This window comes from Methylobacterium sp. P5_C11, from assembly GCF_054049775.1.
Genome location: NZ_JBFULS010000035.1, coordinates 1 through 52,759, shown reverse-complemented (window position 1 = coordinate 52,759; position 52,759 = coordinate 1). Strand labels below are relative to the sequence as shown.

Genomic DNA, 52,759 nt, shown 5'->3' with positions numbered 1-52,759 from the left:
GCGTCAGGCCGCCCGGCGCCGCGACGCCGATCCGGCGCGGGCTCCCCGCCCCGCCTGTCGTTCCACCCGCCTACAGCCCGCGTTCGGACAGGTAGCGGGGCAGCACCGCGCTCGCCGGCCCGTAGCGAGCGTCGTCGAAGGCGTCGGCGTTGTCCGATGGCTCCAGGTTGATCTCGCAGGTGGGGATCCCGAGGGCACGGGCTTGCCGCACGTAGCCGGCCGCCGGATAGACCGCCCCCGACGTGCCCACCGCCACGAACAGATCGGCTTCGCCCAGCGCCGCCTCGATGGCGTCGCCGTGCAGGGGCATCTCGCCGAACCAGACCACGTCCGGCCGCATCCGGCCCTGCGTGCCGCAGGCGGGGCAGGTCTCCGCACGGGTGAGGTCCGTTCGCCAGGGCGTGACGGCCCCGCAGGCGCAGCAGCGCGCCTTGAGCAACTCGCCGTGCATGTGGATCACCGCCCGCGAGCCCGCGCGCTCGTGGAGGTCATCGACGTTCTGCGTGCACAGGAACAGCCGGCCGCCCCGTTCGGCGAGCCGCGCCTCGGCCCGGACCAGGGCGTCGTGGGCGGCATTGGGCACGGCCGCGACCACGCCGCGGCGGCGATGATCGTAGAAGTCGAGCACCGTGTCGGGATCGGCGGCGTAGGCCTCCGGGGTGGCGAGCGTCATCGGGTCGAACCGCGCCCAGAGGCCGCCGCGGTCCCGGAACGTGCCAAGGCCGCTCTCGGCCGAAACGCCGGCCCCGGTCAGGACGAAGAGGGCTTCGGGACGTCCGGTCACGGGTAGCCTCCCGGCAACCGCCCGAACGCCCGGGCGGGATGGCCGGATATGTCCGGTCGTTGGCCACGCGGTTGCTTTCGCACGCGATCACGAGGGCGGATGCTGCCCTCGCATCCACGCCTCGGGAGGCCGCTTATGTCCGATGTTGCGCTGCTGGTCATCGATGTCCAGGAGTCCTTCCGCCACCGACCGTTCTGGTGCGAGACCGATGTCCCGCGCTTCACCGGGCATCTGCAAGCGCTCATCGACGGCGCCGTGGCACGCGGGATCCCGGTGCTGCAGGTGTTTCACGTGGCGGAGACCGGGCCTTTCTCGCCGGAATCGGGCCATGTCCGGACCCTCGAGGGCGTCGCCATCGCGCCGACGGCGGTCTTCCAGAAGCGTCGCCACAGCGCCCTGGTCGAGAGCGGCCTCGCGGGCTGGCTGACACGGCACGGCATCCGCCGCCTGATCGTATCGGGCGTCCGGACCGAGCAGTGTTGCGAGACAACCACCCGCCAGGCATCCGACAGCGGCTGGGAGGTCGATTACGTGACGGACGCCACCCTGACCTTCGCGATGACCCATCCGGACGGCCGCCGCTTCAGCGCCGACGACATCAAGGCGCGCACCGAGCTTGTGCTGGCCGATCGCTTCGCCCGGATCGCCACGGTCGCGCAGGCGCTCGCCGGCCGCGACCTGCCGGTCGCCGCATGAGCGGGGCGGGGCGGCGCATCGCGGTCCTCGTGGTCCTGCCGCCGCGCGCCCTGCTGCTCGACATCGCTGGACCGCTGGAGGTCCTGCGGATCGCGGACTCCGTACAGAACCGGGCCGGCTTCGCGGTGACCTACGCGGCGCCGCAGCGGCTGACCCACAGCTCGATCGGGCTCGACCTGGGCGGGGCCGGACCGCTGCCCGAGGCGATCGCCGATGGGACGGTCGTGCTCCTGCCGGGCTCTGCGACGCGCAGTCTCGGGATCGAACCGGATTCCGAGGCCGACGCCGCCGCGGAGGCCGCGATCGTCGCGTGGCTGCGCCGTGCCATCCGGCCGGGCCACATCGTCGTGACGATCTGCGAAGGCGCTCTGCTGGCGGCGCGCGCCGGGCTGCTCGACGGCTACGCCTGCACCACCCATCACGCCAGTTGTGCCCGTCTGCGTGCGGCGGCGCCCCGGGCGACGGTGATGGAGAACCGGCTGTTCGTGCAGGATCGCGACCGGTTCAGCAGCGCCGGCGTCACCGCCGGCATCGACCTGATGCTGCATCTCGTGGCGGACTGGGCCGGCCCGGCGACGGCGGTCGCGGTGGCCCGGACCCTCGTCGTGTACATGCGGCGCGGCCCCGCCGATCCCCAGCTCTCACCCTGGCTCGAGGGGCGCAGCCACCTCCACCCGGCGGTGCACCGGGCGCAGGACGCGATCACCGCCGATCCCGCCTGCGCTTGGTCGCCCGCCCTGCTCGGCCGGATGGCCGGGGCGAGCCCGCGCAACCTCGCGCGGCTGTTCAGGGTCCACGCGGGCATGACGATCACGGACGCCGTCAACCGCGCCCGGATCGCGCTGGCCCGGGACCTGATCACCCAGACCGATCTCGACCTGGAGCGGGTCGCAGAGCGGGCCGGCTTCGGCTCCGCCCGGCACATGCGGCGGGTGTGGCGGCAGTTCCACCCGACCGCGCCGTCCGGCCTGCGATCTGCGGAGGCACGCTAGATTCGGCCCGGCGGCTGTGACCTCCTTCCGGTATCGCGAATCGGCGCGGACGATGCATGCACCCGGCCCGAGGCGCGCCCGGCCGCGCGGAGGAGTAAGCGTCATGCCCGAATTCGACCTCGCGATCCGCGGCGGCACGGTGGTCACGGCGAGCGACACGGTCCGGGCCGATGTCGGCGTGCGCAGCGGGCGGATCGTGGCGGTGGCGGAGGGCATCGCCGATGCCGCCCGGGTGATCGACGCCTCCGGCCTGCTGGTCCTGCCCGGCGGCATCGACAGCCACGTTCACATCGCCCAGGAATCCGGCCCCGGCATCGTCATGGCCGACGACTTCGCCAGCGCCACCCGGGCGGCGGCGGCCGGCGGCAACACCTGCGTGATGCCCTTCGCGCTCCAGCCCCGGGGCGCCTCCCTGCGCGGCGCCGTCGACGCCTACCGGGCCAAGGCCGAGGGCCAGTGCCACGTCGACGTGGCGATCCACATGATCATCTCGGACCCGAGCGAGGCGGTGCTCGGCCAGGAGCTGCCGGCTTTGGTCGCCGACGGCTACACCTCGTTCAAGGTCTTCATGACCTACGACGACCTCGTGCTGAACGACCGCCAGCTCCTCGACGTGTTCCACGTCGCGCGGCGGCAGGGCGCCCGGGTCATGGTTCACGCCGAGGGCTACGACGCGATCCGCTACCTCAGCGAGCGACTGGAGCGGGCGGGCGAGACCCGACCCTACGGCCACGCCCTGTCGCGCCCCGAGATCGTCGAGCGGGAGGCGGCCCACCGGGCGATCAGCCACGCCGAGCTGATCGACCTGCCCATCGTGATCGTCCACGTCTCGGGCCGCGAGGCCACCGAGCAGATTGCATGGGCTCAAGGACGGGGCCTGAAGATCCGGGCCGAGACCTGCCCGCAATACCTGACGCTGACGGCCGAGGACATGAAGGGCCTCGGCCAGGAGGACCTCATGGCGGGGGCGAAGTACGTCTGCTCGCCGCCGACGCGAGACGTCGCGAGCCAGGAGGCGGTGTGGTCGGGGATCCGGCGCGGGATCTTCGACGTGGTCTCCTCCGACCATTGCCCGTTCCGCTACGACGACCCGCAGGGCAAGCTGAACCCGCGGGGCAAGACCTCCTTCCGCTGGATCCCGAACGGCATCCCCGGCATCGAGACGCGGCTGCCGGTGTTCTTCTCGGAGGGGGTCTCGAAGGGGCGGATCAGCCTCAACCAGTTCGCCGCGCTGACCGCCACGAACCACGCCAAGCTGTACGGGCTCTACCCGCGGAAAGGGTCGATCGCCCCGGGCTTCGACGCCGACCTCACGCTGTGGGATCCGAACAAGCGCGAGACCATCCGCCAGGCGAACCTGCACCACGGCTCCGACTACACGCCCTGGGAAGGTTTTGCGGTGACCGGCTGGCCGGTCATGACCATCGCGGGCGGGCAGGTCATCGCGGAGGACGGCCGGGTCCTGTCCGAGCCGGGCCGCGGGCGGGTCCTCGACCGGGCCGTCGATCCGGCCGAGCGGCGGGAGGCCTGACGGCCGGGCTGGCCCATCGCTTGCGTGATCTCCGGGGGGAGCCTCACATGGATGTCGAGCTGATCGGCCTGACCAAGCGCTACGGCGCGGCCATTGCGGTCGACGGCATCGACCTGAAGGTGCCGTCCGGCGCCTATTGCTGCCTGCTCGGCCCCTCCGGTTGCGGCAAGACCACGACGCTCCGGATGATCGGCGGCCACGAGCGCGCGAGCGCGGGCGACGTGGTGATCGGCCCGCAGGCCGTGGGCGACGCGGCCCCGGCCGAGCGCGGCACCGCGATGATGTTCCAGAGCTACGCGCTGTTCCCGCATCTCGACGCGCGCGACAACGTCGCCTTCAGCCTGAGGATGCGCGGTGTCGGCAGGGCGGAGCGCCGGGCCAAGGCGATGGCGATGCTCGACCTCGTGCAGATGGGCCACCTCGCCGGACGCCTGCCGGCCCAGCTCTCGGGCGGCCAGCAGCAGCGCGTGGCGCTGGCCCGCGCCCTCGTCACCGGCCCGAAGGTGCTGCTCCTCGACGAGCCGCTCTCCGCCCTCGACCCGTTCCTGCGGGTGCGGATGCGGGTGGAGCTGAAGCGGATCCAGACTGAGCTGGGCCTCACCTTCATCCACGTCACCCACAGCCAGGAGGAGGCGATGGCGCTCTCCGACCTCGTGGTGGTGATGAATGCCGGCCGGATCGAGCAGGCCGCCGACCCGCGCACCGTGTTCGAACGCCCGGCCACCGCCTTCGTGGCGCGGTTCATCGGCGGCCACAACGTCATCCGCCTGCCCGACGGGCTGATCGCGGTGCGCGCCGACCGGATGCGCCTCGGATCCGAGGCCGGTCCCGACGCGCTGTCGGCTCGGGTGGTCGCCGTCGAGTACCAGGGGACCAGCGTCCATGTCGGCCTCAATGCCGACGGGCTGGAGCGGGCGCCGGAGAACCCGGCCGCGCTGACCGTGATCCTCAGCGACGCGGCGTTCGCCGCCCGCCCGCTCCGGCCGGGCGACTCGGTCCCGGTCGGTTGGGACGCGGCCGCCGCCCACCCCCTCGATGCGTAACCCACGGAGACGACCATGGACCTGTTCCCGAGGCCGACCCGGCGCACGCTGCTGAAGGGGGCCGCAGCGCTGGCGACCACGCCGGTGACCGGCTTCCCGGCCGTGCACGCCGCCGAGCCGGTGACCCTGCGCTACCTCGGCACCGCGGTGAACCAGTCCGCCGACATCGCCCGCAAGGTGAAGGAGGATCTGGGGCTCACCATCGAGTACATCCCCGTGGTCACCGACGAGGTGACCAAGCGCGTCGTCACCCAGCCGAATTCGTTCGACCTGGTCGACACCGAGTATTTCAGCCTCAAGAAGATCCTGCCCGCCGGCAACCTCCAGGGCATGGACGCCAAGCGGATCACCCTCGCCGACAAGATCTCCACCGTGTTCACGAAGGGCGAGGTGGCCGGCAGGAAGATCGGCGACCAGGGCACGGCGCCCAGGAAGGTCTTCTATCTCGAAGGCCCGGACTCCAAGAAGTTTGCCGGCGAACAGACCGGCTGGATCTCCCTGATCCCCACCGTCTACAACGCCGACACGCTCGGCATCCGGCCGGACCTGATCAAGATCCCGGTGACGAGCTGGAAGGAACTGCTGAACCCGGCCTTCAAGGGCAAGGCCTCGATCCTCAACATCCCGTCGATCGGCATCATGGACGCCGCCATGGTGGTGGAGGCCACCGGCGACTACACCTATGGCGACAAGGGCAACATGACGAAGCCCGAGATCGACCGCACCATCAAGGTGCTGATCGAGGCCAAGCGCGCCGGCCAGTTCCGCGCCTTCTGGCAGGACTTCAACGAATCCGTGAACCTGATGGCGTCCGGCGAGACGGTGATCCAGTCGATGTGGTCGCCCGCCGTCACCAAGGTCCGCGCGCAGGGCGTGCCCTGCACCTACCAGCCGCTCAAGGAGGGCTACCGGGCCTGGGCCTCGGGCTTCGGCATCCCCAAGACCCTGAGCGGCAGGAAGCTCGATGCCGCCTACGACTTCATCAACTGGTTCCTGTCCGGCTGGGCCGGGGCCTACCTCAACCGGCAGGGCTACTACTCGGCCGTGCTGGAGACCGCCCAGGCGAACATGCAGCCCTACGAGTGGGCCTTCTGGATGGAGGGGAAGCCCGCCGAGAAGGACATCCTCGGCCCCGACGGCACCCTGATCGAGAAGGCCGGAGCCACCCGCGACGGCGGGTCCTTCGACGCGCGGATGGGGTCGGTCGCCTGCTGGAACGCCGTGATGGACGAGAACACCTACATGGTGCGCAAGTGGAACGAGTTCATCGCGGCGTGAGGGCGGATGGCGCCTTCCCGCCCGCCCTCCTCTGCGGGCAACCGGAATCGCCCATCCTGCGCGAGCGCTCGGCCGCCGGACGGAACGCGGGTTCCCTCTCCCGTGCGGGAGAGGGACAGGGTGAGGGATGCGACCTCTCCGGACAGCCCAGGCCCCTCACCCCAACCCTCTCCCGCACGGGAGAGGGGGTGCGTCGCGCCGCGCAGGAGCCGGTGTGTGACCATCGGAGCCCGCGGCGGATGAAGGATGCGTCGCCGCGCCGGGGGCGCGCCCTATGACCGATCTCGCCCTGCCCGCCGCCACGTCCGCCGCGCCGGTCGCGAACTCGGCCGCGTCGCCACGGCCCCGCCGCCGCGTCCTCGCCTACCTCCAGGCCGCCCCGCTGGCCCTCGTCTTCCTGGTCTTCCTCGTGGTTCCGCTGGTCCTCACCGGGATCGTGTCGCTCTGGGAGTACAACGAGTACGAGATCATCCCGGCGCTGACCCTGCAGAACTACGCCGACGTGTTCGACGGCTGCCTGTCGGCCGACCTCTGCACGACGGTGCGCACCTACCTGTCGACGGTGAAGTTCGTCGTGCTGACGCTGGCGATCACCCTGCCGCTCGGCTTCGCGATCGCCTACTTCCTGGCCTTCCACATCCGCTCCGGCACGGTGCGGATGGGCCTGTTCCTGCTGTGCACGATCCCGTTCTGGACCTCGAACGTGATCCGCATGATCTCGTGGATCCCGCTGCTCGGCCGCAACGGCCTCGTCAACGACACGCTCCGCACCCTCGGGCTGATCCGCGCGCCGATCGACGGTCTGCTCTACTCCGACTTCGCGGTGGTGCTGGCCTTCGTGCACCTCGACACGGTGTTCATGATCGTGCCGATCTTCAACAGCCTCGCGCGCATCGACCGGCGGCTGATCGAGGCGGCGCGGGATTGCGGCGCGTCCGGCGCGCAGATCCTCTGGACCGTGATCCTGCCGCTGGCCAAGCCCGGCATCGCCATCGGCACGATCTTCGTGACGACACTGGTGATGGGCGACTTCGTCACCGTCGGCGTCATGGGCGGCCAGCAGATCGCCAGCGTCGGCAAGGTGATCCAGGTGCAGATGGCCTACCTGCAATTCCCGGCGGCCGCCGCCAACGCGATGGTGCTCCTGGCCGCCGTGCTGCTGATGATCCTGGGACTCACCCGGATGATCGACCTCCGGCGGGAGCTGTAGCGATGGACCGGCCCCGCGGCTTCGCCTTCTACGGGCTGGCCGGCATCTTCGCCCTCTACGTCCTGTTCCTCTACGGGCCGACGCTGACGATCCTCGCCCTCAGCTTCCAGGGGCCGTCGGGCGGACTGACCTTCCCGATGAACGGGGTCTCGACCCACTGGTTCGCCAAGCTCTGGGCGGGCGTCGGCGTCGTCGACATCTGGGCGGCGCTGCGGCGGTCCCTGGCCCTCGGCCTCGTGGTGATGGCGCTCACCGTCACGCTCGCCTTCTATGCCGGCCTCGCCTTCCGGAAGGGGTTTCGGGGGGCCGGCCTCGTCTTCGCGCTGGCGGTGTCGAGCCTGATCGTGCCCTCGATCGTGGTCTCGCTGGGCATCGGCCTGGAGTTCCGGCTCCTCGACGACGCCGTCAAGGCGCTCGCCGCCGCCACCGGCTGGGGGGGGTTCCTGCAGGATCACGGCACGCTGATGGGCCTCTACAGCTCGGCGCTGGGGGCGCACCTCACCTGGACGCTGCCCTTCGGCCTGCTGATCATATTCGCCGTCTTCAACCGGTTCGATCCGGCCTACGAGGAGGCCGCCCGCGACCTCGGCGCCAGCGGCCCGCAGACGCTCAGGCACGTGGTGGTGCCGATCCTCGCCCCGGCGCTGGTCGGCGTCGCGCTGTTCGGCTTCACCCTGTCGTTCGACGAGCTCGCCCGCACCAGCCAGGCGATCGGCGGCCGCAACACCCTGCCGCTGGAGCTTCAGGGCCTGACCACCACGGTGACGACCCCGGAGATCTACGCCCTCGGCACGGTGACCACGGCCGTCTCGGCCCTGGTGATCGGCACGGCGCTCGGCCTGACCCTGTGGCTGCAGAAGCGCCGGGCAAGGCAGGCGCTGGCGGGGTTGCGTCCGTAGCGCGACGCGAGCAGAGCGGCTCGGACGACGTCGCTCACGCTGGCGTAGCTGCCGGATTTCACCCGCGCCTCGACGCGGTCCTGCAGGTCGCCGAGGGTGACGGTGACCGGCTTGCTGGCGCGCATGGAGCCCTCTCGTCTAAGCAGGTCGTGTATGACGATGTCATACACACTGATCGAGAATCCAGCGGCACCGCATGTTGCCCCGGGGGCCCTTGATCAGCGCTGTCCTGAGGCGCTGCCGCATTGCCAATCCGCCCCCGTCCGTGTAAGCGCACGGCGCGCCCCCGAGACACCCTTGGAGGCAGGGGCGCGCCGGGAAGGATGTGGCCGTCCGCCAGGGGCGGCCTTTTCGTTTTCCGGCTCCAGTTATCGTAAGGATCACGCCATGAGCGCAGTGAAGACGCTTGAGGCCGTGGCACGCGACCGGGTCGGCAAGGGGGCCGCCCGGGCCGTTCGTCGCCAGGGCCAAGTTCCCGCGGTCGTCTATGGGGGCGGCCAGCCGCCGCAAGCCATCGCCATCGACCTCATCCGCACCCGCACGCTGATCTACGCGGGCGGCTTCAAGACCACGCTGTTCGAGATCAATGCCGGCGGCAAGAAGGTTCGGGCGATCCCGCGCGACTTCCAGCTCGATCCGGTCTCCGGCGTGCCGCTGCACGTCGACTTCCTCCGCGTCGTCTCGGGCCAGACCGTCACCGTCGAGGTGCCGGTGCACTTCGTCAACGAGGACGCGGCCCCCGGCATCAAGAAGCTCGGCGGCACCCTCAACATCGTGGCCCACACGCTGAGCCTCGACGTCGCCCCCGACCAGATCCCGGACGCGATCGAGGTCGACCTGACCGGCCGCGCGATCGGCGACGTGATCCACGTCTCCGACATCAAGATCCCGACCGGCACCTACACCGGCGAGCAGACCGACCCGGTGGCCAACATCGTGCCGCCGACCGTGCTGGGCGCCGAGGTGGAGGCCGAGGAGGCCGCCATCGCCGAGGCGCAGTCGGCCGAGGCCGCCGAGGAGAAGGCCGAAGCCGAGGACGCCGAGGACGAGAAGAAGGACGGCGAGGAGGCCTGAGCCTCGTCGCACCGCACCGCACGATCGAGAGCCCCGGCCCTGCGCCGGGGCTCTCTTCGTTTCGGCGTGCCGTCAGGGATAGAGGCGCGCGCGGCTCCAGCCGTCGCCGGTCCGGGTGAAGCGGACCCGGTCGTGCAAGCGGAAATCGCCGTTCTGCCAGAACTCGAGGGTGACCGGTTCGATGCGGAAGCCGGTCCAGTGCTCCGGCCGGGGGATCGGCCCGTCGCCGTAGCGCGCGGACAGTTCGGCCACCGCATCCATCAGGGTCGCGCGGTCGGCGAGCGGGCGCGATTGCTGGCTGGCGATGGCGCCGAGCCGGCTCTCGCGGCGGCGGCTCTGGAAATAGGCGTCCGCCTCCTGGGCGCTCACCGGCGCGATCGCGCCCCGAGCCCGCACCTGACGCCGCAGGCTCTTCCAGTGCAGCACCAGGGCGGCCTGCGGGTTCTGCGCCAGCTCCTCACCCTTGGTGGACTGCGTGTTGGTGTAGAAGACGAAGCCGCGGGCATCGAAGCCCTTGAGCAGCACCATCCGCACGTCCGGCAGCCCGTCCGACCCGGCGGTGGCCAGCGCCATGGCGTTCGGATCCTCGGGTTCGGCGGCCTCCGCGTCCTTCATCCAGGCGGCGAACAGCGCGACGGGGTCGTCGTTGAGGGTGAAGTCCGACGGCGTCGGGTCAGAGGTCCTTAACTGATCCACGGCATGACTCCTGACTGCCGCGTCCAGGGCCTGAGGGGGCACCGACATCGGCATGTTCGGTCGAGCGAATAGCCCGTCGAGAGTCAGGTGTAATGCGGCGATGCGCGTGTAAAGGGCCAAGCCGGCGGCTGCGTATGCGCGCCTCGGTGTCGGCCCTGTCGGTGACGATGGCGCTCTGCGGCTGCAGCCAGCCGCTGCTTGTCTTCCGGGGTGATCCCCCGGCGGCGGCGCGCGTGGTCGAGGAGCCGGCCATCACCGGCAGCATCGAGAAGCGGCCCGTAAGTTTCGGGGATGACCTCGGCGAGGAGGATTGGCGCCGGGCGCGCGCCGCGCTGAGCGTCGCCCTCGATCCGCAGGGCAACGGCCGGCCGGTCAAGTGGGACAATCCCGAGACCGGCCTGCACGGGTCGGTCAACCCCACCGGCCTGCCTTACGTCTCGGACGACCAGATCTGCCGCAACTTCCTCGCATCGGTTGTCGGGCCGGCCCGCAGCCGCTTCGTCCGCGGCACCGGCTGCAAGCTCTCGGGCGGTCCGTGGGCGCTCAAGCGCATCCGGACCGCAAGCGGAACCGGACGCTCCTGAAAGACGCCTGCGTCGCCCGGTCTCACCCGCACGGAACCGTGCGGGGTATGAACCGCGGCGCCGCCCTCAGTAGGGGTGGCCGTAATAGGGCCGCATGCGCAGGCGCGGCTGCGCCGCCGGCGGGGCCGCATAGCGGGCCGCAGACTCAGGATCGTAGGTGCGGATATACGGGTCGAGGGCCGGATCCCGGTAATTGCCGTTGTTGACCCCGGCCGAGCGGTCGTTGCCGCTGAGCGCCGCGTAGGGCGAGAGCCCGCTGCCGCTGTCGCCGCCGCCGCCACCACCACCACCCCAGGCGAAGGCGGCCACCGGACTGGCAATCAGGAGCATCGCCGCGAGGGGCATCGTCAGGGTCTTGCGCGTCATGTCCTGTCTCCGCATCACGTCATTGTCAGGCGAACGGTCCAGCCGAAGGTGGGGTTCCCCCGCGCGAACCACCACCGTCTCGCGACCTTGTACCACCACGGGCCAACAGGCGTTTATTAAGAGGCATGAGATTCGTTTTTTTCGGTTCATCGAATAGAAATCGTCGCTTCCCTAAAACTTCAAATGGTAGACAGCCGTCGGGCCTTGCTTGATCGTGGCGCGGCGCAACAGATTTCGAGCCCGCGACGACCGTATCCGTGGTCGATGCCGGGCGCATCTCGGGTCCTGGCCGCCGTGAACGTCGAGACGCAATCCGACAGGCGTGACGTGGAGCTGACCCGCTGATGGAGCGGGCGATCGGAGGCATGGACAGGCCATCGACCGCGGGCGGCAGGGCTCCGGCCCGGGCGGAGCCGTCGGCCCTCGGGACGGCCGCCCGCACCCGGACGGTCACCGTGCGCCTCGACCGCCGGGCGCTGCGCGGCTGGCATATCCGTCTTCTCGACCAGCTCGGGCAGCGTCCCGATTACCGGATCCGCGTGGTCTGGGTCGAGCATTCGGGCGGCCTGCCGCCGAACGCGGAACTGCTGTTCCGGCTGGAGGCCGCCATCCACGGCCTGCCCCGGCCGGGCCTGGCCACCGCGGCGGAGCCGGTGGCCCTCGCCCCCTACGAGGCGAGCCCCGAGGGCGAGGAGCCGGACGGGAGCGGCGCCGCGGACCTCGTCCTCGACCTCTCGGGCGGCTCCGCGGATCCGGGAGCGGCGCCGGTCTGGCGGCTGGACTACGATGGGATGCCGGGCGAGGCAGGCCTCCTCACCGCGCTGTTCGCCCACGGGACCCCGGTGGCAGCCCTGCGCGGTCCGGACGGCAAGCCGGTGGCCGTGGGGCGGCTGGGCGCGGAATCGCACACCGTGATGCTCGCCGCCTTCGAGGGCTACCTCGCGCGGACGATCACGCTGATCCTCGCCGCCCTCGACGGTGCCGCCTCGACGGAACTGCCCGACGGCGCCGGGGGGGTCCTGCAGCCCGCAGCCGCCTACGATCTCAACGGTCTCGGCGCCCGGAGGCGGGCCGCCGGGGGGCTGGCCCGGCAGATCGCCCGGAGGCTCTACGCACTTTGTTTCCACGGTCCGCACTGGCGGGTGGGCTGGCGGCGGCTCGCCGGCCCCGACCTGATCGACCTGCGCCGGCATCCCGAGGGCGGCTGGCAGGTCCTGCCCGACGACGGACGGCGCTTCTACGCCGACCCCTTCGCGATCGCCCGGGGGGGCGCCGTGACCCTGTTCGTGGAGGAGTTCGACTATCGCCGGGGGAAGGGCGTGATCGCGGCGGTGGAATTCGGGGAGACCGGACCCCGCGGCCGTCCGGAGCCGGTGCTCGAACTCGAGACCCATCTCTCCTACCCGTTCGTGTTCGAGGCGGACGGACAGGTCTGGATGATCCCGGAATCCCACGCCTCCGGGACGATCGACCTCTACCGGGCGACCGATTTTCCCCGGGGCTGGGTCCACGAGGCCGTGCTCCTCGACGGCGTGGTGGCCGGGGACGCGACCCTGCTGCATCACGGCGGCCGCTGGTGGATGTTCGCCACGGTCCGGGCCGGCGGGGGCAGCTATTCCGACACCCTGCATCTCTGGCACGCGCCGCATTTTCGCGGACCCTGGACCCCTCACCGGCACAACCCGGTCCTGATCGATGTCGGCTCGGCCCGGGCCGCAGGCCCGATCGTGGCGCGCGACGGCGGCCTGATCCGGCCCGTCCAGGATTGCCGCCAGGGTTACGGCGCGGCGCTCGGCCTCGCCCGGATCCTGCGCCTCGACGAGGACGGCTACGCGCAGCGGGTCGAGACCCGTCTGCGACCCGGGGCGGCCTGGCCCGGCACGCGCCTGCACATGCTGAGCGCGGCCGGCGGCTTCGAATTCATCGACGGCTCGCACCGGGCGCGCTCACGGCTCCTGGGCTAATCCCGCCCGACTGATCCCGCCGGGAGCACCCGCCGGGACCCGTCGGTGCCGAACGGCACCTGCACACGGCTCGCATCCCGGCCCCGTGCGCGCTAAGCGGGTGCTCCACCTGCGCCGATCCAGCAGCACCGCCGGGACGATCACCATGGCGAGCCCCGTCGAACATGCGAGCTTCTTGCCGCCGGTCCTGACCTTCCTCACGGCCGCGGTGATCGGCGTGCCGATCTTCCGGCTGATCGGCCAGAGCGCCGTGCTCGGCTACCTCGTGGCCGGCGTGCTGATCGGGCCGTCGGGCCTGTCGCTGATCGCCGAACCCGAGACGGCGGCGCGCGTCGCCGAGATCGGCGTGGTGCTGCTGCTCTTCATCGTCGGCCTGGAACTGCACCTGTCGCAGCTCGTCTCCATGCGGCGCGACATCTTCGGCCTCGGCACCGCCCAGCTCGTCGTCTGCGCGCTGGTGCTCGGCGGCGCCGGCGTGGTGGCGGGCCTCAGCTTCGGCGCCGCCGCGGTGATCGGCCTCGCGCTGGCCCTCTCGGCCACCGCGGTGGCGCTGCAGCTCCTGGAGGAGCGCGGCGACCTCGGCAGCGCCTACGGGGGGCGCGCCTTCGCGGTGCTGCTGTTCCAGGACCTCTCGGTGGTGGGCATCCTGGCGCTGATGCCGCTGCTGGCCTCGGCGGGCGGGGCGACCGATCCCGCCTGGCTCGGGGAGGCGGCGGCCTCCACCGGCAAGGCGCTGGCGGCGATCCTGGCGGTGGTGCTGGTCGGCCGCTACGGCCTGAACCCGTTCTTCCGGCTGCTCGCCGCGAGCGGCGCCCGCGAGGTGATGACCGCGGCGGCCCTGCTGGTGGTGCTCGGCACGGCGCTGCTCATGGAGCAGGTCGGCCTGTCGATGGCGATGGGCGCCTTCCTCGCCGGGATCCTGCTGGCCGAGTCGAACTTCCGCCACCAGCTCGAGGCCGATATCGAGCCGTTCCGCGGCATGCTGCTCGGCCTGTTCTTCATGAGCGTCGGCATGTCGATCGACGGCACCCTCGTGCGGGAGGTCTGGCCGGCCCTCTTCGGCGCGACGCTGGCGGCGATCCTGGTCAAGGTCGCCCTCGTGGCCGGCCTGTTCCGGCTGTTCGGGTCGGATACGCTCGGGGCGCTGCGGGGCGCCGCCGTCCTGGCGCCGGCCGGCGAGTTCGCCTTCGTGCTGCTGCCGCAGGCGGAGGATCTCGGCCTCACCGGCGCCACGGCGACGCGCTTCGCCGTGGCGCTCGCCGCGCTCACCATGCTGATCGGGCCGATCGCCGCCAAGGGTCTCGACAAGCTGATCGAGCGGCGCGCCGCGCGGAGCACCCTCGATCTGGAGGAGCCCTCGAGCGAACTCACCGACAGCGGCGACGCCCGGGTCCTGGTGATCGGCTTCGGCCGCTTCGGCCAGGTGCTGACGCAGGTGCTCATGGCCGAGGGCATCCCCGTCACGGTGATCGACAAGGACGTGGAACAGCTGCGCGCCGCCTCGCGCTTCGGCTTCCGGATCTATTACGGCGACGGCACCCGCCTCGACGTGCTGCGTGCCGCCGGCATCGGCCGCGTCGAGCTGGTCTGCATCTGCGTGGACGACCGGGAGGGCGCCCTCAAGATCGTCGACATCGTGCACGAGGAATTCGCCAGCGTGCGGACCTTCGTGCGCGCCTACGACCGCCTGCACGCGGTGGAGCTGATGAATCGCGACGTGGACTACCAGATCCGCGAGACCGCGGAATCGGCCCTCACCTTCGGGCGGGCGGCGCTGGAGGGGCTCGGTCTGTCGCCGGAGGCCGCGCTCGCCCGGGCCGACGACGTGCGCAAGCGCGACATCGCCCGCCTCGTCCTGCAGCAGGCGGGCGCCCTGCCGGACGGCTCCAGCTGGATGCGCGGAGCCGCGGCGGGGTTGAAGCCCGAGCCGCTCACCGTCCCGGTGCGGCCCGCCCGGGCGCTCAGCATCGAGACCCGCGACCTCGTGGGCAGCGACCGGCGCGAGGCGGCGGAGCGGCTCCTGGAGAAGCCGGCCCTCGCCCCGCAGGACACGGAGGCCGGGGACGGCGAGGCCGATCCCGAGGCGGAGCTGGAGGCGGAAGGCAGCGCCCGCGATGCGTGACGGCGCGGATGTCTGACGGTCCGCCCGGGGCGGAGGCCGGCCGCTTCGTCACCGGCTCGATCCTGCGGCACGTGGTGGTGATGGCCGCCACCGGCTCGGTGGGGCTGATGGCGATCTTCGTCGTCGACCTGCTGTCCCTGCTCTACGTCTCGACCCTCGGCGATCCGCACCTCACGGCGGCCGTCGGCTTCGCCGGCATCGTGCAGTTCTTCGCGACCGCGGTGAACATCGGCCTGATGATCGCCGCGGGAGCCCTGGTCGGGCGGGCCGTGGGCGCGCGCGACCTCGCGGCGGCGCGACGCCTGGCGACCTCCGCGCTGGTCCTCGGCAGCCTCGTGGCGGCCGTCATCGCGGTGCTGATCGCGCTCCTCGCCGAACCGCTCCTGACCTTGATCGGCGCCCGCGACGAGGCGCTGCGCGTGGCCGTCCTGTTCCTGCACATCACCCTGCCCTCGAATCTCCTGCTCGCCGCCGGCATGCTGTTCACCGGCCTCCTCCGCGCGGTCGGCGAGGCGCGGCAGGCGATGTCGGTCACTCTGGCCGGCGCCGTGGTCACCGCGATCCTCGACCCGCTCCTGATCTTCGGGCTCGGCCTCGGCGTGCCAGGGGCGGCGATCACGGTCTGCGTCGCGCGCGCGACCTTCGTGGCGGTGGGCGTGCACGGCGTCGCCCGCCACGGGCTCCTCGGGCGGCCGCGCCTGGCCGACCTGCCGGCCGACGCGGCCGCCCTGGCAGGGGTCGCGGGACCCGCCGTACTCACGAACCTCGCGCCCTCGGTGGCGAGTGCGTTCCTGGCGCGCCTGTTTGCCGGCTATGGTGCCGATGCGGTCGCCGCGGCTTCGGTGATCGACCGCCTGACGCCGGTGGCCTTCGGCGGCCTGTTCGCCCTGTCGGGGGCGATCGGGCCGATCCTGGCGCAGAACTGGGGCGCCGGCCGGTTCGACCGGATGCGGGGCGTGCTGCGCGCCGCGGTCCGGGTGACGCTGGCCTACGTCGCCGTCGTCTGGCTCATCCTGGCCCTCGCCCGCGGCGCGCTCGCGGCGCTGTTCGGCCTGCACGGCGTCGCGGCCGATCTGTTCGGCTTCTTCTGCCTGGTGGGCGGCGCGATCTGGTTCTTCAACGGGCTCCTGTTCCTCGGCAACGCCGCCTTCAACAACCTCGGCTTTCCCCTGCGCTCGACGCTGCTGAACTGGGGGCGTGCGACCCTCGGCACGATCCCGCCGGCGATGCTGGGGGCGACGCTCTACGGCCCCCGCGGCGTGGTGGCCGGCATGGGGCTCGGATCCCTGGTCTTCGGCGCGCTCGGCCTCCTGCTCGCGCGCCGTACGGTCGACCGGCTGGAGGGGGCCGGCCCCCGGGGCCGTGCGTCCCCGGGAGCCGCGGACGTGACCCAGCCGGCGCCGTCCCTGCCGGCGAGCCACGCCCATCCCGAGCCGCTGAACTGAGTCCGCGGTCGCGCCGGCGCGGCCCGCCGGCCCCGATGCGGGCGCCGGACACAGGTTCCGCGGGTAAGAACTGGTATTTCCCTGCGCAAAGGATCACGATGCCCTGTCCCGGCCGGTCCGACGGGGACAGGATCGAGGCGTCATGTTCAACCCGCTCGAGATGTTTCAGGCCCAGGGCGAGGCCGGGCTCCAGACCATGGCCCAGCAATTCGGTCTGACGACCGAGCAGACCGCCCGCGCCTTCGAGGCGCTGATGCCGGCCCTGACCCTGGGGCTCCAGCGCAGTGTCGGCATGGATCCGACCGGCTTCGGCCGGATGTTCGGGCTGGAGGCGGCCCGGCCCACGGCGCCGCAGGGATTCGATGCCCTGGGCCAGATGTTCGGCTCGGCCCAGCTGATGCAGGCGGTGCTGCGGCAGGCCTCCGCCACGAGCGGCGTCGGCGCGCAGGTGCTGCGCCAGATGCTGCCGATGATGGCGGGCGCGGTGGTGGCGAGCATCGTCCATGTCATGCTGAACCAGCCGCAGGCCGAGACCGCGCAGGCACGACCGAGCGCGCCGCCGCCGCCGGTGCCGTTCCCGTTCGGCCCGGCCTGGGCCGAGATGGCCAAGGCCTTCCTGCCCGCGGCCGCGCCCCCCGCCCCGGCGGCGAGGCCGGCCCCCAAGGCGCCGCAGGCCGCAAAGGCGTCGCAGGCCGCCGCGGGCGAAGCGGGCTCCGACATGTTCCAGCAGATGATGCGCACCGGGGCCGAGGTTCAGGGCAACAACATCCGGGCGATGCAGGAGTTGTTCGAGACCTTCTGGCCCACCTCCGGCGCGCCGCCCGCGGGCGGCGGGCGGACGGAGGCGCCGGCGCGTCCGGATCCGGCGCCGGCCCAATCCCCGGCGGCCGAGTCCACGGCGGCAAGGAGCCGGCGCGGTCGGCCGCCCGGCGGGACCGGTTGACGCAGGGATAGGATCCGGGTGGGCGTTGACCCGGCGGACCGAAGCGGCACCCTCGCGGCGAGGAGACCTGCCGATGAGCGACCACCTGACTGCCTGGGACGACCGCGCCGAGAGCGTCGGCGGCAACGGCGTCGCCAAGCGCACGATCCCGGGCTCCGGCGTCAGTCTCGTGCGCGTCGTGGTCCCGGCGGGGATCTCTGCGCCGGCCCACAGCCACGAGCACGAGCAGTTCGTGCAGGTCGTCTCGGGCTCCGGGATCCTGGAGACCGAGCAGGGGCGCAAGGCGTTCTCGGCCGGCAGCGTGTTCCACTTCCCGGCCGGGGCGTGGCATGCGGCCGCCTTCGAGACCGAGACGGTGCTGATCGAGACGAACCTCTTGACGGTGGTCTGAGATGGATCCGGCGGCCTTGGATGGCCCTGCCGAGGTTCTCCGGCCTCGCCGAGGTTCTTCGACCGGGTCAGGCCTGGCGCTGAGGATGATCCCGGATCATTCCGGTCCGGGGCCGCGCTGCCGCTCGAGTTCCTCAGCCTTGGGCAGCATCTCGCGCGCGTACTGGACGGCCTGATCGGCCGTCATCAAGCGACCGTCCTCCGGATAGAAGGCGAGCCCGCCGACCAGTTTCACGCAGGCCGTGACCGCCATCAGGGCGCCGATCGATTCCGCGATGGTGCCGAAGTAGAACGCGTACACGCACGGCCAAGAGCCGTCGAAGTCGGTCTCCGGATAAGTGTCCTTCAATTCCGAGAGCGGCATGCTCGAGCACTCGAAGCCCGAGGCCCGGCCCCGCCGCGTGGCCGGCAGATGCCCCGACGAGGCCGGCGGAATCGCCCCACCGCGCAGTTGAAGATCGAAACCGAGCGCGTCCAGGCCGGTCTGCCATTCCGATACGCTGGCAAGCGGTCGCGGACACAGGGCGTACGCTTCCATACTCATGCGACCAAGACTCCCGTTGTGACGGCGACAGAGACGCGGCTCTTGACGGAAATGCCGCGGAGGAGATGGATCTCGATGACGGGGACGCGGTCGTCGACACCTACGCCGGCCCGCAAGGCACGGATACGGCGCGGCGACAGGCCCATTTCACCGGTCTTGATGTCCCAGATCGCCCGGATCGGCGCCGCGCTGGTTCAGCCATCCCGGAGAAGAACATCCGTCCGGATGCTGCCCGACAAGCCGTGGCGGACGATGTCTCCCGCGACGAAGCTCTGCTCGACGCCGTGCCGGCCGATCCCGGGAAGATCCAGCTCGCGCAGGCGGGCCGCGAGCGTCGCGTGGATCTGAATTCCGTAGAGGAACCCTTCTCCCGGCTCGGTGCTCTCGACGACTTCCTTCAGGACATCAAGGATCTCATCGGTCTTGGCATCAATCCGAGAATCGCCCGTCCTGTCCTTTCGCGTGACGACGAACGATCCGCCTCCGCCCGACCATCGGCCGGCACTGTCTCTCGGCTGATCATGACGAAACCCCGCTTTGATCTCGAGAAGACGCAGGGTGATGAATGCAAGACTGAGTCGAAGCCATGCGGTGCGGCAATCTAGCACCCGATCACGTCCGTCACTTTGCATGACCACGCCTCGCCTGTGTTCATGTTTCATTCCATGAACGTTTTCCTTTTGTCAAGAATATTAGAGGTTTAATAGGAACATGGACCTAGCAACCGCCGGTCGGCGGCGCGGCGCCCGTGCGGCAAATTATTCTTTGCGCGCATCCAAATTGCCTGTGCTTGGCCTGAGGGTTCGGCGCGTGTAGGAATCGACGCTCGAACGCCCGCCCGTGCACGCCGACGAAAGGCCGGGCATCGCCCCTACCAGAACAGAGGCAGACCATGAGCGCCGGTACCGCCGCCGACAAGCATTTCTCCAACAGCTTCTTCGCCGCTCCGCTGACCGAGGTCGATCCCGAGATCGCCGAGGCGGTGGCCAAGGAACTCGGCCGTCAGCAGCACGAGATCGAGCTGATCGCCTCGGAGAACATCGTCTCCCGCGCCGTGCTGGAGGCCCAGGGCTCGGTGCTGACCAACAAGTACGCGGAAGGCTATCCGGGCCGGCGCTACTACGGCGGCTGCCAGTTCGTCGACATCGCCGAGGACCTCGCCATCGAGCGCGCCAAGCGTCTGTTCGATTGCGGCTTCGCCAACGTGCAGCCGAATTCCGGCTCGCAGGCCAACCAGGGCGTGTTCCTGGCGCTGATGCAGCCCGGCGACACATTCCTGGGCCTCGACCTCGCCGCCGGCGGCCACCTCACCCACGGCGCCCCGCCGAACGTCTCGGGCAAGTGGTTCAAGCCGGTCTCCTACACGGTGCGCCGCGAGGACCAGCGCATCGACATGGAGCAGGTCGCCGCCCTCGCGCAGGAGCACAAGCCGAAGGTGATCATCGCCGGCGGTTCGGGCTACCCGCGCCACTGGGACTTCGCCAAGTTCCGTGAGATCGCCGACTCGGTGGGCGCCTACTTCATGGTCGACATGGCCCATTTCGCGGGCCTGGTCGCGGCCGGCGTGCATCCGTCGCCGTTCCCCCACGCCCACGTCGCCACCACGACGACCCACAAGACGCTCCGCGGCCCGCGCGGCGGCATGATCCTGACGAACGACGAGGCGCTGGCCAAGAAGTTCAACTCGGCGATCTTCCCCGGCATCCAGGGCGGCCCGCTGATGCACGTCATCGCCGGCAAGGCCGTGGCCTTCGGCGAGGCGCTGAAGCCCGAGTTCAAGATCTACGCCCGCCAGGTGGTGGAGAACGCCAAGGCGCTCGCCGACACGCTGATCTCGGGCGGCTACGACATCACCTCGGGCGGCACCGACAACCACCTGATGCTGGTCGACCTCCAGCGGAAGGGCCTGACCGGCAAGGCGGCGGAAGCCGCGCTGTCGCGGGCGCACATCACCTGCAACAAGAACGGCGTGCCCTTCGACACGCAGAAGCCGACCATCACCTCCGGCATCCGGCTCGGCACCCCGGCCGGCACCTCCCGCGGCTTCGGGGTCGCCGAGTTCAAGCAGATCGGCGGATTCATCGTCGAGGTGCTGGACGGGCTCGCCGCCAAGGGCGAGGCGGGTGACAGCGCAGTCGAGGCCGATGTCAAGCGCCGCGTCCACGCGCTGACGGACCGGTTCCCGATCTACGGCTGAGGCCCGAGCGGAGCCGGCCTTCCGAGCCGGCCCCGAGTGGATTAGGACACGGCCGCGGATCCGATCGGTCCGCGGCCGTTTCCATGCCCGAGTGCCAGACCCATGCGCTGTCCCTATTGCGGCGGCTCCGAGACCCAGGTGAAGGACTCGCGGCCCTCCGAGGACGGCGCCGCGATCCGGCGCCGTCGGGTCTGCCCGGATTGCGCCGGCCGGTTCACCACCTTCGAGCGGGTGCAGCTCCGCGAGGTCGTGGTGCTCAAGCGCTCGGGCAAGCGCGTGCCCTTCGACCGCGACAAGCTCCAGCGCTCCATCGACGTGGCCCTGCGCAAGCGCACCGTCGAGCCGGAGCGGATCGAGCGGCTGGTCAGCGGCATCACCCGGCAGCTCGAGAGCGCGGGCGAGCCGGAGGTGACCTCCGAGGCGATCGGCGAGCTGGTGATGGCGGGGCTGAAGGGTCTCGACGACGTCGCCTACGTGCGCTTCGCCTCGGTCTACAAGAATTTCCGTGAGGCCAAGGATTTCGAGGCGCTGCTCGGCACGCTGGGCGACGGCACCCTGCCGCCCGGGGCCGAGCCGGAGCCCGGGGCGGCCCCGGGCCGACACCGCGCCGGGCGCCCATGAGCGACGATGCCCCCTTCATGCGCCTCGCCCTGGCGCTGGGGCGGCGGGGTCTCGGGACCACCTGGCCGAACCCGTCGGTGGGCGCCGTCGTCGTCGAGCCCCGGACCGGGCGCATCCTCGGGGCCGGGGCGACGGCGCCGGGCGGCCGGCCGCACGGGGAGCCCCTGGCCCTCGCCGAAGCCGGGGAGGCCGCCCGCGGTGCGACCCTCTACGTCACCCTGGAGCCGTGCTCGCATCACGGTCGCACGCCGCCCTGCACCGATGCGATCCTGGCCGCCGGCATCGCCCGGGTGGTCAGCGCCCTGGAGGATCCGGATCCCCGAGTGGCGGGCCGCGGCCACGGCCTGCTGCGCCAGGGGGGCGTGGCGGTCGAGACCGGGCTGCTGCGGGACGAGGCGGCGCGCGACCATCTCGGCCACATCACGCGGGTGACGCTCGGCCGGCCGGCCCTGCATCTCAAGCTCGCCCGCACCCTGGACGGCTTCTGCGCGGCCGCCGGCCCCGAACGCCTGCGGATCACCGGGCCGGTGGCGGACGGGGCGGTCCATCTTTGGCGGGCGCACGCGGACGCGATCCTGGTCGGCATCGGCACGGCCCGGGCCGACGATCCGTCGCTGACCGTTCGGCTGCCCGGGCTCGCCGGGCGCTCGCCCCTGCGGATCGTCCTCGATACGCACCTGCGGCTCAGCCCCGCCAGCGTCCTCGCCCGGACCGCCCGGGACACCCCGACCCTGGTGCTGACCACCCGCGCGGCCCCCGCGCATGCGCGGCGCGCCCTTGAGGCGCTCGGCGTGGAGGTCGCAGCCGTCCCTGCCGACGGAGTGGACGGGATCGACCTGCCGGCAGCCCTGGCGCAGCTCGGTCGACGCGGCCTGACCCGCCTGTGCAGCGAGGGCGGCCCCCGCCTTGCGGAGGCGCTCGCGCGGGCCGATCTGATCGAGGCCTGCACGCTGGTCACGGGTCCGGCGGAACTGGGATCCGGGGGCGGCCTGCCGGCACTGGGACCCGCCCTATCCGCGGCGCTCGCGGGCGACGGGTTCCGGAAGGCCGAGTCGCTGCGGCTCGGCGCCGACACGGCGGTGACCTACGAACGGGACAGGACCTAAGCGATGTTCACGGGACTCGTCAGCGACGTCGGCACGGTGACCTCGGTCGCGGGCGACGGCGACCTGCGCCGGATCGCGATCCGCACCGCCTACGATCCGGCCACCATCGCCCTCGGCGCCTCGATCGCCTGCGCGGGCCCGTGCCTCACCGCCGTCTCGGTGGAGCCGGCCGCGGATGGGGGCTGCGTGTTCGCGGTGGACGCGGCCGCCGAGACCCTGGCGCGGACCACCGTCGGATCCTGGGCATCGGGCACGCGGATCAACCTCGAACGGTCCCTGAAGATCGGCGACGAACTCGGCGGCCACCTCGTCACCGGCCATGTCGATGGCCTCGCCGAGATCGTGGAGCGCACGCGCGTCACGGCGGGCGCCTGGGGGCCGAGCGAGCGCTTCACCGTGCGAGCACCGGCCGTCCTGGCGAAGTTCATCGCCGAGAAGGGTTCGGTCTGCCTCGACGGGACCTCGCTGACCGTGAACAGCGTCGCCGGCGACCTGTTCTCGGTCCTGCTGATCCCGCACACCCTCCAGGTCACCACCTGGGGCGAGCGGCGGGCGGGGGATCGCCTCAACCTGGAGGTCGATCTGATCGCCCGCTATGCCGCCCGGCTCACGGAGGCGCGGGCCTGACCATCCTCAACGCGGCGGGATCGAGTAGGTCCCGGTGGCGTGGCAGACGAGATCGGTGTCGCCGACGGCGGTGATGAGGACCTCGCCGACGGCGAGCCGACGGCCGAGCTTGAGCAGCCGGCATTCCGCCAGAAGATCCCCCGAGGCGGGCTTGCGCAGGAAGTTGAAGGTGAGGCTCGTAGTCACGGCGAGCGCCACGGGACCGATATTGGCGAGGATCGCCGCGTAGAGAGCGTAGTCGGCGAGGGCCATCATGGCCGGCCCCGAGACCGTCGCGCCGGGGCGCAGGAAGCGTTCGTGGGTCTCCAGCCGCATCCGCGCCGAGAGCGGACCGACCTCTTCGAGATGGTAGGCGCGCCCCCCCGCCTGCATCTGCGGGAATTCCCGATCGAGGAAGGCGGCGGTCTCGGCGAGGGTCAGGATTGTGGCGGTCATGCGTGTTCGCGATATGCGCGGAGGGGCGGGGCGACGGGGCTGATCCCACGCCACCCCCTCATCCTGAAGTGCCGGAACGCAGCGCAGGCCTCGAAGGAGCCTTCCAGCCGGCCGCGTGGTCCCTGGAGGCCTCCTTCGAGGCCCGCCGATGCGGGCACCTCAGGATGAGGGGATCGGGCTGGAAACCCATGTCACCAAGCGGCTCAGAAGAAGATCGGCCGGGCGCTCGCGGTGATCTCTCCGAGCACCGTGCCGGTGGCCGGCTCGATCTCCTTGAGCACCACGTCGTAGCCCCAGAGGTCGGCGAGATGCTGCAGCACGCGCTTGGCGTCGTCCGTCTGCAGGGTGATCCGGTTGATCGCCTTGTGGTGCAGGATCAGGCGGCGGTCGCCCTCCAGATCGACGTCCACCACCTCGATGTCGGGGTCGAGCCACGCCACGTCGTACTGACGCGCGAAGGCCCGGCGCAGCTTGCGGTAGCCGCGCTCGTCGTGGATCGCCTCCACCCGCAGCTCCGGCTCCTCCGGATCGTCGACCACGTGGAACAGGCGCATGTCGCGCATCAGCTTGGGCGAGAGGAATTGCTGGATGAAGCTCTCGTCGCGGTAGTTCTCCCAGCAATCGCGCAGGACCGCCATGGCGTCGCCGGTGCCGGCGATGTCGGGGAACCAGGCCCGGTCCTCGTCGGTCGGCTGCTCGGCGATGCGGGCGATGTCCTGCATCATCGCGAAGCCGATCGCGTACGGGTTGTGGCCGCCATAGGAACGGTCGTCGTAGTTCGGCTGCCGGATGACGTTGGTGTGGGATTGCAGGAATTCGAGGTAGGACGCCTCGGTGATCTGCCCGGATTCCGACAGGGCGTTCATGATCCGATAGTGGGAATAGGTGGCGCAGCCCTCGTTCATCACCTTGGTCTGGCGCTGCGGGTAGAAATACTGCGCCACGAGGCGGACGATGCGCAGGATCTCCCGCTGCCACGGGCGAAGCCTGGGCGCGACCTTCTCCAGGAAATAAAGAATGTTCTCCTGCGGCAGTTCGAGCAGGGCCTTGCGCCGTTCCGCCGCCACGTCCGGCCGCACGGTGCCGATTTTCTGCGGCAGGGTCCGCCAGAGATCGTTGTAGATCTGCTCGCCGTGCTCGATCCGCTCGCGCTCGCGCCGCTGCTCCGAGGCGAGATCCGGCCGCTTCTTGCGCGGGTAGCGGTGGACGCCCTGGCTCATCAGCGCGTGGGCGGCGTCGAGCACCTGCTCCACCGCCTGGTGGCCGTAGCGCTCCTCGCAGCGGGCGATGAACCCCTTGGCGAAGTCGAGATAGTCGAGGATGCCCTCGGCATCCGTCCATTGCCGGAACAGGTAGTTGTTCTTGAAGAAGTGGTTATGGCCGAAGGCGGCGTGCGCGATGACGAGCGTCTGCATCGTCGCCGTGTTCTCCTCCATCACGTAGGAGATGCACGGGTCGGAATTGATGACGATCTCGTAGGCGAGGCCCATCAGACCGCGGCGGTAGCCGGCCTCGTGCTGGGCGAAGTGCTTCCCGAAGGACCAGTGCTTGTAGAACAGCGGCATGCCGATCGACGCGTAGGCGTCGAGCATCTGTTCGGCCGTGATGATCTCGATCTGGTTCGGGTACCAGGACAGGCCGAGCTGCGGCCCGGCGATCGCCTCGCAGGCGTCGTGGATGCGCCGGATCGTGTCGAAATCCCAGTCGTTGCCGGTGAACAGGGGTTTCTGGCTGCCGGAGATGATCTGGGGCGTGCGTGCCTTGACGAGCGTCATGCGGCCTCCCGATCGATCGGATTGTATCGCGTCTGTGCGCGGGACGAGAACGTCCGCCCCCGCGCTGCGGAGGCGGGAGACGCGGCGCGGGTCATCTCAAGCCTCCGCCTCGGCACGGCCTTCCTTGCGACCGAACAGCTCGCGGAAGACCGGGTAGATCTCCCGCCGGTGGTTGACCTTGCGCATGGCGATCGGCCCGCCCGCCTTGGCGATAGACTCGTAGGTCCGCCAAAGAGTGGTGCGGTGCTCCACGAAGCCCGCGCGGGGGCCGTTCTCGTCGCCGACCTCGAGATAGGCGAAGTGCTGGCAGGCCGGCAGGATGTGCGACCGCAGCAGCTCCGTCGAGGTCGGGCCGTCGGAGGAGACGTTGTCCCCGTCCGAGGCCTGGGCGGCGTAGATGTTCCAGTCGTTCGGGTCGTAGCGCTCGGCGATGATGCGCTTCATCTCCACCAGCGCCGACGAGACCAGGGTGCCGCCGGTCTCGCGGGAGCCGAAGAAGGTCTCCTCGTCGACCTCGGTGGCCCGGTCGGTGTGGCGGATGAACACGATCTCGACGTGGCGGTAGCGGCGCGTCAGGAAGATATGGAGCAGAATGTAGAACCGCTTGGCGAGGTCCTTCATGTGCTCGGTCATCGAGCCGGACACGTCCATCAGGCAAAACATGACCGCCTGGGCGATCGGCCGCGGATAGGGCTCGAAGCGGCGGAAGCGCAGATCGATCGGGTCGACATAGGGGATGCGCTTCGACCGCTCCCTCAGCCGGAACAGCGCCTGCTCCAGATCCGCCCGCTCCGGGTCGCCCTCCGGCAGGGCGTCGAGCCGCGTCTCCAGGGCCGCGACGTCCTCGGGCTTCGGGCGCTTTAGGGCGATCCGGCGCGACATCGAGTTGCGCAGGGTGCGGGTGAGGGCGAGGTTCGCCGGCGAGCCGGTGACCGTGTAGCCGGCCCGGCGCAGCCCTTCCGTCTCCACGATGGCGAGGCGCCGCTTGGCGAGATCCGGCAGTTCCAGATCCTCCAGGAACAGCTCCAGGAACTCCTCGCGGGTGAGCACGAAGCGGAAGGCGTCCTCGCTGTTCTCGCCGCCCTCCCCGCCCTCGCCGGAGCCGCGCCCACCGCCGCCGCCGGGCGGCCGCTCGATCGTGTCGCCCTCCACGTAGGTCTTGTTGCCGGGCAGGATGTGGTCCTGCAGGCCGGTCCCGGGCTGGCGGGAGAAGCGGGGCTCGCGCACGCCGTCCGCCGGCACGGTCACCCGGCCATCCTTGCCGAGATCCTTGATGTCCTTCTCGCGGGCGGACTCGCGCACGGCGCGCTGGGCCACGTCCTTCACGCGGCGCAGGAAGCGCTGACGGTTCGGGAGGCTCTTGCCGCCCGGGTTCAGACGTCGGTCGACGATGTGCATCCGCTGCGAAAACCCTCGTCCGCGTGTTCCGGCCGGGTCCGGACCCTGATCGTACCATGCTGCCGGCGGAGGAATGGATCCCTCTTTCGAAGCTGGCCTGAGATCTTCACCGGCCGGTCGTCCGAAACTGTGGCGGCGGAAGGTCGAACCCTGGCCCGGCCGGATTGGACCCGGCCGGGCGCCCCGCGCCTCAGCCGGCCTGCTTCACCCGCATGTACCATTCCACCAGGCGGCGGACCTGCCGCTCGGTGTAGCCGCGCGCCACCATGCGCTCGACGAACTCGCCGTGCTTCTTCTCGGTCTCGCCGTCCTTCTTGGAGCCGAAGGAGATCACCGGCAGCAGCTCCTCCACCTGGGAGAACATCCGCCGCTCGATCACCTCGCGCAGCTTCTCGTAGGAGGTCCAGCTCGGGTTGCGGCCGCCATGCTGGGCGCGGGAGCGCAGGGCGAACTTGACCACCTCGTTGCGGAAGTCCTTCGGGTTGGCGATCCCGGCGGGCTTCTCGATCTTGGTAAGTTCCTGATTCAGCAGCTCGCGGTTGAGGAGCTGGCCGGTCTCGGCATCCTTGAAGTCCTGGTCCTCGATCCAGGCGTCGGCGTAGTCGATGTACCGGTCGAACAGGTTCTGCCCGTAATCGTGGTACGATTCGAGATAGGCCTTCTGGATCTCATGGCCGATGAACTCCGCGTAGCGCGGGGCGAGCTCGGTCTTGATGAATTCCAGGTACTTCTTCTCGGTCTCGGGCGGGAGCTGCTCCCGGCGCAGGGACTGCTCCAGCACGTACATCAGGTGCACCGGATCAGCCGAGACCTCGGTGGTGTCGTGGTTGAAGGTCGCGGCCAGCACCTTGAAGGCGAAGCGGGTGGAGATCCCGTCCATGCCCTCGTCGACGCCGGCCGTGTCCTTGTACTCCTGCATCGAGCGGGCGCGGGGATCGACCTCGCGCAGGGACTCGCCGTCGTAGACCCGCATCTTCGAGAAGACGTTGGAATTGGCGTGCTCCCGCAGGCGCGACAGCACCGAGAAGCGGGCCAGCATCTCCAGCGTGCCGGGCGCGCAGGACGCGTCCGACAGTTCCGAGCCGGAGATCAACTTCTCGTAGATGTGCTGCTCCTCGGTGACGCGCAGGCAGTACGGGACCTTGATCACGTAGATCCGGTCGATGAACGCCTCGTTGTTCTTGTTGGTCTTGAAGGTCTGCCACTCGGACTCGTTCGAGTGGGCCAGGATCACGCCGGTGAAGGGGATCGCGCCGATATTCTCGGTGCCGACGTAGTTGCCCTCCTGCGTCGCGGTGAGCAGGGGGTGCAGCATCTTGATCGGCGCCTTGAACATCTCGACGAATTCGAGGATGCCCTGGTTCGCCCGGTTCAGGCCGCCCGAATACGAATAGGCGTCGGGATCGGCCTGGGACAGGGTCTCGAGGCGGCGGATGTCGACCTTGCCGACCAGTGAGGAGATGTCCTGGTTGTTCTCGTCGCCCGGCTCGGTCTTGGCGATGGCGATCTGGCGCAGGCGCGAGGGCCGGACCTTGATCACCTTGAAGCGCGAGATGTCGCCGTTGAACTCGTCGAGGCGCTTCAGCGCCCAGGGGCTCATCAGGCCGGTGAGGCGCCGGCGCGGGACGCCGTAGCGCTTCTGGATCTCCTCGCCCATCGTCTCGGGGTCGAACAGGCCCAGCGGGCTCTCGAAGACCGGCGAGACCTCGTCCCCGGCCTTGAGGACGTAGACGGGGTGAACCTCCATCAGGAGCTTCAGCCGCTCGGCGAGGGACGACTTGCCGCCGCCCACCGGGCCGAGGAGGTAGAGGATCTGCTTGCGCTCCTCCAGGCCCTGTGCCGCGTGGCGGAAGAACGAGACGATCCGCTCGATCGTCTCTTCCATCCCGTAGAACTCGCGGAAGGCCGGGTAGGTCCGGATCGTCCGGTTCATGAAGATCCGGCCGAGGCGCGAATCCTTGGCGGTATCCACGAATTCCGGTTCGCCGATCGCCGCGAGGATCCGCTCGGCGGCCGAGGCGTACATCAGGGGCTCGTCGCGGCAGGCTTCGAGATACTCGGAGAGCGTCATCTCCGTGTCGCGGCGGGCCTCGTACCCTCGGGCGAAGCTCTGGAAAAGGTCGTTCGTCGCATGCATCGGCATTCGATAACCCTCTCAGACCGTGACAGCTTCATCCTGTCTCGGCTTGGATGCAACCGACAGGCCCGCTTTTGTCGCAGTGCGGCGAGCGCGGCGCCCGGCATGTCGATTGCTTGCAACACTCGCGGGGGCTGACGGCGGCACGGACGAGATTCCGCGCCGCTGCCGAACGGCTGTACGGCGCCCAGAACTGGGCAGTCGTCACGGAAGCCGGCCCCGGCTCACAAATCCGTTCCCTCCTTCTTGCTGTCATCTCCGGATTTGGCGCCGACCGCCCCGACCGTGATCTTGACGGTCTGCGTCTGGACTTGGCCGTCCGAACCCTTGACCTCGAAGGTGACTTCGTCCGAACCGGTGAACCCGCTGTTGGGCTGGTAGAACAGCGCCTGGACCGCGGCCTCCTTGTTGGGGCAGCGGTAGCCTGCCGGCGTCTTCAGCTTGCCGACCTTGGTGATCACCGAGCCGTTCTTCGGCGGACCGGAGACCTTGAACTCGGGCATCGGGCCAGGAGAACAATCCTTCTTGAGATTGGGCGCGATCTCGAGCCGGACGGTCTTGCCGGGCGCCACCGTCTTGGTCCGGCTGGCGGGCGTCTGGGCGGATGCCGGTCCGGCCAGGGCCAGGTTCCCTGCGAGCAGCACGGCGAGCGGTCGAAGGGCGATCATGGCAGCGTCTCTCCAGTGCCGACCTGGACCTGTCCCCGGAAACGCCTCCGGATGTCCGTTCATCGGTGGAGACCATGTGGGGACGCCCCGGACGGGCGTCGAGAGCCCGCGCCGGAGCTTATTCCTGCAGCGCCGCCGCGACGATTCCCGTGACGCGGGCGATCTGCATGTCGTCGAACTCGCCGGCCAAAGCGGCGGCGAGTCGCGACTCGACCCGCGCGCGCTCCCCGGCATCGGCGATCGGAGCGGAGGGAATCTCGGTCTCGGCGAGGCGGCAGACCCGGCGGATCGTCTCTGCGGCCGCGAGCAGCTTCGCGCGGTCCGTGGGTCCCATCTCCCAGAGCGGATTGCGCAGGCGGCTGATGACGCGCTTCGCATCGCGGTAATCCCGGTCGACGCCGGTGGCCGCCTCGATCTGGCTGACGAGGAACATCAGTTCCAAGACCTCGGCCGCGGCGTCCGGACATGTGCGGACGATCCGCATGATGCGGGCCATCAGCTCCTGGCTGGGTGTCAGCTTGGATTTGGGCGCGGCCATGCGGGCGACAACGCGAGTTGCCGCCGGAAAGTTCGCTTGTCGCGTGTAGGATCGCCGTCGAGGATCGGCCCCGACCTCAAGCCTCGCCGTCGGGCACCGCGCGCAGACCGTCGAGCAGGGCTCGGCAGGTCCGCAGTTCCTCCAGGACACCCGCCAGGGCCGTCCGGTCCGAGGCCTCCAGCGACCCCTGGGGTGCGCCGACATCCGGCGCAACCTCCTGGATCAGCGGCTCGGCGGCCACCGCCTCGCCGCGGCCGACCGCCTGCACGAAGCGGACGCCGTTCTCCTTGAGGACCCGCTGGGCTCCCGCGATCGTGTAGCGCTGGACGTGCAGGAGATGGCGGATGCCGGCCACGAGCTCGATGTCCTGGGGCCGGTAGTAGCGCCGTCCGCCGGCCCGCTTGACGGGGCGGATCTGGCCGAAGCGGGTCTCCCAGAACCGCAGCACGTGCTGGGGCACGTCGAGTTCCTCGGCCACCTCGCTGATCGTGCGGAACGCGTGGGCGCTCTTCTCGCCGGGGCCGGCGTTCTGTTCGTCGGTCCGGTCGGCGGCGAGGAGGGCTGCGGGCATGACGGTCTTGCGGATCGGATCGGGGCGGCACGATCTTGCCGCTCCGCGGCGTCCCACTCAAGCCTCGCCGGCCGCGACGCACGGAATTCGCCGGCGGATCGGCGGGGACGCGTCAGTCGTCGTCGTGCGCGCCCGCGCCGTTGAGGCCGTTGATCTTGGCCTTGAGCACGTTCGAGGGCTTGAACACCATCACCTGCCGCGGTTCGATCGCCACCTCGACCCCGGTCTTGGGATTGCGGCCGACGCGCTTGCCCTTGCTGCGCACGACGAAGGAGCCGAACGAGGACAGCTTCACCGTCTCGCCGTTCTCCAGGCAGGCACAGATCTCCGACAGCACGGTCTCGACGAGGGCGGCCGACTCGGTCCGCGACAGGCCCACCTGGTGGTAGACGGCCTCGCTCAAGTCGGCGCGCGTCACCGTCTTGCCTGCCATACCGTGTCCCCTCGCCCGCACCGCACGCCCCATGGCGTCGGGCACGGCGATCACGGCCGCACCGAACGCTGAAGTCGTATCTCTATGATCCGGCACGCTAATCGGCGCTCGGTCCCCGGTCAACCGCGGCGGGACAGCGAATTGTTTCGGGCGCGCCGCCCGAGGCCTCACCAACGGATGAGCGCCGCGCCCCAGCTGAAGCCGCCGCCGATCGCCTCGATCATCACGAGGTCGCCCGCCCGGATGCGACCGTCCCGCCGCGCCACGTCGAGGGCCAGGGGAATCGAGGCGGCCGAGGTGTTGCCGTGGCGGTCCACCGTCAGCACGATCTTCTCCCGGGCGATCCCGAGCTTGTCGGCCGAGGCCTCGATGATCCGGCGGTTGGCCTGGTGGGGCACGAACCAGTCGAGGTCCGCCACCGTCAGCCCCGCCTGCGCGAGGGCCTCGACGATCACGTCGGTGACCTGCCCGACGGCGAACCGGAACACGTCGCGGCCCTCCATGCGCAGATGGCCGGTGGTGCCCGTGGAACCCGGGCCGCCGTCGACGTAGAGCTTCTCCCGGTGGCGCCCGTCGGACCGCAGGCTCGTGCTGAGGACGCCGCGAGCCCCCGCCTCCTGCGCCTCCAGAACGATGGCGCCGGCCCCGTCGCCGAACAGGACGCAGGTGGTGCGGTCCTCCCAGTCGACGATCCGCGAGAAGGTCTCGGCGCCGATCACCAGCGCCCGGCGGGCCGCCCCGGTGGTCAGGAACTTGTCGGCGGTCGAGACCGCGAACACGAACCCGGCGCAGACCGCCTGCAGATCGAAGGCTGCCCCCTGGTGGATGCCCAGCGCCGCCTGGATCTGGGTGGACGTCGCCGGGAAGGTGTGGTCCGGCGTCGAGGTGGCGCAGATCACGAGGTCGATGTCGTCCGCGGTCAGGCCGGCATCGTCCAGGGCCGCCCGGGCCGCGCGAGTTCCGAGGACCGAGGTGGTCTCGTCCGCGGCCGCGATGTGCCGCTGGCGGATCCCGGTCCGCTGGACGATCCAGGCGTCGGAGGTGTCCACCTGCGCGGCGAGATCGGCGTTCGTCACCACCCGCCCGGGCAGGCTCGATCCGGTCCCGACCACCACCGAGCGCAGAGCGGGAGCGCGCCGGTGATGCGCGGGGTCTATGGGGAGGGTTGCCATCTGTGTCCTTCCCGGACGACGCCGGCTTCACAATCGTCAGTTGTGAAACGGCAGCCCCCCGATTTCCATCCCATCCGCCGACGGATGCTAAGGCCGAGACCGGCCGTCAGGCCGGCGCCAGGGCCGCGGTCTGGTCGAGCATCTCGCGGATCGTGCGGATCATGTCGTGGCGCGCCATGTCGTGCGCCAGATCGATCGCCGCGGCGAAGCCCTGGGCATTCTCGGAGCCGTGGCTCTTGATGACGATGCCCTCGAGGCCGAGGAACACCCCGCCGTTGGCCCGGCTCGGGTTCATCTTGTCCTTCAGCGCCTTGAAGGCCTGCCGCGCGAACAGGGCGCCAATCTTGGCGGCCAGCGTCCGAGTCATGGCCGCGCGGAGATACGTGCCGATCTGCTTGGCGGTGCCCTCGGCGGTCTTGAGGGCGATGTTGCCGGTGAACCCCTCGGTCACCACCACGTCGACCGTGCCGCGGCCGAGATCCGTGCCCTCGACGAAGCCGTGATAGGCGAGACCCGGGCTCTCCATCTCGCGCAGGATCCGGGCAGCCTCCTTGACCGCCTCGTTGCCCTTCATCTCCTCGGTGCCGACGTTGAGCAGGCCGACCGTGGGCCGCTGGAGGTCGAACACGATCCGGGCCATGGCCGAGCCCATCACGGCCATCTCGACGAGGTGCTCCGCATCCGTGCCGATGGTGGCGCCGACGTCGAGCACGACGCTCTCGCCGCGCACGGTCGGCCACAGGCAGGCGATGGCCGGGCGCTCGATGCCCGACATGGTCTTCAGGCAGATCTTCGACATCGCCATCAGGGCGCCGGTGTTCCCGGCCGACACGCAGGCATCGGCCTGTCCGTCCCGGACCGCTTGGATCGCCTGCCACATGGACGACTTGCCCCGGCCCTGGCGCACGGCTTGGCTCGGCTTGTCGTCCATGGCCACGGCCACGCTGGTGTGGCGGATCTCGACGCAATCCTTGAGGCGGGGCTCCTTCGCGATGAGGGGCGCGATCACCGCCTCGTCGCCGAACATCAGGAAGGTGGTGCCGGGATGGCGCTCCCGGGCCAGGGCTGCGCCGGGCACGACCGTGGAAGGCCCGTGGTCGCCGCCCATGGCGTCGAGCGAGATGCACACGCGTTGGGACATGTCGGTAGCGGGTCGCGGGTCTCGGCGGGGGACAAGGCGGGAAAGGCCCCGCCGGGCGCGGCGGACCATAGCGATACCGGCCCGTCGGGCAAATGAAATCGGGCGGCGCGGGGTTCCGGCCGGCCGCCGACGACTTCAGCCTTCGCCGTCGCGGAGCTTGCGCAGGCCTGCGAGGGGGCCGGCATCGTCACCCGCCGCCACCGGCTCGAAGGTGATGCCGGGCTTGCGCGGATAGGGATCGAGGCCCAGCGCCAGGAACTCGGCGGTGAGCGCGCCGAAATCGATGCGGCCGCCCACCAGAGGATCGGGGATGTCGGCGTCCTCGGCATCGGTGCCGGCAAGCCGGTCCGTGTCGGTGAACACCACCTCGACGGGCTCGCGGACGGGTGCCTCGAAGGGCTCGAGGCTCACGGTGCAGACCTGCGTGACCTGCGCCTCCACGGTGCCGGTGACGACGAGGCGGCTGGTCGGCCCCTCGATCGCGAACCGGCCGACCAGGTCGCGGATGCCGGGAATGACGAACTCGGCCGCGAGCGCCGCGCACTCGGCGGGGCTCGCCTCCACGGTGACGGCGCCGCGCCCCTGGGGCAGGCGCTCGACATTGACCCATCGTGCGAGCGGAAAGCCGTCCTGGCTGCCGACCCGAGTCATGCGCGTCCTCCGTCTCCGGCTTGCACCGATCCTTCGATCGAACCTTGGGCGAACTCTTGAGCCGATTCTCGAGCCGGTCGCGGCGCGAACCCGTCCGGTTCCGGGAAGGGCGGCCCGGCCCCCAGCAGCGCGTCGAGGTCGGCCCCGGCGAGGGCCGCGTCCGCGGCCTGCACGTAGGCGGCGAGACCGCCGCCGTCACCCGTGTCGCCCAGGACGTTGCGGACGAGCACGGCGCGCAGGGCGGCCCCGTCGCCGGCCTCGAGCGCCGCGTCGTAGCCCTCGGCGCGCCCGTAGAAGGCGGCCCCGAGCTTCTTCATCCGCTTGGACACGCCCATGTCGCCGACACCCAGCTCGCGCAGGGAGGCGTCGAGCTGGGTGAAGACGGAATTCACGAGATCCTGCGCCACCTCGGCGGCCGGCGCCGGCAGCCGGTTCAGCCGACGCAGAACGAGGATGGCGTGCAGGCACAGGGCCTCGAACCGGCCCTCCACGGTGTCGGGCACGCCGAGGCGCGTGTAGAGGGCTGGCCGGCGCGCGGCCATGCTCAGGGCCACGTGGAGCCCCTCGACGGCACGGCGCCGCGCGTTCGCGCGCTGGAACAAGCCGGCGATCATCGATGCCATCCCCCGGCCACCTGTGGCCAAGCTTGCCTTGTCAAAGCCATAACCCCGCGGTACGGCAACCCACGCCCAGGGCGCAAGCGCCGTCGGAGTCCCGAGCCGGCAGCGACGGTTGTGCCCCGTCCGTCAACACGCTCTCTGGGGGCCCGATGCGGCGCCGTCTCGTCCAGTCTTTCGCGCGCCTCGCCGTCATCGGCCTCGCGGGAGCCGGCCTGTCCGGCTGCATCGGTGAGGAGCTGCGCCACGGCTACCAAGTCGATCAGGCCGCGCTCGCCACGATCAAGCCCGGCATGAGCCCCGAGCAGGTGCTCCAGATCCTCGGCACGCCGTCGACGGTGTCCACGGTGGGCAACAAGTCCTGGTACTACATCTCGCAGAACACCCGCCGGACGATCATGTTCCTGGGCGAGCAAGTCGAGGACCAGAAGGTCACGGCAGTCTACTTCACCCCCGGCTTCAAGGTGGAGCGCGTGGCGCTCTACGGGCTCCAGGACGGGCGGATCTTCGACTTCATCGAGCGCACCACGCCGACGAGCGGCGCCGACCGCGCCTTCCTTAGCCAGCTGTTCCGCGGCCTGACCCGTTACGAGCCGTTCGGCAGCGGCAAAGGCACCAGCGTCGTACCGGGCGCGAACCGCGGCATGTGATCGGCCTCGCCCGCCACGAGGCGGGCGATCTCCGCCGGGTCCGAGAACAGGTGCTCGGGGCCGAGGTCGGCCAGCGCCTGCGGGTCGGTATAGCCCCAGGCCACGGCCCCGAACGGACAGCCCAGAGCCTGCGCGGCCTCGAGGTCGCGGATCTCGTCGCCGATGCAGAGAGCCCGGCCCGGCGGCACGCCGGTGCGCGCGAGCAGCCGGCGCAGCCGGCGCGCCTTCCCGAAGATCGACGCCCCGCAGGCATAGCTGCCGATACGAGCGGCATTGTCCGGCCCGAGCACCCGCCGGACCGTGTCGGCGCGGTTCGACGACAGGATCGCCAGGGGTACGCCCGCGTCCGCGATCCCGGCCAGCATCGCCGGGACGCCAGGAAACAGAGCGATCTGCGCGGCGTCGCGTGCGGCCAGCGCATGCATGTGGCGGGCGATGAGCGGCAGCTTCCAGCGCGGGATGCCGAGATGGGCGACGATCGCCCGGGCGCCCTGCCGCCGCAAATCCTCGACCTCGTGGGCCTCGACCGGGCGGAAGCGATAGCGGTCGGCGACGCCGTTCAGAACCGAGCAGAACCACCCGAAGCTGTCGGCGAGGGTCCCGTCGAAATCGAGGACGACGAGACGCGGCCCGGGCACGGCCGATGGACGGGCCAAGTCGGGCCGGGCCAAGTCGGGCCGGACCATGTCAGGTCCGCAGGTTCTCGAGCGGGACGCTGAGCCGCATCAGGAGACCGCCGGGCGCCCAGTCGTGCTCCAGCTCGCCGTCGAGCTGGCCGGCGACGCTGCGTTCGGCCAGCACGGTGCCGAACCCCTTCCGGGAGGGCGCGCCGGCGACCGGAGGGCCGCCGGCCTCGCGCCACGTCAGCGTGTAGCGGCCCGCCTCGCGGAAGCCGCTCAGCAGGACCTCGCCCTCCCGTGTCGAGAGACCGCCATACTTCACCGCGTTGGTGGCCTGCTCGTGCATGATCAGCGCGAGGGCGGTGGCGGTGCGCTCGCCGATCTCGGCATCGTCCCCGGTGATCAGCACGCGCGCCCGCCCGTTCTGCTCGTAGGCGGCCATGATCAGGCGCATCAGCCCGAGCACCGATTGGCCGGCGACCGGCGGGGCGCTGTCGGGGGAATGGGGACGGACATACTCGTGAGCCCGCGCCAGGGCGCCCAGCCGCTCGCGGAACGCGGCCACGAACGGCTTGGCCGTGGGATCGCTCCGGGCGGTCAGCGCGGCGAGGCCGCCGACCACCGCGAAGATGTTCTTGATCCGGTGCGACAGCTCGCGGATCAGCAGATCGCGGGCCTCTTCGGCGCGCTTGGTCTCCCGCAGGTCGCGGGTCACGGTGGCGTAGCCCACCTCCGTTCCGGTCGGGTCGCGCACCGGGAAGATGTTGTAGAGCACCGCGACCGGGTCGCCGGTGACGCAGTGCCGGAAGGCGAGCTCGCCCTCCCAGTAACCGTCCCGGCGCACCGCCGGCATGACGGTCTCGGCGAGCACGCGGCGGCTGTCCTCGGTGAAGAGGTCGGGAACCGTCCGCGCGCGCGCGGCGGCGAGGTCCGGCAGCCCGACGAGGGTCATCGCCGCCTCGTTGAGATGCGTGATCTCACCGTCGAGGGTGCAGAGCCCGATGAAGTCCTTGGAGGTCTCCACGATGGCGGCGAGCTTGCGGGCCTCGGCCTCGGCGCGCTTCAGGTCGTCGATATCCGTGCAGGTCCCGAACCAGCGCTCGATCCGCCCGTCCGCGTCCCGGATCGGCATGGCGCGACCCAGCGTCCAGCGATAAGCACCGCTGTGGTGACGCAGGCGGTACTCGATCTCGTAGGGGGCGCCGGTGGCGAGGCAGTGGCGCCAGCGCGCCCAGGCCCGCTCCTGGTCCTCGGGATGGAACACGTCGTTCCAGCCCTCGCCGTCGGTGGACCCGTACGGCACACCGGTGAACTCGTACCAGCGATCGTTGTAATAGTCGTGGAAGCCGTCCGGCAGCGTCGTCCAGACCATCTGCGGCATCGCTTCGGTCATCACACGGAACCGGCGCTCGCTGGCGGCGATCTCCGCCTCCCGGGCCGCGACCTGCGCGAGGGTCCTCCGGTGCTCCAGCAGGCTCGAAATCTGGCGCGCCAGGGCGAGCAGCGTGGCCGTCTGCTCCGAATCGAGACCATCCGGCCGCGGAGCATGGTCGAGCACGCAGAGGGCACCGAGGGGGATGCCCTGGCCGCCCCGGATCACCGCGCCGGCGTAGAACCGGAACCCCTCGGGCCCGATCACCAGCGGATTCTCGGCGGTCCGCGGATCGGCCGTGAGATCCGGGATGACGAGCATCGCGCCCGCCTCGATCGTGTGGGCGCAGACCGAGCAGTTGATCGGCAGTTCGCGCTTGCCCAATCCGAGTTCCGACTTGAACCACTGCCGCTGGGCATCCACGAGGCTGACCAGCGCGACCGGCGCGCGGCAGACGTAGGCGGCGACCCGCACGAGGTCGTCGTAGAGCGGCTCGGGCTCCGAATCGAGGATCGCGAGGTCGCGCAATTCCGCGATCCGCTCCGCGGCGCTCCAGCGCCCGTCGGCCGGTTCGGAGTCCGCGAGCGCGTGGGGTGCCGGCACATCCATGGTTCGGCTGTCACATAGTCGCGCTGGAGCGTCCTGCCTAGGGATGGCCGCGCATGGCCGCCGCGCCCATCCGTGGCGCGCGGCGGCCGGTGGTGACGGCCGGTCTCAGGCGGCCCGAGACTCCGTCAGGGTCGGGTAGTCGACGTAACCCTCAGGACCCTGGCTGTACCACGTGGCGGCGTTGTCCTTGTTGAGGGGCGCGCCCTTGGCGATCCGCTCGACGAGGTCGGGATTGGCGATGAAGGTCCGTCCGAACGCGATGGCATCGGCCTCGCCGGCATCCAGCATCTTCTGGCCGCTGATACCGTCGTAATCGGCGTTCAGGATCATCGGGTTGCGGAACACGCGCCGCATCGCCGGGGCGATCGGCGGGTGGTCGGCCTTGCCGAAAGTGCCGTTCGGTCCCGGCTCGCGCATTTCCAGGAAGGCGACGCCGACATCGGCGAGGGCCTGGGCGGCGGCCACGAACAGCGGCTCGGGGTTCGAATCGTTGCAGCCCTGGATCGCGCCGTTCGGCGACAGGCGAACGCCGGTGCGCTCGGGTCCGGCGACCTTCGCAACAGTCTCGGTGACCTCGCGCAGCAGCCGCACGCGGTTCTCGATGGAGCCGCCGTACTGGTCGGTGCGGTGGTTGGTGCCGTCGCGCAGGAACTCGTCGATCAGGTAGCCGTTCGCCGCGTGGATCTGCACCCCGTCGAAGCCGGCCGCCAGGGTGTTGGCGGTCGCGCGCTCGTAGTCGGCGAGCAGGCGCGGGATCTCGGCGACCGCGAGGGGGCGCGCCTCCGCGTAGGGCTTCTTGCCGGAATAGGTGTGGGCCTGGTCGGGCGCCGTGGTGGCAGACGCCGCGACCGGCTTCGCGCCGCCGAGGAAGTCCGGATGGACCAGTTGGCCCATGTGCCAGATCTGGCAGACGATCTTGCCGCCCTTGTCGTGGACCGCCTTCACGATCGGCCGCCACGCGTCGACCTGCGCGTCGGACCAGATGCCTGGTGCGTAGGGCCAGCCGAGGCCCTCCTGAGAGATGCCGGTGGCCTCGGTGAGGATCAGGCCGGCGCCGGCGCGCTGGGTGTAATACTCAGCCATGATGGGGGTCGGCACGTGCTCGCGGGTGCCGCGGCCCCGGGTGAGCGGGGCCATGAAGATCCGGTTCTTCGCCTCGATGGCGCCGAGACGGATCGGGTCGAGCAGGGACGGCATGGATTACCTCGTGCTGGCGCGGCGGGGGGAGCCGCATCCGGTTCGTTCCGGCGCCGAGGTGGCGTTGCGACGCGGCGATGCCAAGGTGCGGCGCAGCGGGCCAGACCGGCGCGTGCGGGGGCACACATGGCGAAACGCGAAGGGCCGGCCCCGCTGGGAGACCGGCCCTGTCGGTCGAGTTCGGTCTCCCGGATCAGCTATGCGCCAGCACCGCCAGCAGCAGCAGGGCGATGATGTTGGTGATCTTGATCGCCGGATTCACCGCCGGACCGGCGGTGTCCTTGTAGGGGTCGCCGACCGTGTCGCCGGTCACGGCCGCCTTGTGGGCGTCCGAGCCCTTGCCGCCGTGGTGCCCGTCCTCGATGTACTTCTTGGCGTTGTCCCAGGCGCCGCCGCCGGAGGTCATCGAGATCGCCACGTAGAGGCCCGTCAGGATCACGCCGAGCAGGCTCGCGCCCACGGTGGCGAAGGCCTGGTTCTTCCCGGCGATGAACTGGATCACGAAGAACAGCACCACCGGCGACAGGACCGGCAACAGCGAGGGGACGATCATCTCCTTGATCGCCGCGCGGGTCAGCATGTCGACCGCCCGTCCGTAATCCGGCCGGTCGGTGCCCTGCATGATCCCGGGCTTCTCCCGGAACTGGCGTCGCACCTCCTCGACCACCGCGCCGGCCGCGCGCCCCACCGCCGTCATGGCGATGCCGGCGAACAGGAACGGGATCAGGCCGCCGAGCAGCAGCCCGACCACCACGTAGGGGTTGGACAGGGAGAAATCGACGCTGACGCCCTGGAAGAACCGGTATTGGGTCGGGCTGGCATTGGCGATGAAGTAGTTCAGGTCGGACGTGTAGGCGGCAAACAGCACCAGCGCGCCGAGGCCCGCCGAGCCGATCGCGTAGCCCTTGGTCACCGCCTTGGTGGTGTTGCCGACCGCGTCGAGGGCGTCGGTCGACTTGCGCACCTCGGAGGGCAGGCCCGCCATCTCGGCGATGCCGCCGGCATTGTCGGTGACGGGTCCGAAGGCGTCGAGCGCCACGATGAAGCCCGCCAGCGCCAGCATGGCGGTGACGGCGATGGCGATTCCGAACAGGCCGGCGAGCGCGTAGGTGCTGATGATGCCCGCCACGATCACGATGGCCGGGAGCGCGGTCGATTCCAGCGAGATCGCGAGTCCCTGGATCACGTTGGTGCCGTGGCCGGTCACCGAGGCGTCGGCGATCGACTTCACCGGGCGGAAATTGGTGCCCGTGTAGTACTCGGTGATCACGACGATCAGCGCCGTGATGGCGAGCCCGATCACCGCGCAGCCGAACAGCCCGCCCGACGTGAAGGTCACGCCGGTCGAGGTGGTGAAGCTCGTCGAGAAGCCGCCGAGCAGGGTCAGGTTGACCGCCGCGATCGCCGCGATCGACAGCACGCCGGCGGCGATCAGGCCCTTGTAGAGGGCGCCCATGATCGACTGGTTGGCGCCCAGCCGCACCGCGTAGGTGCCGGCGATGGAGGTGAGGATGCAGGCCGACCCGATGGCCAGCGGGTACAGCATCATCGGCTCCAACACGTCCCGTCCGCTCCCGGTGGGACCGGAGAAGAAGATCGCGGCCAGCACCATCGTGGCAACGACCGTCACCGCGTAGGTCTCAAACAGGTCGGCCGCCATGCCGGCGCAGTCGCCGACATTGTCGCCGACGTTGTCGGCGATGGTGGCGGGGTTGCGCGGATCGTCCTCCGGGATGCCGGCCTCGACCTTGCCGACGAGGTCGCCGCCGACATCCGCGCCCTTGGTGAAGATGCCGCCGCCGAGACGGGCGAAGATCGAGATCAGCGAGGCACCGAAGCCGAGGGCCACGAGCGCGTCGATCACCTCGCGGCTCGAGGGATCGAGATGGGCGCCGCGGGTGAGGAACAGGTAGTAGAGGGCCACGCCCAGCAGCGCGAGGCCGGCCACCAGCATGCCGGTGACCGCCCCCGATTTGAAGGCGACGTCGAGGCCGCCGCCCAGCGAGGTCGAGGCGGCCTGGGCTGTGCGGACGTTGGCCCGGACCGACACGTTCATGCCGATGAAGCCCGCCGCGCCCGACAGCACGGCGCCGATCAGGAAGCCGACGGCGACCTTGAGGCCGAGGAACACGGCGAGCAGCACGAACAGGACCACGCCGACGATGCCGATGGTCGTGTATTGCCGCCGGAGGTAGGCCTGCGCGCCCTCCGCGATGGCGGCGGCGATCTCCTGCATGCGTTGCGTACCGGCGTCGCGTCGCATCACGTCGAGGATCGTGACGATGCCGTAGGCGACGGCGCAGAGCCCGCCCACGTTGATCAGAACCAAGGGAATCATTCGACCGTCCTTGTTATTATCGTGCCTGGCGTGGGCTTGTGATTGTCGAGCTTGACCGCCGGACGACGGCCATGGGACGCGGCGCTCGGTTTCGGGCTTTCCTTCCCAGAACAAGACCTTGATAGCCAAACTTCGCCGGTGAGCGCAAACGGCGTGTTCGGGTTCGGGGCGGCCGTCGTTCCGGACACGGCAGCGCCCGCTCGCGGCAATCGTGCACTATGATGCATTTAACCGGACCCGGTAGCGCCGGCCCGGTCGCCCCACCGGGCGCCGCCGACGGCTTAACCAGCCATTAACCATGAGGAATTCTATTTTTAGCTGTACTCGGACGGAGTCTCGTCATGAGCAGCAACCAAGCCGCCAAGGTGGCGGCCACCCTTGAGCTCTTGACCGGCGCCGTCGGATTCCTGATGGCCGAGCGCGTCGCGGCGCAGCCGGCGGCCATCCGGGACGACCTGCTGAACGGCCTGCAGTGCGCCTTGTCCCAGACGCCCGGCGACCGGCGCAATCCGCCGGCCGGCTCGGCACGGATGGACGCCGACCGGAACCGCGGGATCCCGGTCGTCGCCGCCGGGATGATCGACGAGGTCCGGCGCCAGATCGGCCTTCCGGGAAGCTCCGCCTTACGGTGCGGGCGGCGCCACGCCTCAGAAGTGGCTGAAGGCCCCGGCCGCGAACACGCGCTCGGCGCCATCGCGCATTTCGAAGCGCGGCGGGCCGTCGCCTGAAGTGATGGTGCCGATGGCGGCGACGGCGATCCCGGCCTTGGCCGCCTCCGTCGCGAAGACCGCGAGGTTTTCCGGGGCGACGGTGCAGAGGATCTCGTAATCGTCGCCGCCGGTCAGGACGGTGTCGATCAGCGCGGGATCGGCCGCGCAGGCGCGCCGGGCGGCCTCCGAGAGCGGCACCGACGCCGCCGTGATCCGGGCGCCGCGGCCCGCACCCAGCATCTTGGCGAGGTCGCCCGCGAGGCCGTCGGAGACGTCCATCGCCGCCGAGGCGTGGCGACGGACCGCGCCCGCAACGGCGAGGCGCGGGCGCGGATGCAGGTAGCGGTCGGCGAGCAGGGCACGCTGGGCCGGATCGAGGCCGGCGACCCAGGGGGAGTCCGGCCCCAGCCGCAGCCGCAAGCCCAGCGCCGCGTCGCCGATGGTGCCAGTGACGCAGATCCGGTCGCCGACCCGGGCGGTGGTCCGCCGCACGATGGCGCCGGTCGGCACCTCGCCGATCAGGGTCACGCCGATCAGGGCCGGACCGCCGGACCGCACCGTGTCGCCGCCGAGGAGCGGGCAGCCGGCGGCCGCTGCGGCCTCGCCGAGCCCGGCCGCGAAGCCGGCGAGCCAGGCCTCCGTCCAGTCGTCGGGGAGCGCGAGGGTCAGCAGGAATCCTCGCGGGACCGCGCCCTTGGCGGCGATGTCGGAGAGGTTCACGCCGAGGGCCTTGCGGGCGATCGAGGCCGGCGGGTCGTCGGGGAAGTAGTGGATCCCGGCCACCACGGCGTCGGCGGTGAGCACGAGGTCGTGGCCCGGCGCGGGCGTCAGGGTGGCGGCGTCGTCGCGGAGCCCGTCGGCGCCCGGCCCGGCGAGCGGCGCGAAGTAGCGGGCGATCAGCCCCTCCTCGGAGGCGCGGCCCGGCCCGGCCACGGCTCAGGCCTTCTTGGCAGGGGGATTCGCGGGGCCGGACTTGCCGGACAGCGGCTTCGAGGAGCCCGGCTTGCCGGAGGTCTTGGCGGCCCCGACCTCGCCCGGCCGGACCTCCCGGGCGAGCCGGTCGAGCACGGCGTTGACGAGCCCCGGCTCGTCGGCCGTGTAGAAGCTGTGGGCCACGTCGACATATTCCGAGATCGCCGCGGCGACCGGGACGTCGCGGCGGAACATCAGCTCGTAGGCGCCCGCCCGCAGGATCGCCCGCAGGACGATCTCGATGCGCCGCAGCGGCCAGCCCTGGGCGAGGGCCTGATCGAGCTTCGTGTCGATCGCCCGCTGCTCCTCGACCGTACCGCGCAGCAGGTCGCGGAAGAAGGCGGTCTCGGCCGGGGGATGGACGATCCCGTCGATCTCCCGGCCGATCCAGAAGGCCTCGAACTCGGCAAGGGCGTCGAGGACGCCCTTGCCGGAAATGTCCATCTCGTAGAGCGCCTGCACAACGGCGAGGCGGGCGCCGGTGCGCGGGCTGATCTTGGCGGTCGCGCCGGCGGGCTCGGTGGCGGCTTCGGGCTGGGGGTCGGTGGTCCCGGTCATCTGGATATCCGTCATCGCGGGCGGGCGGACTCGGCGGACCGCTTCAGGGCGAGCACGGCGAGCGCCGCCTCGGCCGCGCCGCCGCCCTTGTTCATCTCGGCGACCCGGGCACGGGCGAGCGCCTGCGCCTCGGTCTCGACCGTGAGGATGCCGTTGCCCAGGGGCACGCGGCGCTGCACCGACAGGTCCATGAGCGCCCGGGCGCTCTCGCCGGCCACGATGTCGTAATGGCCGGTCTCGCCGCGGATCACGCAGCCCAGGGCCACCACGGCGTCGTAGGAGCCCGCGTCGAGCAGGATCGCCGCCGCGGCGGGGATCTCCAGGGCGCCCGGCACCGTCACCACGGTGGCCCGCGCGGAGGCCGCCTCGATCGCCGCCAGGGCGCCGGCGAGGAGTTCGTCGGCGAGGGCGTCGTAGTAGCGCGCCTCGATGACGAGGATCCGGGCGCCGGCCAACGCCGGGTCGGTGGGCTTGGGCGCCGAATCGGCGCGGGTATGGGCGACCATGGCTCTCGTCCGGCCGGGTATTCGGGGGTTGGCAGGCGGCGCATCGGGCGCCCGCTTCGGGGAGGACGGTTAGACCGAAGCGGCCGGCGCCACAAGCGGCGCGGGCGTGCGGTTCAAGGGGGGCCGCCCCGCGTCGCGTGCCGTGCCGGGTTCCGGATCGCCGTCGGCCGGCGCCGCCCGCCTCCCGGACAGGGCGTCGTGTCACCGACATTCCCTGTCCCGGGATCGCGCGCCAACGGGTGCCTGGCCGGGGGCCGGCGCGGGAGGCGGTCCGGGCGCTTCGCGAAAACCTACCGCACCAACGGCGGCAGCGGCGACGGTGTCCCCTCCGGCAGGGCCGTGCGGGCGACGTTCATGGTCATGGCGAGCAGCGCGTAGTAGCCGTTGATGCCGGCGAGATCGATGGCCCCCTGCTCCCCGAATCGCGCCACCAGGGCCGCATAGGTCGGGTCGCTCACAGCCCGGTTGTGCGTCAGCTCGGTCGAGAACGCGTAGGCCAGCGCCTCGTTGGCGCTCATCGTGTCGGGGCGGCGCCCCTCGGCCAGCGCCTGCGCGGTTTCGGGCGCGACGCCGGCCTTCAGGGCGATCGGGTGATGGATGTGCCACTCGACCGGCTGGCTCCACGCCCGCGCGACGATGAGGATCGCGAACTCGCTGATCCGCAGCGGCAGGACGCTGCCGTAGCGCAGGTAGAGCCCCATCCGGCTCGCGCAGAGCATCAGCTCCGGGCTGCGCAGCAGCGGCACGAACGGTCCGAAGACCGGAACGCCGCGCTCGGCCTGGAAGGCCGCCGCGGCCGCGGCCTGCGCCTCGGAAAGGCTGTCGGCCGGAATTTCCGGCATGCGCTCCGCGCTGGCCTGCTCACCGCCCATGTGTTTCCACTCCCCAGCGTCGTCCCCGGCACGCGGCGTGCTCTGGATTTCCGGTGCCCGTGCGCCTAGACCGTTGTGGCTCACCGGCACGCTCCGCGCCCGACCGGGCCGCACTTTCCAACGCCAGCGAGGCTTACGGCTTTGGCCCTCCCCGTCAACGAACGCCGGCGCATCATGCTGCTCACGGGCGCGAGCCGGGGCATCGGTCACGCCACCGTCAAGCGCTTCTCGGCCGCGGGCTGGCGGGTGATCACCTGCTCGCGCCACGCCTTCCCGGAGAACTGTCCCTGGGAAATGGGTCCCGAGGACCACCTGCAGGTCGATCTCGCGGACGCGCAGGACACGATCCGCGCCGTCGAGGAGGTCCGGGGCCGGCTCGCCGCCGAGGGCGGGGTCCTGCACGCGCTCGTCAACAATGCCGGCATCTCGCCGAAGGGACCGGACGGCGAGCGCCTCGGCGCCCTGGCCACGGAGTTCGACGCGTGGCAGCGGGTGTTCCAGGTCAACCTCTTCGCCACGATCCTTCTGGCCCGCGGCCTGCGCGACGAGCTCGCCCGGGCCAAGGGCTCGATCGTCAACGTGACCTCGATCGCGGGATCGCGCGTCCACCCCTTCGCGGGCGCCGCCTACGGCACCTCCAAGGCCGCCCTCGCCGGCCTGACCCGCGAGATGGCCGCCGATTTCGGGCCGCTGGGCGTGCGGGTGAACGCGATCTCCCCCGGCGAGATCGACACCTCCATCCTGTCGCCGGGCACCGAGAAGCTCGTGGAGCAGATCCCGCAGCGCCGGCTCGGCACCCCGGACGAGGTCGCCAAGGCGATCTACTTCCTGTGCACCGACGCCTCGTCCTACGTGAACGGGGCCGAACTCCACATCAACGGCGGCCAGCACGTTTGACCAGACCGCGTGCCGCCTCGGTCGCGACGGCCACGGCCCGGCATCCGGTGCCGGACCGGCGCCGTCTCGGGATCCTGCTGGGCTTGGTGCTGTGCTTGGCACCGGTGGCGCACGCGCGGGCGGAGCCCGGGATCCGGATCCTCGACCTGCCCTTCAAGGTGCGGGCGCTGCGCGGCTCCCGCAGCGAGGCTGCGGTCTCGGTGGCGACCTCCGGGCTCCTGCCGATCACAGGCGCGAAGATCGGTCGGCAGGCCGGCGACGAGGAGAGCGCGCCGATCGCCGTGGTCTGGGGCGACGAGGGCGGTGCCGTGCTGGCCCTCGCGGAGGGCCGCGTCACCGTCCGGCCGATCGGGCCGGAGGCGGTGGAGGGACTGACCGCGGCCGAGACGCCCCGCGGCGCCCTGCCGGGCTCGCGCCGGGCTCTCTCAGGCCCCTTGAGCGCCTATCTCACCGGGCGCACCCGCGCCCCCGACGGCGGCGCGGCCGCGGCCGTCCTGACCATCCGCGAGCGCCAGCCGATGGCGGTCAGCACCGATCCGAAGCCCGTCCCGGTAACGACCGTGACGGTGCCGGCGGGAGGCGAGGCGGTCTTCGCGCCCCTGCGGCCGCGCCTGCTGCGCCTCGCGGGTCGTCCGGCGCTCCTGGCGGCCACGCTGTCCGGTACGGAGGCCGGCGGCCTCGTGCTGATCGACCGGCCCACGGACGATCCCGGCACGCCCTGGTCGGTCACGGCCCGCACGCCGCCCCAGCCCGGCCCACCCCTGAAGATCGCGGGCATCGCCGATTTCTCCGGGTCGGGAGACCTCCAGGCCGCGACGGTCAGCGGCCGCGGCAGACTGCAACTCTGGACGCTGCACCCCGACAGGATCGAGCCTGCCGGCGAGGCCGCAGGCTACGCCGCCGGCGAGGGCGACTCGGATCTCGCCGTCGCGGTCGCCTGGGGCGGCCCCGAACTCGTGCTCCCGGTGGCGGGTCGCCCCGAGATCGCCGTCGTGGCGGCCAAGGGCGGCCTGCACGAGCGGTTGCGCGTGACGCTCCCGGCCCCCGCCGAGACCGGCATCGTGGTGCTCGGCGAGGGCGCGACGGAACGGCTCCTCGTCGGCCTCGCCGACGGGCGGGTGGCCGTGGTCGCCCCCGATGGGGGCACGCCGTGACCGCGGCGGCGTCGGACGCCGACGGCCGCCTGTTCCCGGCCCGGCCCTTCGTGGGTGCATCGATCGCGGTGATCCGGGACGACTGCGTCCTGCTGGCGGCGCGGGCCAACGAGCCGATGCGCGGCGTCTGGACGCTGCCGGGCGGTCTCGTGGAGGCGGGCGAGTCCTTGGCCGCGGCGGCCCTGCGCGAATTGTCCGAGGAGGTCGGCCTGACCGCCGACGTGGTCGGCGTGCTCGCACCCACCGAGATCATCGTCCGGGACGAGGCCGGCCGCGCCCGTCATCACTACGTCGTCCACCCGCATGCCGCCCTCTGGCACGGCGGCGAGCCCGTGGCCGGCCCCGAGGCCCTCGGAACCCGATGGGCCACGCTGGCGGAGGTCGCCGTCCTTCCGACCACGCCCGGACTGGTCGAAACCCTGCGCGAGGCCTTCGCGCGGGTGGAGGCGCACGGGGCGGCACGGGGAGAGGATCGCGTGCCCATGCGGGGCGGGGAGGCGACGGCGTGAGGCGCCCGGGGACGGTCCTGTGCCTGCTGGCGATCCTGTCCGGGCCGGTCTGCGCGCCGGCCCTGGCGCAGCAGCGGTCGGGGCGCGCCGCCACGCCCGCCGCCAAGGAAACGCCGAAGGAAACCTCCAAGGAGGCGAACACCGCCGCGGACGTGCCCGCGCCCTACGATCGCGACCTGATGCGCATGTCGGAGATCATCGGAGCCCTGGCCTTCCTGCGCGGCCTGTGCGGCGCCCCCGATGCCGCGGACTGGCCGGCCCGCATGAAGGCGCTGATCGAATCCGAGGGCGTGACGCCCGTCCGCCGCGACCGTCTGGCCGGCGCCTACAACCGCGGCTATCGCGGCTACGCGCTGACCTATCGGGTCTGCACCCCGGCCGCCCACGAGGCGGCCGCCCGGTACGTCGCCGAGGGCGACCGGCTGTCGCATGCCCTGGCCGGCCGTTTCGGAGGGTGATGCAGGCGCGACACACCTGTCGGGGATGCCGGGGAAGCGTCGTATTTGAGCGCCCGCGTTAACCGATCCGAAATTCCCGGCTGGCCGAGGCGCCGGGACCCGCCTATCATCCGTTGTGTCCGCCGGGTCTTGTGCCCGGCGCAATGGAAGTATCGGGCCATGCAGCACATCTCTCACACCGCCCCCGTCGAGGTCGATGTCGAGGAGAAACGCGTCGCGCTGAGTTACGTCTCGGAAGCGTTCGCGGAAGGCTGCCTCGATGGACTTGACGGTGACTGCATGGCCCAGGCCGCCCTGTTCGCGGCTTTTCAGGAACTCGTGACCACGTACGGTGAGGAAGCGACGGCCCGTTACGCGGAAGGATTCCCGGAGCGCATCCGCGGGGGCGCCTTCACCACGACCCTCCAGCATTGAGCGCGTGAACGCGGACGGTTGAGACGCGGGCGGCCAGCGACTACGTCCCGGGCACGCGGTTCGGTCCACCGGACCATCCGCCGCCCGAGGAACACCCGCTTATGCCCGTCGCCCTGCTGCCGGACCGCGCCCTGGTCACCGTCACCGGACCGGACGCCACGACGCTGCTCCAGGGCGTCCTGACCTGCAACGTCGAGACGCTCCAGCCCGGCGAGGCACGCCTCGGCGCCCTGCTGAGCCCCCAGGGCAAAATCCTGTTCGACTTCCTGGTCTCGCGGATCCCGGACGGATTCCGGCTCGACGTGCGCGCCGACCGGGCGGCCGACCTCGCCAAGCGCCTCACCCTCTACCGGCTGCGCGCGCAGGCGACGATCGCCGCCGACCCGACCGTGGCGGTGGCAGCCGCCTGGGCTGGCGCCGTGCCGCCCGCCGCCGAGGCCCTGGCCGATTCCCGGCAGGTCGATCTCGGCGCCCGCCTGTACGCCGCCGAGGGCGCCTTCTCGGCCGACGGCGACGCGGCCGGCTATCATGCCCACCGCATCGCCCTCGGGGTGCCGGAGGGCGGGCGCGACTACGCCTTCGGCGACGCGTTCCCGCACGAGGCGCTGATGGACCAGCTCGGCGGCGTCGATTTCCGGAAGGGCTGTTATGTCGGCCAGGAGGTGGTCTCGCGCATGCAGCACCGGGGCACCGCCCGGACCCGGATCCTGGCCGCCGCCTACGCGGATGCCGCGCCCGCGCCTGGAACCGAGATCACGGCCGGCGGCAAGGTGATCGGTACCACGGGCAGCGCGGCGGGGTCGCGCGGCCTCGCCACGGTCCGCCTCGACCGCCTCGGCGACGCGCTGGCGGCCGGAGAGACGCCGCGGGCGGGCGATCAACCCGTGACGCTGGAACGGCCCGGCTGCGCGAGCTTCGCGATGCCGGACGCAGCGGCGGCGCGTGCGGCAGACTGAGTTCGGATCGCGCCGCGTCCTGCGGCGTATCCACCCCGGCGGGCTCAATGGGTTGGGGCACTCGGGAAGGCTCTCCCAACATCCGAGACCGACCGGTTCGCCCGGCGCGCGTACGGTCGACCGGGCGCGCACCGGGCGAAGCGAAGGCGGGTTCGGCCGCTCGTCCGAGCGCGCGATCGTGGCCGTCCCTTCACCCCCTCGTTCCGGAGAGGAAGCATGTTCACCCACGTCATGATCGGCAGCAACGACCTGGAGCGCGCCCGGGATTTCTACGACGCCACCTTCGCCGCGTTGGGTGGCAGGCCCGGCAAGATGGATGCGAGAGGCAGGCTGATCTACACGCACGAGGGCGGTCGGCTGATGATCACGACGCCGATCGACGGCAAGCCCGCGACCGCGGCCAACGGCGGGACGATCGGGATCGCCGCAGCGAGCCGAGACCACGTCCTGGCGTGGCACGCGGCCGGGACCGCGCATGGCGGCACCGCGATCGAGAGCCCGCCCGCCGAGCGTCCCAACGGGTCTTTCGTCGCCTATCTTCGCGATCCGGATGGGAACAAGCTTACCGCACGGTCCAAGGCGACGGCGTAACGCGAGCGGCACCGGCCGCCGCGGAATTCCTCCTCCACGCCTCGGGGGGAGCCTCGGCGAGCGGACGTACTGAGCGACCGCCGGCTCGCGGCGTCTGTCGCGATGACGGCCTTCGACCGATGGCGTTCCGCTCCTGTTCTCGTTACACCGTGCAGATGTCCGAGACCGGCCTGATCGATCACTCCGATGGCTGCCCGCGTTGCTGGTGGGCTGGCCTCGACCCGCTCTACGTCGCCTATCACGACACCGAATGGGGCGTTCCCGAGCATGACGGCCGCGCCCTCTACGAGAAGCTGATCCTCGACGGCTTCCAGGCCGGCCTGTCCTGGATCACCATCCTGCGCCGGCGCGAGGGCTTTCGCGACGCCTTCGCGGGCTTCGATCCGGAGCGGATCGCGCGCTTCACCGAGGACGACGTGGCCAGGCTGATGGGCGACGCCCGCATCATCCGGAACCGCGCCAAGATCCAGGGGACCGTTGCGGGCGCGCGGGCATGGCTGCGGATCGAGGAGCGGGGTCCCGGCTTCTCGCGCTTCCTTTGGGATTTCGTCGACGGCCGGCCGATCCAGGGCACCGCCCGAACCCGTGCGGAGATCGCCACCGAGACGCCTGTCTCCCGGGCGATCGGCAAGGCCCTGAAGGCGGAGGGGTTCTCCTTCTGCGGGCCGACCATCGTGCACGCCTTCATGCAGGCGGTCGGCATGGTCAACGACCACCTCGTCGGCTGCCACCGGCACGGACCCTGCGCCGAACACGGACGATCCCGGTGAGCGAGGCGCCCCGCGCCTGGCAGCGCATGCTCTCCGGCCGGCGCCTCGACCTCCTCGACCCGGCGCCCGGTGACATCGAGATCGCCGACATCGCCCACGGCCTCGCCCGGGTCGCCCGCTGGAACGGCCAGACCCACGGGCCGCACGTCTTCTCGGTCGCCCAGCACAGCCTGCTGGTCGAGGCGGTGGGCCGCCACCTCGACGTCGCCTGCACCGATTCCGAGGGGCTGGAGCTGCTGCTGCACGACGCACCGGAATACGTGGTCGGCGACATCGTCTCGCCGCTGAAGGTCGCCATCGGGGATGCCTATCGCGGCATCGAACTGCGCCTGCTGGCCGCGGTCCGCCGCCGCTTCGGCCTGGCCGCCCCGACGCCGGCGCTCGCCCGCCTCGTGAAGCGGGCCGACCGGATCGCCGCCCACGTGGAGGCCATCCGCCTCGCCGGGTTCGCGCAGGACGAGGCCGAGCGCTATTTCGGCTCTTCGATCGTCCTGCCCGAACCGGTCCTGGCCCTCGCCGAGCCGTGGCCGACCGCCGAGGCCGGGATGCGGTTCCTCGCGCGGTTTCGCGCGCTGTGCCCGGACTGACGAACTCCGCCCTCGATCCGTCACGATCACAGGTCACTGGCGCGCCCACCATGCCCAGCCTCCACGTCTGCCCGCTCTCGCGCCTGCCCGAGACCGTCGCCGCCACCGGCGCGAGCCACGTGCTCACGCTCATCAATGTCGGCACGCCGCTGGAGCGGCCGGCCGTGATCGACGCCGGGAACCACGCGGTTATCGGGGTCAGCGACATCGCGAGCGCGCGGGACGGCCATGTTTTGCCAGCTGAAGAACATGTGGCCCGCATGCTCGACTTCATCCGCGCCTGGCCGCGGGAGAAGCCTCTCGTGATTCACTGCTACGCCGGGATCAGCCGCTCCACCGCGGCGGCCTACATCGCGGCCTGCGCGCTGGCGCCGGAGCGGGATGAGGCGACCATCGCTGACGCGCTGCGGGCCGCCTCGCCCTCGGCGACCCCCAACCCCCTCTTCGTAGCCATCGCCGACCGCATGCTCGGACGCGACGGCCGCATGGTCGCGGCGATCGCGCGCATCGGCCGCGGCGCCGACGCGTTCGAAGGCACGCCGTTCAGCTTGGCGCTCGCATGAACGGTCCCGGAGCCGACGGCGTTACGGGGGTGCCCGCATTCCGCGACCTGCGGCCGAGTGTGGCGCAAACGCCGCCGCCCGGCGCCAAAACGATGCGGATCCGGCCGGCCGGGCGGGCTCCCGGGTTGTGGGCACCGGGTTTCGCGCCGTACAACCACCCCCAAAGGAAGTATCTGGGATGAGTGCGAGCAGACCCGAGGTGGCCCCCGCCGCCGGCGACCTGCCCTTCGAGAAGGCGCTGGAACAGCTCGAGGAAATCGTCCGCCGGCTCGAGCGCGGCGACGTGCCGCTCGACGAGTCGGTGGCGATCTACGAGCGCGGCGAGGTGCTGAAGAAGCATTGCGAGGCGCTCCTCAAGCGGGCCGAGGCGCGGATCCAGCGGATCACGCTGGGCTCCGACGGGCGCCCCGAGGGCGTTGCCCCACTCGACATGTCCTGAGGCTCGGCGATCAAACCGATCCCATCCGTTAGAGGTTGATGCCGTGGCAATTACCCCCGAGCAGAGTGCGCTTCTCGATCGTGTCCCGAATCCGGCGGCGTTGCGGCGTTTGCCGGAGTCGGATCTTCCGGCGGTTGCGGAGGCGGTCCGGGCCGAGATGATCGACGCGGTGTCGATCACCGGCGGCCATCTGGGCTCGGGTCTCGGGGTGGTCGAGCTGACGGTTGCGCTGCACCACGTGTTCGACACGCCCGACGACCGGATCGTCTGGGACGTCGGCCACCAGTGCTACCCGCACAAGATCCCGTCTGGGAGGCGCGACCGGATCGCTACCCGCACAAGATCCTGACCGAGCGGCGCGACCGGATC

General features: G+C 71.0%; 56 protein-coding genes and 1 pseudogene. 33 read left to right on the top strand and 24 right to left on the bottom strand.

What is annotated here, in order from left to right:
• Positions 1-70: 70 nt before the first annotated feature.
• Positions 71-784 (bottom strand): SIR2 family NAD-dependent protein deacylase, encoded by a 714-nt coding sequence (locus ACXJKQ_RS18135; protein WP_457107119.1) that lies wholly within the window; start codon positions 782-784, stop codon positions 71-73.
• Between the two features lie 135 nt (positions 785-919).
• Between ACXJKQ_RS18135 and ACXJKQ_RS18130 the strand changes: the two genes are divergently transcribed.
• The 8 genes from ACXJKQ_RS18130 (at position 920) to ACXJKQ_RS18095 (ending at position 9,507) form a co-directional block, all read left to right on the top strand.
• On the top strand, positions 920-1,480 hold the full coding sequence (locus ACXJKQ_RS18130; RefSeq protein WP_457107118.1) for an isochorismatase family protein: 561 nt from the start codon (positions 920-922) through the stop codon (positions 1,478-1,480).
• The gene (locus ACXJKQ_RS18125) at positions 1,477-2,472 is read left to right on the top strand and encodes a GlxA family transcriptional regulator (RefSeq protein ID WP_457107117.1); all 996 of its coding nucleotides are present in this window, start codon (positions 1,477-1,479) and stop codon (positions 2,470-2,472) included. The genes ACXJKQ_RS18130 and ACXJKQ_RS18125 overlap by 4 nt, the downstream gene beginning before the upstream one ends.
• Before the next feature lie 103 nt (positions 2,473-2,575).
• Positions 2,576-4,003: a dihydropyrimidinase gene (gene hydA, locus ACXJKQ_RS18120; protein WP_457107116.1), complete on the top strand. Its 1,428-nt coding sequence runs from the start codon at positions 2,576-2,578 to the stop codon at positions 4,001-4,003.
• 47 nt (positions 4,004-4,050) lie between these two features.
• Positions 4,051-5,046 (top strand): ABC transporter ATP-binding protein, encoded by a 996-nt coding sequence (locus ACXJKQ_RS18115; protein WP_457107115.1) that lies wholly within the window; start codon positions 4,051-4,053, stop codon positions 5,044-5,046.
• A gap of 15 nt (positions 5,047-5,061) precedes the next feature.
• Positions 5,062-6,324, top strand: a complete 1,263-nt coding sequence (locus ACXJKQ_RS18110) for an ABC transporter substrate-binding protein (protein WP_457107114.1) — start codon at positions 5,062-5,064, stop codon at positions 6,322-6,324.
• 274 nt (positions 6,325-6,598) lie between these two features.
• Complete coding sequence (locus tag ACXJKQ_RS18105) at positions 6,599-7,534, top strand: ABC transporter permease (RefSeq protein ID WP_457107113.1); 936 nt, start codon at positions 6,599-6,601, stop codon at positions 7,532-7,534.
• A gap of 2 nt (positions 7,535-7,536) precedes the next feature.
• On the top strand, positions 7,537-8,433 hold the full coding sequence (locus ACXJKQ_RS18100; protein WP_457107112.1) for an ABC transporter permease: 897 nt from the start codon (positions 7,537-7,539) through the stop codon (positions 8,431-8,433).
• A gap of 387 nt (positions 8,434-8,820) precedes the next feature.
• Positions 8,821-9,507 (top strand): 50S ribosomal protein L25/general stress protein Ctc, encoded by a 687-nt coding sequence (locus tag ACXJKQ_RS18095; protein WP_457107111.1) that lies wholly within the window; start codon positions 8,821-8,823, stop codon positions 9,505-9,507.
• 72 nt (positions 9,508-9,579) lie between these two features.
• Here the strand turns inward: ACXJKQ_RS18095 and pdxH are convergent, their stop codons facing one another.
• Complete coding sequence (pdxH, locus tag ACXJKQ_RS18090; protein WP_457107110.1) at positions 9,580-10,203, bottom strand: pyridoxamine 5'-phosphate oxidase; 624 nt, start codon at positions 10,201-10,203, stop codon at positions 9,580-9,582.
• 134 nt (positions 10,204-10,337) lie between these two features.
• Between pdxH and ACXJKQ_RS18085 the strand changes: the two genes are divergently transcribed.
• Positions 10,338-10,787, top strand: coding sequence for an RT0821/Lpp0805 family surface protein (locus ACXJKQ_RS18085; protein ID WP_457107109.1), 450 nt, complete (start codon positions 10,338-10,340; stop codon positions 10,785-10,787).
• A 66-nt stretch (positions 10,788-10,853) separates the two neighbouring features.
• Here the strand turns inward: ACXJKQ_RS18085 and ACXJKQ_RS18080 are convergent, their stop codons facing one another.
• Positions 10,854-11,153, bottom strand: a complete 300-nt coding sequence (locus tag ACXJKQ_RS18080; RefSeq protein ID WP_457107108.1) for a hypothetical protein — start codon at positions 11,151-11,153, stop codon at positions 10,854-10,856.
• A 344-nt stretch (positions 11,154-11,497) separates the two neighbouring features.
• Between ACXJKQ_RS18080 and ACXJKQ_RS18075 the strand changes: the two genes are divergently transcribed.
• The 5 genes from ACXJKQ_RS18075 to ACXJKQ_RS18055 all read left to right on the top strand — a co-directional run bounded on the left by ACXJKQ_RS18075 (position 11,498) and on the right by ACXJKQ_RS18055 (position 18,018).
• Complete coding sequence (locus ACXJKQ_RS18075) at positions 11,498-13,117, top strand: glucosamine inositolphosphorylceramide transferase family protein (protein ID WP_457107107.1); 1,620 nt, start codon at positions 11,498-11,500, stop codon at positions 13,115-13,117.
• 145 nt (positions 13,118-13,262) lie between these two features.
• Positions 13,263-15,239: a monovalent cation:proton antiporter-2 (CPA2) family protein gene (locus ACXJKQ_RS18070; RefSeq protein WP_457107106.1), complete on the top strand. Its 1,977-nt coding sequence runs from the start codon at positions 13,263-13,265 to the stop codon at positions 15,237-15,239.
• 8 nt (positions 15,240-15,247) lie between these two features.
• On the top strand, positions 15,248-16,684 hold the full coding sequence (locus ACXJKQ_RS18065) for an MATE family efflux transporter (protein ID WP_457107105.1): 1,437 nt from the start codon (positions 15,248-15,250) through the stop codon (positions 16,682-16,684).
• Positions 16,685-16,826: 142 nt separating this feature from the next.
• A complete protein-coding gene (locus tag ACXJKQ_RS18060; RefSeq protein ID WP_457107104.1) occupies positions 16,827-17,627 on the top strand; it encodes a DUF937 domain-containing protein in 801 nt (266 codons plus the stop codon).
• 73 nt (positions 17,628-17,700) lie between these two features.
• The gene (locus ACXJKQ_RS18055) at positions 17,701-18,018 is read left to right on the top strand and encodes a cupin domain-containing protein (protein WP_457107103.1); all 318 of its coding nucleotides are present in this window, start codon (positions 17,701-17,703) and stop codon (positions 18,016-18,018) included.
• A 96-nt stretch (positions 18,019-18,114) separates the two neighbouring features.
• On the opposite strand, the gene ACXJKQ_RS18050 is transcribed toward ACXJKQ_RS18055, so the two are convergent.
• Positions 18,115-18,555, bottom strand: a complete 441-nt coding sequence (locus ACXJKQ_RS18050) for a hypothetical protein (protein ID WP_457107102.1) — start codon at positions 18,553-18,555, stop codon at positions 18,115-18,117.
• Between the two features lie 71 nt (positions 18,556-18,626).
• On the opposite strand from ACXJKQ_RS18050, the gene ACXJKQ_RS18045 reads away from it, so the two are divergent.
• The 5 genes from ACXJKQ_RS18045 (at position 18,627) to ACXJKQ_RS18025 (ending at position 23,112) form a co-directional block, all read left to right on the top strand.
• On the top strand, positions 18,627-19,166 hold the full coding sequence (locus ACXJKQ_RS18045) for a hypothetical protein (RefSeq protein WP_457107101.1): 540 nt from the start codon (positions 18,627-18,629) through the stop codon (positions 19,164-19,166).
• Positions 19,167-19,453: 287 nt separating this feature from the next.
• Positions 19,454-20,758 (top strand): serine hydroxymethyltransferase, encoded by a 1,305-nt coding sequence (gene glyA / locus ACXJKQ_RS18040; protein WP_457107100.1) that lies wholly within the window; start codon positions 19,454-19,456, stop codon positions 20,756-20,758.
• A 102-nt stretch (positions 20,759-20,860) separates the two neighbouring features.
• Entirely contained in the window at positions 20,861-21,379 is a 519-nt protein-coding gene (gene nrdR / locus ACXJKQ_RS18035; protein WP_457107099.1) for a transcriptional regulator NrdR, read from the top strand.
• Positions 21,376-22,485 (top strand): bifunctional diaminohydroxyphosphoribosylaminopyrimidine deaminase/5-amino-6-(5-phosphoribosylamino)uracil reductase RibD, encoded by a 1,110-nt coding sequence (ribD, locus tag ACXJKQ_RS18030; protein ID WP_457107098.1) that lies wholly within the window; start codon positions 21,376-21,378, stop codon positions 22,483-22,485. The genes nrdR and ribD overlap by 4 nt, the downstream gene beginning before the upstream one ends.
• A gap of 3 nt (positions 22,486-22,488) precedes the next feature.
• Positions 22,489-23,112: a riboflavin synthase gene (locus tag ACXJKQ_RS18025; RefSeq protein WP_457107097.1), complete on the top strand. Its 624-nt coding sequence runs from the start codon at positions 22,489-22,491 to the stop codon at positions 23,110-23,112.
• A gap of 6 nt (positions 23,113-23,118) precedes the next feature.
• On the opposite strand, the gene ACXJKQ_RS18020 is transcribed toward ACXJKQ_RS18025, so the two are convergent.
• The 12 genes from ACXJKQ_RS18020 to ACXJKQ_RS17965 all read right to left on the bottom strand — a co-directional run bounded on the left by ACXJKQ_RS18020 (position 23,119) and on the right by ACXJKQ_RS17965 (position 34,645).
• Positions 23,119-23,547, bottom strand: coding sequence for a PaaI family thioesterase (locus ACXJKQ_RS18020; protein WP_457107096.1), 429 nt, complete (start codon positions 23,545-23,547; stop codon positions 23,119-23,121).
• A gap of 203 nt (positions 23,548-23,750) precedes the next feature.
• Complete coding sequence (locus tag ACXJKQ_RS18015; RefSeq protein WP_457107095.1) at positions 23,751-25,322, bottom strand: SpoVR family protein; 1,572 nt, start codon at positions 25,320-25,322, stop codon at positions 23,751-23,753.
• Positions 25,323-25,418: 96 nt separating this feature from the next.
• Positions 25,419-26,720, bottom strand: coding sequence for a YeaH/YhbH family protein (locus tag ACXJKQ_RS18010; RefSeq protein ID WP_457107094.1), 1,302 nt, complete (start codon positions 26,718-26,720; stop codon positions 25,419-25,421).
• Positions 26,721-26,910: 190 nt separating this feature from the next.
• The gene (locus tag ACXJKQ_RS18005) at positions 26,911-28,863 is read right to left on the bottom strand and encodes a PrkA family serine protein kinase (RefSeq protein WP_457107093.1); all 1,953 of its coding nucleotides are present in this window, start codon (positions 28,861-28,863) and stop codon (positions 26,911-26,913) included.
• 218 nt (positions 28,864-29,081) lie between these two features.
• Entirely contained in the window at positions 29,082-29,525 is a 444-nt protein-coding gene (locus ACXJKQ_RS18000) for an Ig-like domain-containing protein (protein WP_457107092.1), read from the bottom strand.
• Between the two features lie 118 nt (positions 29,526-29,643).
• Positions 29,644-30,063, bottom strand: coding sequence for a hypothetical protein (locus ACXJKQ_RS17995; protein ID WP_457107091.1), 420 nt, complete (start codon positions 30,061-30,063; stop codon positions 29,644-29,646).
• Positions 30,064-30,139: 76 nt separating this feature from the next.
• Positions 30,140-30,634 carry a MerR family transcriptional regulator gene (locus ACXJKQ_RS17990; RefSeq protein WP_457107090.1) on the bottom strand — a complete coding sequence of 165 codons (495 nt, stop codon included), beginning with the start codon at positions 30,632-30,634 and terminating at the stop codon, positions 30,140-30,142.
• 112 nt (positions 30,635-30,746) lie between these two features.
• Positions 30,747-31,067 carry an integration host factor subunit alpha gene (locus tag ACXJKQ_RS17985; protein ID WP_457107089.1) on the bottom strand — a complete coding sequence of 107 codons (321 nt, stop codon included), beginning with the start codon at positions 31,065-31,067 and terminating at the stop codon, positions 30,747-30,749.
• A 167-nt stretch (positions 31,068-31,234) separates the two neighbouring features.
• Complete coding sequence (locus tag ACXJKQ_RS17980) at positions 31,235-32,239, bottom strand: beta-ketoacyl-ACP synthase III (RefSeq protein WP_457107088.1); 1,005 nt, start codon at positions 32,237-32,239, stop codon at positions 31,235-31,237.
• A 106-nt stretch (positions 32,240-32,345) separates the two neighbouring features.
• Positions 32,346-33,380 carry a phosphate acyltransferase PlsX gene (gene plsX, locus ACXJKQ_RS17975; protein ID WP_457107087.1) on the bottom strand — a complete coding sequence of 345 codons (1,035 nt, stop codon included), beginning with the start codon at positions 33,378-33,380 and terminating at the stop codon, positions 32,346-32,348.
• A 135-nt stretch (positions 33,381-33,515) separates the two neighbouring features.
• Positions 33,516-34,031: a YceD family protein gene (locus ACXJKQ_RS17970; RefSeq protein ID WP_457107086.1), complete on the bottom strand. Its 516-nt coding sequence runs from the start codon at positions 34,029-34,031 to the stop codon at positions 33,516-33,518.
• Positions 34,028-34,645 carry a ubiquinol-cytochrome C chaperone family protein gene (locus ACXJKQ_RS17965; protein ID WP_457107085.1) on the bottom strand — a complete coding sequence of 206 codons (618 nt, stop codon included), beginning with the start codon at positions 34,643-34,645 and terminating at the stop codon, positions 34,028-34,030. Before ACXJKQ_RS17965 ends, ACXJKQ_RS17970 begins: the two co-directional genes overlap by 4 nt.
• Before the next feature lie 155 nt (positions 34,646-34,800).
• Here ACXJKQ_RS17965 and ACXJKQ_RS17960 point away from each other — a divergent pair, with 155 nt between their 5' ends.
• Entirely contained in the window at positions 34,801-35,298 is a 498-nt protein-coding gene (locus ACXJKQ_RS17960; protein WP_457107084.1) for an outer membrane protein assembly factor BamE, read from the top strand.
• Here ACXJKQ_RS17960 and ACXJKQ_RS17955 read toward each other — a convergent pair.
• The 4 genes from ACXJKQ_RS17955 to ACXJKQ_RS17940 form a co-directional block, all read right to left on the bottom strand.
• The gene (locus tag ACXJKQ_RS17955) at positions 35,235-35,984 is read right to left on the bottom strand and encodes an HAD hydrolase-like protein (RefSeq protein ID WP_457107083.1); all 750 of its coding nucleotides are present in this window, start codon (positions 35,982-35,984) and stop codon (positions 35,235-35,237) included. The genes ACXJKQ_RS17960 and ACXJKQ_RS17955 overlap by 64 nt on opposite strands.
• A 1-nt stretch (position 35,985) precedes the next feature.
• Entirely contained in the window at positions 35,986-37,899 is a 1,914-nt protein-coding gene (locus ACXJKQ_RS17950; RefSeq protein WP_457107082.1) for a PAS domain S-box protein, read from the bottom strand.
• 105 nt (positions 37,900-38,004) lie between these two features.
• Positions 38,005-39,096 (bottom strand): alkene reductase, encoded by a 1,092-nt coding sequence (locus ACXJKQ_RS17945; protein WP_457107081.1) that lies wholly within the window; start codon positions 39,094-39,096, stop codon positions 38,005-38,007.
• 193 nt (positions 39,097-39,289) lie between these two features.
• A complete protein-coding gene (locus ACXJKQ_RS17940; protein ID WP_457107080.1) occupies positions 39,290-41,434 on the bottom strand; it encodes a sodium-translocating pyrophosphatase in 2,145 nt (714 codons plus the stop codon).
• 341 nt (positions 41,435-41,775) lie between these two features.
• On the opposite strand from ACXJKQ_RS17940, the gene ACXJKQ_RS17935 reads away from it, so the two are divergent.
• Entirely contained in the window at positions 41,776-42,162 is a 387-nt protein-coding gene (locus ACXJKQ_RS17935) for a hypothetical protein (RefSeq protein ID WP_457107079.1), read from the top strand.
• Here the strand turns inward: ACXJKQ_RS17935 and thiL are convergent.
• The 4 genes from thiL to ACXJKQ_RS17915 form a co-directional block, all read right to left on the bottom strand.
• Entirely contained in the window at positions 42,082-43,077 is a 996-nt protein-coding gene (thiL, locus tag ACXJKQ_RS17930) for a thiamine-phosphate kinase (RefSeq protein ID WP_457107078.1), read from the bottom strand. The genes ACXJKQ_RS17935 and thiL overlap by 81 nt on opposite strands.
• Positions 43,078-43,080: 3 nt before the next feature.
• The gene (nusB, locus tag ACXJKQ_RS17925; protein ID WP_457107077.1) at positions 43,081-43,674 is read right to left on the bottom strand and encodes a transcription antitermination factor NusB; all 594 of its coding nucleotides are present in this window, start codon (positions 43,672-43,674) and stop codon (positions 43,081-43,083) included.
• Positions 43,675-43,685: 11 nt separating this feature from the next.
• Entirely contained in the window at positions 43,686-44,180 is a 495-nt protein-coding gene (gene ribH, locus ACXJKQ_RS17920; protein WP_457107076.1) for a 6,7-dimethyl-8-ribityllumazine synthase, read from the bottom strand.
• Positions 44,181-44,470: 290 nt separating this feature from the next.
• Positions 44,471-45,052, bottom strand: a complete 582-nt coding sequence (locus ACXJKQ_RS17915; RefSeq protein ID WP_457107075.1) for a carboxymuconolactone decarboxylase family protein — start codon at positions 45,050-45,052, stop codon at positions 44,471-44,473.
• 174 nt (positions 45,053-45,226) lie between these two features.
• On the opposite strand from ACXJKQ_RS17915, the gene ACXJKQ_RS17910 reads away from it, so the two are divergent.
• The 12 genes and pseudogenes from ACXJKQ_RS17910 to ACXJKQ_RS17855 form a co-directional block, all read left to right on the top strand.
• Positions 45,227-45,949, top strand: a complete 723-nt coding sequence (locus ACXJKQ_RS17910; RefSeq protein WP_457107122.1) for an SDR family NAD(P)-dependent oxidoreductase — start codon at positions 45,227-45,229, stop codon at positions 45,947-45,949.
• The gene (locus ACXJKQ_RS17905) at positions 45,946-47,103 is read left to right on the top strand and encodes a hypothetical protein (RefSeq protein ID WP_457107074.1); all 1,158 of its coding nucleotides are present in this window, start codon (positions 45,946-45,948) and stop codon (positions 47,101-47,103) included. Before ACXJKQ_RS17910 ends, ACXJKQ_RS17905 begins: the two co-directional genes overlap by 4 nt.
• Complete coding sequence (locus ACXJKQ_RS17900) at positions 47,100-47,612, top strand: NUDIX hydrolase (protein WP_457107073.1); 513 nt, start codon at positions 47,100-47,102, stop codon at positions 47,610-47,612. The genes ACXJKQ_RS17905 and ACXJKQ_RS17900 overlap by 4 nt, the downstream gene beginning before the upstream one ends.
• Positions 47,609-48,070, top strand: a complete 462-nt coding sequence (locus ACXJKQ_RS17895) for a TIGR02301 family protein (protein ID WP_457107072.1) — start codon at positions 47,609-47,611, stop codon at positions 48,068-48,070. The genes ACXJKQ_RS17900 and ACXJKQ_RS17895 overlap by 4 nt, the downstream gene beginning before the upstream one ends.
• Positions 48,071-48,229: 159 nt before the next feature.
• On the top strand, positions 48,230-48,484 hold the full coding sequence (locus tag ACXJKQ_RS17890; RefSeq protein ID WP_331289477.1) for a hypothetical protein: 255 nt from the start codon (positions 48,230-48,232) through the stop codon (positions 48,482-48,484).
• 101 nt (positions 48,485-48,585) lie between these two features.
• On the top strand, positions 48,586-49,440 hold the full coding sequence (ygfZ, locus tag ACXJKQ_RS17885) for a CAF17-like 4Fe-4S cluster assembly/insertion protein YgfZ (protein WP_457107071.1): 855 nt from the start codon (positions 48,586-48,588) through the stop codon (positions 49,438-49,440).
• 216 nt (positions 49,441-49,656) lie between these two features.
• Complete coding sequence (locus ACXJKQ_RS17880; RefSeq protein WP_457107070.1) at positions 49,657-50,031, top strand: VOC family protein; 375 nt, start codon at positions 49,657-49,659, stop codon at positions 50,029-50,031.
• 155 nt (positions 50,032-50,186) lie between these two features.
• Entirely contained in the window at positions 50,187-50,801 is a 615-nt protein-coding gene (locus ACXJKQ_RS17875; RefSeq protein ID WP_457107121.1) for a DNA-3-methyladenine glycosylase I, read from the top strand.
• Positions 50,802-50,827: 26 nt separating this feature from the next.
• A complete protein-coding gene (locus ACXJKQ_RS17870) occupies positions 50,828-51,388 on the top strand; it encodes a hydrolase (RefSeq protein ID WP_457107120.1) in 561 nt (186 codons plus the stop codon).
• 50 nt (positions 51,389-51,438) lie between these two features.
• Positions 51,439-51,951: a tyrosine phosphatase family protein gene (locus ACXJKQ_RS17865; RefSeq protein ID WP_457107069.1), complete on the top strand. Its 513-nt coding sequence runs from the start codon at positions 51,439-51,441 to the stop codon at positions 51,949-51,951.
• Positions 51,952-52,129: 178 nt separating this feature from the next.
• Entirely contained in the window at positions 52,130-52,390 is a 261-nt protein-coding gene (locus tag ACXJKQ_RS17860; RefSeq protein WP_012320922.1) for an exodeoxyribonuclease VII small subunit, read from the top strand.
• A 43-nt stretch (positions 52,391-52,433) separates the two neighbouring features.
• Positions 52,434-52,724 (top strand): annotated as a pseudogene (locus tag ACXJKQ_RS17855) (1-deoxy-D-xylulose-5-phosphate synthase N-terminal domain-containing protein); the annotation flags it as partial.
• Positions 52,725-52,759 lie beyond the last annotated feature (35 nt).

What these genes read in the sequence shown, in the direction of transcription:
- ACXJKQ_RS17980 (WP_457107088.1), bottom strand. Translation starts at nt 32,239, where the DNA reads ATGGCAACCCTCCCCATAGACCCCGCGCATCACCGGCGCGCTCCCGCT.
- ACXJKQ_RS18110 (WP_457107114.1), top strand. Translation starts at nt 5,062, where the DNA reads ATGGACCTGTTCCCGAGGCCGACCCGGCGCACGCTGCTGAAGGGGGCC.
- ACXJKQ_RS18020 (WP_457107096.1), bottom strand. Translation starts at nt 23,547, where the DNA reads ATGACCGCCACAATCCTGACCCTCGCCGAGACCGCCGCCTTCCTCGAT.
- ACXJKQ_RS18080 (WP_457107108.1), bottom strand. Translation starts at nt 11,153, where the DNA reads ATGACGCGCAAGACCCTGACGATGCCCCTCGCGGCGATGCTCCTGATT.
- ACXJKQ_RS18045 (WP_457107101.1), top strand. Translation starts at nt 18,627, where the DNA reads ATGGATCTCGATGACGGGGACGCGGTCGTCGACACCTACGCCGGCCCG.
- ACXJKQ_RS18010 (WP_457107094.1), bottom strand. Translation starts at nt 26,720, where the DNA reads ATGCACATCGTCGACCGACGTCTGAACCCGGGCGGCAAGAGCCTCCCG.
- ACXJKQ_RS18125 (WP_457107117.1), top strand. Translation starts at nt 1,477, where the DNA reads ATGAGCGGGGCGGGGCGGCGCATCGCGGTCCTCGTGGTCCTGCCGCCG.
- ACXJKQ_RS18115 (WP_457107115.1), top strand. Translation starts at nt 4,051, where the DNA reads ATGGATGTCGAGCTGATCGGCCTGACCAAGCGCTACGGCGCGGCCATT.
- ACXJKQ_RS17990 (WP_457107090.1), bottom strand. Translation starts at nt 30,634, where the DNA reads ATGCCCGCAGCCCTCCTCGCCGCCGACCGGACCGACGAACAGAACGCC.
- ACXJKQ_RS17965 (WP_457107085.1), bottom strand. Translation starts at nt 34,645, where the DNA reads ATGATCGCCGGCTTGTTCCAGCGCGCGAACGCGCGGCGCCGTGCCGTC.
- ACXJKQ_RS18050 (WP_457107102.1), bottom strand. Translation starts at nt 18,555, where the DNA reads ATGGAAGCGTACGCCCTGTGTCCGCGACCGCTTGCCAGCGTATCGGAA.
- ygfZ (WP_457107071.1), top strand. Translation starts at nt 48,586, where the DNA reads ATGCCCGTCGCCCTGCTGCCGGACCGCGCCCTGGTCACCGTCACCGGA.
- ACXJKQ_RS17960 (WP_457107084.1), top strand. Translation starts at nt 34,801, where the DNA reads ATGCGGCGCCGTCTCGTCCAGTCTTTCGCGCGCCTCGCCGTCATCGGC.
- ACXJKQ_RS18085 (WP_457107109.1), top strand. Translation starts at nt 10,338, where the DNA reads ATGCGCGCCTCGGTGTCGGCCCTGTCGGTGACGATGGCGCTCTGCGGC.
- ACXJKQ_RS17995 (WP_457107091.1), bottom strand. Translation starts at nt 30,063, where the DNA reads ATGGCCGCGCCCAAATCCAAGCTGACACCCAGCCAGGAGCTGATGGCC.
- ACXJKQ_RS17950 (WP_457107082.1), bottom strand. Translation starts at nt 37,899, where the DNA reads ATGGATGTGCCGGCACCCCACGCGCTCGCGGACTCCGAACCGGCCGAC.
- ACXJKQ_RS17985 (WP_457107089.1), bottom strand. Translation starts at nt 31,067, where the DNA reads ATGGCAGGCAAGACGGTGACGCGCGCCGACTTGAGCGAGGCCGTCTAC.
- ACXJKQ_RS17915 (WP_457107075.1), bottom strand. Translation starts at nt 45,052, where the DNA reads ATGGGCGGTGAGCAGGCCAGCGCGGAGCGCATGCCGGAAATTCCGGCC.
- ACXJKQ_RS18070 (WP_457107106.1), top strand. Translation starts at nt 13,263, where the DNA reads ATGGCGAGCCCCGTCGAACATGCGAGCTTCTTGCCGCCGGTCCTGACC.
- ACXJKQ_RS18060 (WP_457107104.1), top strand. Translation starts at nt 16,827, where the DNA reads ATGTTCAACCCGCTCGAGATGTTTCAGGCCCAGGGCGAGGCCGGGCTC.
- ACXJKQ_RS17875 (WP_457107121.1), top strand. Translation starts at nt 50,187, where the DNA reads ATGTCCGAGACCGGCCTGATCGATCACTCCGATGGCTGCCCGCGTTGC.
- ACXJKQ_RS18065 (WP_457107105.1), top strand. Translation starts at nt 15,248, where the DNA reads ATGTCTGACGGTCCGCCCGGGGCGGAGGCCGGCCGCTTCGTCACCGGC.
- ACXJKQ_RS17955 (WP_457107083.1), bottom strand. Translation starts at nt 35,984, where the DNA reads ATGGTCCGGCCCGACTTGGCCCGGCCCGACTTGGCCCGTCCATCGGCC.
- nusB (WP_457107077.1), bottom strand. Translation starts at nt 43,674, where the DNA reads ATGACCGGGACCACCGACCCCCAGCCCGAAGCCGCCACCGAGCCCGCC.
- ACXJKQ_RS18095 (WP_457107111.1), top strand. Translation starts at nt 8,821, where the DNA reads ATGAGCGCAGTGAAGACGCTTGAGGCCGTGGCACGCGACCGGGTCGGC.
- ACXJKQ_RS18100 (WP_457107112.1), top strand. Translation starts at nt 7,537, where the DNA reads ATGGACCGGCCCCGCGGCTTCGCCTTCTACGGGCTGGCCGGCATCTTC.
- ACXJKQ_RS17880 (WP_457107070.1), top strand. Translation starts at nt 49,657, where the DNA reads ATGTTCACCCACGTCATGATCGGCAGCAACGACCTGGAGCGCGCCCGG.
- ACXJKQ_RS18015 (WP_457107095.1), bottom strand. Translation starts at nt 25,322, where the DNA reads ATGACGCTCGTCAAGGCACGCACGCCCCAGATCATCTCCGGCAGCCAG.
- plsX (WP_457107087.1), bottom strand. Translation starts at nt 33,380, where the DNA reads ATGTCCCAACGCGTGTGCATCTCGCTCGACGCCATGGGCGGCGACCAC.
- ACXJKQ_RS17860 (WP_012320922.1), top strand. Translation starts at nt 52,130, where the DNA reads ATGAGTGCGAGCAGACCCGAGGTGGCCCCCGCCGCCGGCGACCTGCCC.
- ACXJKQ_RS17890 (WP_331289477.1), top strand. Translation starts at nt 48,230, where the DNA reads ATGCAGCACATCTCTCACACCGCCCCCGTCGAGGTCGATGTCGAGGAG.
- ribD (WP_457107098.1), top strand. Translation starts at nt 21,376, where the DNA reads ATGAGCGACGATGCCCCCTTCATGCGCCTCGCCCTGGCGCTGGGGCGG.
- ACXJKQ_RS17865 (WP_457107069.1), top strand. Translation starts at nt 51,439, where the DNA reads ATGCCCAGCCTCCACGTCTGCCCGCTCTCGCGCCTGCCCGAGACCGTC.
- ACXJKQ_RS18075 (WP_457107107.1), top strand. Translation starts at nt 11,498, where the DNA reads ATGGAGCGGGCGATCGGAGGCATGGACAGGCCATCGACCGCGGGCGGC.
- ACXJKQ_RS17940 (WP_457107080.1), bottom strand. Translation starts at nt 41,434, where the DNA reads ATGATTCCCTTGGTTCTGATCAACGTGGGCGGGCTCTGCGCCGTCGCC.
- ACXJKQ_RS18005 (WP_457107093.1), bottom strand. Translation starts at nt 28,863, where the DNA reads ATGCCGATGCATGCGACGAACGACCTTTTCCAGAGCTTCGCCCGAGGG.
- ACXJKQ_RS17945 (WP_457107081.1), bottom strand. Translation starts at nt 39,096, where the DNA reads ATGCCGTCCCTGCTCGACCCGATCCGTCTCGGCGCCATCGAGGCGAAG.
- ACXJKQ_RS17935 (WP_457107079.1), top strand. Translation starts at nt 41,776, where the DNA reads ATGAGCAGCAACCAAGCCGCCAAGGTGGCGGCCACCCTTGAGCTCTTG.
- ACXJKQ_RS17970 (WP_457107086.1), bottom strand. Translation starts at nt 34,031, where the DNA reads ATGACTCGGGTCGGCAGCCAGGACGGCTTTCCGCTCGCACGATGGGTC.
- ACXJKQ_RS18025 (WP_457107097.1), top strand. Translation starts at nt 22,489, where the DNA reads ATGTTCACGGGACTCGTCAGCGACGTCGGCACGGTGACCTCGGTCGCG.
- ACXJKQ_RS18130 (WP_457107118.1), top strand. Translation starts at nt 920, where the DNA reads ATGTCCGATGTTGCGCTGCTGGTCATCGATGTCCAGGAGTCCTTCCGC.
- ACXJKQ_RS18105 (WP_457107113.1), top strand. Translation starts at nt 6,599, where the DNA reads ATGACCGATCTCGCCCTGCCCGCCGCCACGTCCGCCGCGCCGGTCGCG.
- ACXJKQ_RS18055 (WP_457107103.1), top strand. Translation starts at nt 17,701, where the DNA reads ATGAGCGACCACCTGACTGCCTGGGACGACCGCGCCGAGAGCGTCGGC.
- ribH (WP_457107076.1), bottom strand. Translation starts at nt 44,180, where the DNA reads ATGGTCGCCCATACCCGCGCCGATTCGGCGCCCAAGCCCACCGACCCG.
- nrdR (WP_457107099.1), top strand. Translation starts at nt 20,861, where the DNA reads ATGCGCTGTCCCTATTGCGGCGGCTCCGAGACCCAGGTGAAGGACTCG.
- glyA (WP_457107100.1), top strand. Translation starts at nt 19,454, where the DNA reads ATGAGCGCCGGTACCGCCGCCGACAAGCATTTCTCCAACAGCTTCTTC.
- ACXJKQ_RS18000 (WP_457107092.1), bottom strand. Translation starts at nt 29,525, where the DNA reads ATGATCGCCCTTCGACCGCTCGCCGTGCTGCTCGCAGGGAACCTGGCC.
- hydA (WP_457107116.1), top strand. Translation starts at nt 2,576, where the DNA reads ATGCCCGAATTCGACCTCGCGATCCGCGGCGGCACGGTGGTCACGGCG.
- ACXJKQ_RS17910 (WP_457107122.1), top strand. Translation starts at nt 45,227, where the DNA reads ATGCTGCTCACGGGCGCGAGCCGGGGCATCGGTCACGCCACCGTCAAG.
- ACXJKQ_RS17870 (WP_457107120.1), top strand. Translation starts at nt 50,828, where the DNA reads ATGCTCTCCGGCCGGCGCCTCGACCTCCTCGACCCGGCGCCCGGTGAC.